The 57,671-nt window shown below is 34.3% G+C and carries 45 protein-coding genes and 2 pseudogenes (1 of these 47 running past the window's edge); 30 read left to right on the top strand and 17 right to left on the bottom strand.

Going from position 1 to position 57,671, the window contains the following annotated elements; translation table 11 throughout:
* Positions 1 to 700, bottom strand: the 5' portion of a protein-coding gene (locus H0V01_06730; protein MBA2583066.1) for a proline--tRNA ligase. Its footprint begins 776 nt before the window's first position; only the first 700 of its 1,476 coding nucleotides appear in the window; it begins with the start codon at positions 698 to 700; its stop codon lies off the left edge, out of view.
* A 121-nt stretch (positions 701 to 821) separates the two neighbouring features.
* On the opposite strand from H0V01_06730, the gene H0V01_06725 reads away from it, so the two are divergent.
* Positions 822 to 2,750, top strand: coding sequence for a hypothetical protein (locus H0V01_06725; GenBank protein ID MBA2583065.1), 1,929 nt, complete (start codon positions 822 to 824; stop codon positions 2,748 to 2,750).
* Between the two features lie 92 nt (positions 2,751 to 2,842).
* Positions 2,843 to 4,315, top strand: coding sequence for a hypothetical protein (locus tag H0V01_06720; protein MBA2583064.1), 1,473 nt, complete (start codon positions 2,843 to 2,845; stop codon positions 4,313 to 4,315).
* Positions 4,316 to 4,384: 69 nt separating this feature from the next.
* On the opposite strand, the gene H0V01_06715 is transcribed toward H0V01_06720, so the two are convergent.
* Positions 4,385 to 5,185, bottom strand: coding sequence for a hypothetical protein (locus H0V01_06715; protein MBA2583063.1), 801 nt, complete (start codon positions 5,183 to 5,185; stop codon positions 4,385 to 4,387).
* A gap of 20 nt (positions 5,186 to 5,205) precedes the next feature.
* Positions 5,206 to 6,300: a Nif3-like dinuclear metal center hexameric protein gene (locus H0V01_06710; GenBank protein MBA2583062.1), complete on the bottom strand. Its 1,095-nt coding sequence runs from the start codon at positions 6,298 to 6,300 to the stop codon at positions 5,206 to 5,208.
* A 186-nt stretch (positions 6,301 to 6,486) separates the two neighbouring features.
* Here H0V01_06710 and lpxK point away from each other — a divergent pair, with 186 nt between their 5' ends.
* From lpxK to H0V01_06675, 7 genes are read left to right on the top strand one after another with little or no spacing between them, the layout of a single operon-like run.
* On the top strand, positions 6,487 to 7,554 hold the full coding sequence (gene lpxK / locus H0V01_06705) for a tetraacyldisaccharide 4'-kinase (GenBank protein ID MBA2583061.1): 1,068 nt from the start codon (positions 6,487 to 6,489) through the stop codon (positions 7,552 to 7,554).
* The gene (locus H0V01_06700; protein ID MBA2583060.1) at positions 7,538 to 8,350 is read left to right on the top strand and encodes a purine-nucleoside phosphorylase; all 813 of its coding nucleotides are present in this window, start codon (positions 7,538 to 7,540) and stop codon (positions 8,348 to 8,350) included. The genes lpxK and H0V01_06700 overlap by 17 nt, the downstream gene beginning before the upstream one ends.
* Before the next feature lie 10 nt (positions 8,351 to 8,360).
* A complete protein-coding gene (locus tag H0V01_06695; GenBank protein MBA2583059.1) occupies positions 8,361 to 9,761 on the top strand; it encodes a choice-of-anchor B family protein in 1,401 nt (466 codons plus the stop codon).
* A 15-nt stretch (positions 9,762 to 9,776) separates the two neighbouring features.
* Positions 9,777 to 11,243 carry an Asp-tRNA(Asn)/Glu-tRNA(Gln) amidotransferase subunit GatB gene (gene gatB / locus H0V01_06690; GenBank protein ID MBA2583058.1) on the top strand — a complete coding sequence of 489 codons (1,467 nt, stop codon included), beginning with the start codon at positions 9,777 to 9,779 and terminating at the stop codon, positions 11,241 to 11,243.
* 49 nt (positions 11,244 to 11,292) lie between these two features.
* Positions 11,293 to 12,396 carry an AhpC/TSA family protein gene (locus tag H0V01_06685; protein MBA2583057.1) on the top strand — a complete coding sequence of 368 codons (1,104 nt, stop codon included), beginning with the start codon at positions 11,293 to 11,295 and terminating at the stop codon, positions 12,394 to 12,396.
* A gap of 4 nt (positions 12,397 to 12,400) precedes the next feature.
* Positions 12,401 to 15,409 carry a M1 family metallopeptidase gene (locus H0V01_06680; GenBank protein MBA2583056.1) on the top strand — a complete coding sequence of 1,003 codons (3,009 nt, stop codon included), beginning with the start codon at positions 12,401 to 12,403 and terminating at the stop codon, positions 15,407 to 15,409.
* Positions 15,410 to 15,412: 3 nt separating this feature from the next.
* On the top strand, positions 15,413 to 16,168 hold the full coding sequence (locus H0V01_06675; protein ID MBA2583055.1) for a UDP-2,3-diacylglucosamine diphosphatase: 756 nt from the start codon (positions 15,413 to 15,415) through the stop codon (positions 16,166 to 16,168).
* Positions 16,169 to 16,215: 47 nt separating this feature from the next.
* Here the strand turns inward: H0V01_06675 and gap are convergent, their stop codons facing one another.
* From gap to H0V01_06660, 3 genes are all read right to left on the bottom strand, one after another.
* Positions 16,216 to 17,214: a type I glyceraldehyde-3-phosphate dehydrogenase gene (gene gap, locus H0V01_06670; protein ID MBA2583054.1), complete on the bottom strand. Its 999-nt coding sequence runs from the start codon at positions 17,212 to 17,214 to the stop codon at positions 16,216 to 16,218.
* A 70-nt stretch (positions 17,215 to 17,284) separates the two neighbouring features.
* Positions 17,285 to 18,172, bottom strand: a complete 888-nt coding sequence (gene lipA, locus H0V01_06665; GenBank protein ID MBA2583053.1) for a lipoyl synthase — start codon at positions 18,170 to 18,172, stop codon at positions 17,285 to 17,287.
* Positions 18,173 to 18,178: 6 nt separating this feature from the next.
* A complete protein-coding gene (locus H0V01_06660) occupies positions 18,179 to 18,937 on the bottom strand; it encodes a hypothetical protein (protein MBA2583052.1) in 759 nt (252 codons plus the stop codon).
* A 75-nt stretch (positions 18,938 to 19,012) separates the two neighbouring features.
* Here H0V01_06660 and H0V01_06655 point away from each other — a divergent pair, with 75 nt between their 5' ends.
* The 5 genes from H0V01_06655 to H0V01_06635 all read left to right on the top strand — a co-directional run bounded on the left by H0V01_06655 (position 19,013) and on the right by H0V01_06635 (position 22,192).
* Entirely contained in the window at positions 19,013 to 19,417 is a 405-nt protein-coding gene (locus tag H0V01_06655) for an OsmC family protein (protein MBA2583051.1), read from the top strand.
* An 848-nt stretch (positions 19,418 to 20,265) separates the two neighbouring features.
* On the top strand, positions 20,266 to 20,541 hold the full coding sequence (locus H0V01_06650; protein ID MBA2583050.1) for a YtxH domain-containing protein: 276 nt from the start codon (positions 20,266 to 20,268) through the stop codon (positions 20,539 to 20,541).
* Positions 20,542 to 20,543: 2 nt separating this feature from the next.
* A complete protein-coding gene (locus H0V01_06645; GenBank protein ID MBA2583049.1) occupies positions 20,544 to 20,912 on the top strand; it encodes a hypothetical protein in 369 nt (122 codons plus the stop codon).
* Entirely contained in the window at positions 20,899 to 21,243 is a 345-nt protein-coding gene (locus H0V01_06640) for a hypothetical protein (GenBank protein ID MBA2583048.1), read from the top strand. Before H0V01_06645 ends, H0V01_06640 begins: the two co-directional genes overlap by 14 nt.
* 283 nt (positions 21,244 to 21,526) lie before the next feature.
* Entirely contained in the window at positions 21,527 to 22,192 is a 666-nt protein-coding gene (locus tag H0V01_06635; protein ID MBA2583047.1) for an FKBP-type peptidyl-prolyl cis-trans isomerase, read from the top strand.
* A 326-nt stretch (positions 22,193 to 22,518) separates the two neighbouring features.
* Here the strand turns inward: H0V01_06635 and H0V01_06630 are convergent, their stop codons facing one another.
* The gene (locus H0V01_06630) at positions 22,519 to 23,280 is read right to left on the bottom strand and encodes a DUF3575 domain-containing protein (protein ID MBA2583046.1); all 762 of its coding nucleotides are present in this window, start codon (positions 23,278 to 23,280) and stop codon (positions 22,519 to 22,521) included.
* A 54-nt stretch (positions 23,281 to 23,334) separates the two neighbouring features.
* Positions 23,335 to 24,177, bottom strand: a complete 843-nt coding sequence (locus H0V01_06625; GenBank protein ID MBA2583045.1) for a universal stress protein — start codon at positions 24,175 to 24,177, stop codon at positions 23,335 to 23,337.
* 394 nt (positions 24,178 to 24,571) lie between these two features.
* On the opposite strand from H0V01_06625, the gene H0V01_06620 reads away from it, so the two are divergent.
* The 3 genes from H0V01_06620 (at position 24,572) to H0V01_06610 (ending at position 31,588) form a co-directional block, all read left to right on the top strand.
* Positions 24,572 to 26,413 carry a type IIA DNA topoisomerase subunit B gene (locus H0V01_06620; protein MBA2583044.1) on the top strand — a complete coding sequence of 614 codons (1,842 nt, stop codon included), beginning with the start codon at positions 24,572 to 24,574 and terminating at the stop codon, positions 26,411 to 26,413.
* An 18-nt stretch (positions 26,414 to 26,431) separates the two neighbouring features.
* Positions 26,432 to 29,143, top strand: coding sequence for a DNA gyrase/topoisomerase IV subunit A (locus H0V01_06615; GenBank protein ID MBA2583043.1), 2,712 nt, complete (start codon positions 26,432 to 26,434; stop codon positions 29,141 to 29,143).
* Positions 29,144 to 29,215: 72 nt separating this feature from the next.
* Positions 29,216 to 31,588 carry a choice-of-anchor B family protein gene (locus tag H0V01_06610; protein ID MBA2583042.1) on the top strand — a complete coding sequence of 791 codons (2,373 nt, stop codon included), beginning with the start codon at positions 29,216 to 29,218 and terminating at the stop codon, positions 31,586 to 31,588.
* Between the two features lie 321 nt (positions 31,589 to 31,909).
* On the opposite strand, the pseudogene H0V01_06605 reads toward H0V01_06610, so the two are convergent.
* Positions 31,910 to 32,020, bottom strand: a pseudogene (locus H0V01_06605) (30S ribosomal protein THX).
* 104 nt (positions 32,021 to 32,124) lie between these two features.
* Positions 32,125 to 33,180, bottom strand: coding sequence for an agmatinase family protein (locus H0V01_06600; protein MBA2583041.1), 1,056 nt, complete (start codon positions 33,178 to 33,180; stop codon positions 32,125 to 32,127).
* A gap of 233 nt (positions 33,181 to 33,413) precedes the next feature.
* On the opposite strand from H0V01_06600, the gene H0V01_06595 reads away from it, so the two are divergent.
* From H0V01_06595 to H0V01_06570, 6 genes are all read left to right on the top strand, one after another.
* A complete protein-coding gene (locus H0V01_06595; protein MBA2583040.1) occupies positions 33,414 to 33,989 on the top strand; it encodes a hypothetical protein in 576 nt (191 codons plus the stop codon).
* A gap of 117 nt (positions 33,990 to 34,106) precedes the next feature.
* Positions 34,107 to 34,394, top strand: a complete 288-nt coding sequence (locus H0V01_06590) for a hypothetical protein (GenBank protein MBA2583039.1) — start codon at positions 34,107 to 34,109, stop codon at positions 34,392 to 34,394.
* A 53-nt stretch (positions 34,395 to 34,447) separates the two neighbouring features.
* Positions 34,448 to 34,807: a CoA-binding protein gene (locus H0V01_06585; protein ID MBA2583038.1), complete on the top strand. Its 360-nt coding sequence runs from the start codon at positions 34,448 to 34,450 to the stop codon at positions 34,805 to 34,807.
* A gap of 395 nt (positions 34,808 to 35,202) precedes the next feature.
* Complete coding sequence (locus tag H0V01_06580) at positions 35,203 to 36,150, top strand: alpha/beta hydrolase (GenBank protein MBA2583037.1); 948 nt, start codon at positions 35,203 to 35,205, stop codon at positions 36,148 to 36,150.
* 291 nt (positions 36,151 to 36,441) lie between these two features.
* Positions 36,442 to 36,759, top strand: a complete 318-nt coding sequence (locus H0V01_06575; GenBank protein ID MBA2583036.1) for a hypothetical protein — start codon at positions 36,442 to 36,444, stop codon at positions 36,757 to 36,759.
* Between the two features lie 113 nt (positions 36,760 to 36,872).
* Complete coding sequence (locus H0V01_06570) at positions 36,873 to 37,739, top strand: alpha/beta hydrolase (GenBank protein MBA2583035.1); 867 nt, start codon at positions 36,873 to 36,875, stop codon at positions 37,737 to 37,739.
* A gap of 263 nt (positions 37,740 to 38,002) precedes the next feature.
* On the opposite strand, the gene H0V01_06565 is transcribed toward H0V01_06570, so the two are convergent.
* Complete coding sequence (locus H0V01_06565) at positions 38,003 to 38,356, bottom strand: four-helix bundle copper-binding protein (protein ID MBA2583034.1); 354 nt, start codon at positions 38,354 to 38,356, stop codon at positions 38,003 to 38,005.
* 558 nt (positions 38,357 to 38,914) lie between these two features.
* Here H0V01_06565 and H0V01_06560 point away from each other — a divergent pair.
* A complete protein-coding gene (locus H0V01_06560) occupies positions 38,915 to 39,694 on the top strand; it encodes a hypothetical protein (protein ID MBA2583033.1) in 780 nt (259 codons plus the stop codon).
* A gap of 76 nt (positions 39,695 to 39,770) precedes the next feature.
* Here the strand turns inward: H0V01_06560 and H0V01_06555 are convergent, their stop codons facing one another.
* The 3 genes from H0V01_06555 to H0V01_06545 form a co-directional block, all read right to left on the bottom strand.
* Entirely contained in the window at positions 39,771 to 41,843 is a 2,073-nt protein-coding gene (locus H0V01_06555; GenBank protein ID MBA2583032.1) for a PAS domain-containing protein, read from the bottom strand.
* Positions 41,844 to 42,183: 340 nt separating this feature from the next.
* Positions 42,184 to 43,440, bottom strand: coding sequence for a type II toxin-antitoxin system HipA family toxin (locus tag H0V01_06550; protein ID MBA2583031.1), 1,257 nt, complete (start codon positions 43,438 to 43,440; stop codon positions 42,184 to 42,186).
* Positions 43,441 to 43,443: 3 nt separating this feature from the next.
* On the bottom strand, positions 43,444 to 43,740 hold the full coding sequence (locus H0V01_06545) for a helix-turn-helix transcriptional regulator (GenBank protein MBA2583030.1): 297 nt from the start codon (positions 43,738 to 43,740) through the stop codon (positions 43,444 to 43,446).
* A 723-nt stretch (positions 43,741 to 44,463) separates the two neighbouring features.
* On the opposite strand from H0V01_06545, the gene H0V01_06540 reads away from it, so the two are divergent.
* The gene (locus tag H0V01_06540) at positions 44,464 to 47,145 is read left to right on the top strand and encodes a DEAD/DEAH box helicase (GenBank protein MBA2583029.1); all 2,682 of its coding nucleotides are present in this window, start codon (positions 44,464 to 44,466) and stop codon (positions 47,143 to 47,145) included.
* Here the strand turns inward: H0V01_06540 and H0V01_06535 are convergent.
* The 3 genes and pseudogenes from H0V01_06535 to H0V01_06525 all read right to left on the bottom strand — a co-directional run bounded on the left by H0V01_06535 (position 47,120) and on the right by H0V01_06525 (position 51,584).
* Complete coding sequence (locus tag H0V01_06535) at positions 47,120 to 50,080, bottom strand: UvrD-helicase domain-containing protein (GenBank protein MBA2583028.1); 2,961 nt, start codon at positions 50,078 to 50,080, stop codon at positions 47,120 to 47,122. The two genes, H0V01_06540 and H0V01_06535, sit on opposite strands and share 26 nt — an antisense overlap.
* A 458-nt stretch (positions 50,081 to 50,538) precedes the next feature.
* Positions 50,539 to 51,135 (bottom strand): annotated as a pseudogene (locus H0V01_06530) (mobile mystery protein B).
* Entirely contained in the window at positions 51,126 to 51,584 is a 459-nt protein-coding gene (locus tag H0V01_06525) for a mobile mystery protein A (GenBank protein MBA2583027.1), read from the bottom strand. The pseudogene H0V01_06530 and the gene H0V01_06525 overlap by 10 nt, the downstream one beginning before the upstream one ends.
* Before the next feature lie 373 nt (positions 51,585 to 51,957).
* On the opposite strand from H0V01_06525, the gene H0V01_06520 reads away from it, so the two are divergent.
* The 5 genes from H0V01_06520 to H0V01_06500 all read left to right on the top strand — a co-directional run.
* The gene (locus H0V01_06520) at positions 51,958 to 53,421 is read left to right on the top strand and encodes a PAS domain-containing sensor histidine kinase (protein ID MBA2583026.1); all 1,464 of its coding nucleotides are present in this window, start codon (positions 51,958 to 51,960) and stop codon (positions 53,419 to 53,421) included.
* Between the two features lie 254 nt (positions 53,422 to 53,675).
* Positions 53,676 to 55,142, top strand: coding sequence for a circadian clock protein KaiC (kaiC, locus tag H0V01_06515; GenBank protein ID MBA2583025.1), 1,467 nt, complete (start codon positions 53,676 to 53,678; stop codon positions 55,140 to 55,142).
* 5 nt (positions 55,143 to 55,147) lie between these two features.
* The gene (locus H0V01_06510; GenBank protein ID MBA2583024.1) at positions 55,148 to 55,486 is read left to right on the top strand and encodes a circadian clock protein KaiB; all 339 of its coding nucleotides are present in this window, start codon (positions 55,148 to 55,150) and stop codon (positions 55,484 to 55,486) included.
* A 4-nt stretch (positions 55,487 to 55,490) separates the two neighbouring features.
* Complete coding sequence (locus H0V01_06505; GenBank protein ID MBA2583023.1) at positions 55,491 to 57,230, top strand: PAS domain-containing sensor histidine kinase; 1,740 nt, start codon at positions 55,491 to 55,493, stop codon at positions 57,228 to 57,230.
* A gap of 250 nt (positions 57,231 to 57,480) precedes the next feature.
* Positions 57,481 to 57,671: transposase (locus H0V01_06500; protein ID MBA2583022.1), on the top strand; the 191-nt coding region annotated here is incomplete at its 3' end.

Below are 57,671 nucleotides of genomic sequence, written 5' to 3'. Positions count from 1 at the left end.
TTCCATCTTGCATCAGAGCTTCAATGCAATAGGTTTCTATGGCACCGGCAAATCGTTCATTGGCTGTCTTTATTCCTTTAATAACTGGCACTGCCATATAATTTTCAACAAAATCAGCGTAAACTTCAAGCATTTTTTCTGCTTCTTCAATTGCTTCTGGTTTTGTGGCATGGGCTGTATGGCCTTCCTGCCAAAGAAATTCTGCAGTTCTTAAAAACAAACGTGTGCGCATCTCCCATCTAACTACATTAGCCCACTGATTTACTAATATTGGCAAATCTCTATAAGACTGAATCCAACCTTTATAAGTGTTCCATATTATGGTTTCAGATGTTGGCCTTACTATAAGTTCCTCTTCAAGCTTTGCATCAGGATCTACAATGATTCCAGAACCATCTTCTGCATTTTTTAACCTATAATGTGTTACAACGGCACATTCTTTGGCAAAACCCTCAACATGACTGGCTTCTTTGGTAAAAAAAGATTTTGGTATAAAAAGTGGAAAGTATGCATTGGAATGGCCTGTATCCTTGAACATTTTATCAAGTACAGCCTGCATATTCTCCCAAATGGCATATCCATAAGGTTTAATTACCATACATCCTCTTACTGCAGAATTTTCTGCAAGGTCAGCTCTTAATACCAGATCATTGTACCATTGAGAGTAATTTTCATTCCGTGTTGCCAAATTTTTCGCCATTTTCCGAGTTTGGTATAGTGTTTGTTAATTGTAGGTAAATTATATAATAATGCACGAAATTACAAAAATACTACCGACAACAAAGAATCCTCACCCTAAAACTATAAAAGGAGGCATAATCATGAAAACAATTATCTCGAGTTTAGTAGCAGCTGTTTTAATTTCCAGCTTTTATTCTTGCACAACTACAAGAAGTGCTTCAACTAGTAAGAACGATGATGTTTATTATTCACCAAAAGACGAACCAGTAAAAACTCAAGCTGCTGCAAGGCCTGAATATCAAAATCCTGATCGGCTTTCTGCTGCCCCTAATACTCAAGCTGATCCAATTGCTGACCAGGAATTTGAATATTACGATGAAAATGCTGCTGCTAGAAGCAATGGAGGAGTAACAAATAATTATTATGGTAACTATAATGATTATAGTTCCGATGATAATTATGATTATGCCTATGCTTCAAGGATCAGAAGATTTCACAATCCTGTTGGTTTTGGATATTACGACCCTTTTTATACAAATATGTATTATTATAATTACGATCCTTATTTTTATGGAACAAGTATTTATATGAGTTACAACTTTTGGAATCCTCACCCTTGGGGAGGTTGGAATGGCGGTTATGGCGGTTATGGCGGTTATGGCGGTTATTATGGTGGTTATGGATGGGGTGGAGGATACTATGGTTATGGCTGTGCTCCAGGATGGGGCGGTGGTTATGGCTGGGGTTACAACGCCTACAATCAAGGTTATAACCATGGATACAACAATGGTTACTATAATGGATACAATCAAGGACTTGCAGGCAATTACTATTACAACAGTTATGATAAAACCAATCATCATGTTGGCCCTAGAGGTTCAAGCACAGGTGCTGGAAGTGGAATAAATCCTTCTCCAAGGTCTCTTGGCCAGGTTTATCAATCTGCTATGATAACTGAAAACTCTTCACCGGTTAAAGCAGATGGCCCAAGAGGAAATATTAATGGCATTAGCAATGTAAATACTATCGACCCAAGAAGTAATTCAAACAGTATGAAACCTGGTAAATCAATTGATGGAACAAGTCCTGTTGAAACTACTCCGGGAAGACCAAATACGGTAAAACCCGATAAATCAATTAATGGAACAAGTCCTGTGGAAACTACCCCAGGAAGACCAAATACGGTAAAACCTGATAAATCAATTAATGGAACAAGTCCTATTGAAACTACCCCAGGAAGACCAAATACGGTAAAACCCGATAAATCAATTGATGGAACAAGTCCTGTGGAAACTACTCCAGGAAGACCAAATACGGTAAAACCCGATAAATCAATTGATGGAAATACTCCTGTGCAGACTAACCCTGTAAGACCAAATCAAAATGTTCAACCTCAGGTAAATCCGGGCCGACCAAATCCGAATGTAACACCACAATCGAGGCCTTCAGTTCAGCCTTCTCCTGGTCAACAGCCTGGCAGAACAAATGCTAACCCACAATCTTCTCCTGATGTTTATTCTCGTCCAAGCGAGCAAACAGGAAATACTCAAGGAAGAACGAATGTATACAATAGTCCCAAGCGAAATCCTAATACTTATCACCCACAGACTCCTCCAAATATGAATTCGAATCCGCAGAGACCGAGTTATAACCAACAACAGCCCTCACAGCAAAGGAATCCAAATCAACAAAATCCTACCTATAACAGGAGTGGAAATGGTGGGGGAAATAACAGTTATTCTCAGCCTTCACGGAGTTATCAACCCTCAAACACTCAACCCTCTAATAACCAGCCTTCTAATACTCAACCATCTAATAACCAGCCTTCTAACCGTAATTATTCGCAGCCTGCCCCTACGCAAAATCCTGGTTATTCCCAGCCTTCTAGGAATTCAGGTGTTTCTCAGCCTTCCCCTTCAAATTCTCCTTCAAGAGGAACTGGGGGTTCAATGAGTTCACCTTCAAGAAACAGTGGTGGATCAATGAGTTCTCCTTCTGGAGGTGGCGGAGGGACAATGAGTTCACCATCCAGAGGAGGGAGTTCTCCTGCGGGAAAATCTCCAAGATAATTCATATCTTTAGTTTAAGCAGGGAGAAAATTCTTCCTGCTTATAATTGGGAATAATTAAATTAGAAAATAAAATAATTTAAAAATAAGGGTATGAAAAAAATTAACTTTTCAATCTTTTTTATCATTGTTTCAGCTGGAATTTTACAAGCTCAAACTGCTGATGATGCTTTAAGATATTCACAATTTAATGTTTTTGGTACTTCCAGGTATTCCTCCATGGGCGGAGCATTTGGCGCTTTAGGCGGAGACATCTCTGTTTCTTCTACCAATCCTGCAGGTTTAGCAATTTACAGAAGATCTGAATTTACTCTTACTCCTTCTGTTTTTGCCAGAAATGTAAACTCAACCTTTCAAAACCAAAATAGTGGTGATAATGATATCAATTTGAATTTTAATAATATTGGTTTTGTTGGGGCAAATGTTTTTGATAGCCCATCAGCTGGAGGTTGGGTTAGTACTGCTTTTTCTTTTGGTTATAACAGAACAAATAATTTTGATAGCAATACTTTATTAAGGGGCGAAAACAGGAACAGTTCATTACTTGATGTTTTTGTAAACCAAGCCAATTCCCGTGGTGGACTAAGCCCCGATCAACTTAATCCTTTTGGTGCCTTTCTTGCTTATCAGGCCAATCTTATTTTTGATGTGGATACTTTAAATGGTTTTGAATACACCAGTGATATTCCAAATGGGGGTAGAGAAGGGGTTTTTCAAAGAAAATCAATTATTGCATCGGGTGGAATGGGTGAGGCCTTTTTCTCTTTTGCTGGAAATTATGATGACAGGCTTTATCTTGGAGGAACAATTGCTTATTCAACAGTTAGATACAACTATTTTTCTACTCATCGTGAAGAAGCATTTCCGGATACAACACATATTCTTGAGTCTTTTACTTATACTGATGAATATAGAACTACCGGAGGAGGAGTTAACCTAAAAATAGGTGCTCTTTACAGGGTTTTTGATTGGTTCAGGCTTGGTGTTGCAATTCACACCCCAACTTTTTATAGCCTTTCAGATACTTATGCCAACACTATAACAAGCAGGTTCAAGCCTAATTATACTTTTTTGGATACCACTGCTAGTGCTACCGGTAGTTTTAATTATAGCCTTACTACTCCCATGAGAGCGATAGGAAGTTTTGCAATTATTATTGCAAAACAAGGCTTAATTAGTGCAGATTATGAAGTTGTGAATTATTCATCCGCAATGTTTTCAGCACCAAAAACAGACTTCGCAGATGTAAACATGGTAATTCGTGATAATTTGACTTCCACATCTAACCTAAGAGTAGGTGCAGAATGGAGATTTGATCCTTTTGCACTTAGAGCAGGTTATTCTTTACAAGGCAATCCATACAGAAGTGATTTTAATCAAGGCAGCATCAATAACTACACAATTGGTTTTGGAATTCGTGAAGAATCATTTTTCCTTGATTTTGCTTATATTCTTTCCCAGGCAAGGGATCAAAGCTTATATATTTATGATCCTGCATTTGTTAATCCAGCCCTGGTTCACATTAATACCAGTACAGTAATGGCAACATTTGGAATGAAATTCTAGTTACCCAATTCACTACAAAAAAAAATCTCCTGATTCTTAAAGAACCAGGAGATTTTTTTTGCAAATTATTTATTCTACATCAGTTAAAATATTAGCATCTACTAATACTCTTCCACAATATTCACAAACAATTATTTTCTTATGTGTTTTAATGTCTAATTGTCTTTGTGGTGGTATTTTGTTAAAACAACCTCCACAAGCATCTCTTTCTACAGCAACTACAGCAAGTCCGTTTAAAGCATTTTTGCGGATTCTTTTGTAAGCCAAAAGCAACCTGTCTTCAATAATTGCTTCTGCTTTCTTTGATTTGGAAATTAACTGATCCTCTTCTTTCTGAGTTTCTGCAATAATAGTATCAAGTTCGGCTTTTTTATGCTGAAGGTCTTTTTTTCTTTCAGTAAAAGCCTCAGTTGATTGATCAATAACATCTTTTTTAGACCCCATGCTTGCTTTGTGTTCTTTAATTCTTTTTTCAGCAAGTTCAATTTCTAATTTCTGAAATTCAATTTCCTTAGTTAAAGAATCATATTCCCTGTTATTTCTAACTTTTCCTTGTTGAGCCTCATATTTTTTTATAAGCGCTTCAGATTCTTTCATCAGATTTTTCTTATCACTGATTTGTGTTTCTAAAGCTTTAAGCTCTTCAGTTAAATTATTCAACCTGGTATCTAGGCCTTGCAATTCATCTTCCAAATCCTGAACTTCTAAAGGCAATTCACCCCTGATTGTCCTAATCTTATCAATTTTAGAATCAACTTGCTGTAGATTAAACAGCGCTTTTAATTTATCTTCAACAGTTACCTCTTTTTCCACACCACTTTTTTTTGCTTTAGTTTTTTCTGGTGTTGTTATTGTTTTCTCCTTTGCCATATTGGTTATAATAGTATAAATTATAGGTATTTTACTGGATTTGTGTTCGTTTCAGTTAAATAAACCGCAAATGTAGGAAAATTTTTCAAAATTAACTCATAAAAAATATCCATTGTAAATTGTTCACTTTCATAATGTCCTATATCAGCGATTAAAATTTTTCCTTCGGCATCAAAAAACTCATGATATTTGAAATCTGATGTAATAAAAATATCAGCACCGGCAGCAATTGCATTTTGTACTAAAAAACTTCCCGAACCTCCACAAACGGCTACTTTTTTTATTTCCTTATTTAATATTGCAGTATGCCTTATGCATTGAGCATTCATTTGTTTTTTAATAAAATTCAAAAAATCAGTTTCATGCTGTGGATTTTCCACTTCGGCAATCATACCAGAACCAATAGAATTATGCTTGTTTTCCAGAGTTATTACATCATAAGCAACTTCTTCATAGGGATGGGAATCCAATAAGGCTTTAATAATTTTATTTTCTAAATAGAAAGGGAATATAGTTTCAATCCTTAGTTCATTTTCAGTATGTCTTTTTCCTTTTTCTCCAACAAATGGGTTTGCATTTTCTGATGGCCGAAAAGTGCCTGTGCCACTTGAATTAAAACTGCATTCAGAATAGTTGCCAATTTTCCCGGCACCGGCATTAAACAATGCTGTTTTTACTTTTTCTGCTTGTTCCTGAGGACAAAATGTGATAATTTTTTTTAAAATATTTTTTTTGGGAGATAGGACTTTTTTATTCTTTAAATTAAGTTTTTGACAAATCCTGGCGCTAACTCCATCATATACATTATCCATATTGGTATGTGCAGCATAAATTGCAATATCATTTTTCAGGGCCTTTATTATTGTCCTTTGCACATAATCCTCCCCGGTGAATTTCTTTAATCCTTTAAATACAATTGGGTGATGGGCAATAATAAGGTTACAGCCTTTAAAAATAGCTTCATCAATTACAGCCTCCGTAGTATCAATACAAAGCAGTATTTTTTGAACTTTCCAGTTTTTATCTCCGGTAATTAAACCTGAATTATCGTACGACTCCTGTAATTGTAGGGGAGCAAAATCTTCAATTAAATCAATTACATCATGTATAAACATCTTTTCAACTAATTATAAAGGTTAAATATCAATTAATATTTTAGAAAAACGTTAACTTTTAGTATTTTTAACCGATTTGAAATTTCCATACAAGGTTAATTGTTGGATTTAAATCAACAAAAGTGGATAAAGATGATGAAATTCCTGTTGAATTCCATTTAAATTTAAAAAATGAACTAATCCTAAATGAAGTTTTACCAAATATTACTTATACCAGTATCCTTTCTGTATGGAATTATCCTTTTAATTCGTAATTTATTTTTCGATTTCGGTCTTTTAACGGAAAAAAAATTCAAAACACCAATTATATCAATAGGAAACCTTTCCACAGGGGGAACAGGAAAAACTCCCCATATTGAATACCTGGTTAGATTATTAAAAGAAAACTTCAACCCATCTGTTTTAAGCAGGGGATATGGCAGGAAATCTTCAGGTTTTATTCTTGCCGATGAAACTAAAAATGCAAGTGATATCGGTGATGAGCCATTGCAAATAAAAAACAAGTATAATAATGTGGTAGTTGCAGTTTGTAATTCCAGGGTTTCAGGGATTAATAAACTACTTGCTGCACATCCTGAAATAGATACAATTTTGCTGGATGATGCATACCAACACAGGTACGTTAAACCTGGCATTTCAATTCTACTTACTGATTATAGCAAATTGTATGCGAATGATTTTGTTTTGCCTTCAGGGAACCTAAGAGAGTTTTCCTCAGGTGCTTCACGTGCCGACATTATTATTGTATCAAAAACGCCTCAAATATTTTCTCCCCTGGATAGAAGGTTCCTTACCAATAAATTAAATCCTAAACCCTACCAGAAAATATTTTTTTCTTATACAGCTTATGGCGATCTTGTTTCATTGAAAACAAGAAAAGTTTCTCCCTTTGATAAGGAATATTATTTTGATAAAAATTTTGCTATTCTTCTGATTACAGGTATTGCTAACTCTGCAAACATGGTTTATTACCTTGAAAACAAGTCTAAAGAAGTTCGTCATATTGCTTTTTCGGATCATTATAAATATAATCAGAAAGATTTAGAGCAGATTAAAAATTTATTTGATAATATTGCTGCTCAAAATAAAATAATAATAACAACTGAAAAGGATGCTATGCGTTTAGCAATGCCAGAATTAAAAGAAATAACTGAAAAGCTTCCTATTTTTTATATTCCTATTGAAATTAAATTTCATGGACAGGATGAACAAACCTTCAATCAACATATAGTATCTTATGTTAAACAAAATTAGAGAAACAACTGATTTTATAAATCAAAAAATTAATTTCCAACCAGAAATTGGTATTATTCTTGGCACTGGATTAGGTGGGCTTGTAAAGGAAATTGAAATAGATGTAACTATTCCCTATGAATCTATACCGAATTTTCCGGTTTCAACCGTGGAAGGCCATACAGGTTTATTGATTTTTGGCAGGCTTGGGGGAAAAAAAGTTGTGGCAATGCAAGGCAGATTCCATTATTATGAAGGGTATGATATGAAAGAGGTCACTTTTCCCGTTAGAGTAATGAAATTCCTAGGAATAAAGCAATTGTTTTTATCAAATGCGAGTGGGGGGGTTAATCCAGATTATGAAATTGGAGATTTAATGATTCTTAATGATCACATTAATCTTTTCCCTACAAATCCATTAATAGGTAGGAATTACCCTGAACTCGGACCAAGATTTCCTGATATGAGTGAGGCTTACGATAAAATACTTGTAGCAAAAGCAAGGGGAATTGCTGCAAAAAATAATATAAAGATTCAGGAGGGTGTATATGCTGGTTTATCCGGTCCTTGCCTTGAAACACCTGCTGAATACATTTATGTGAGGAATATAGGTGCGGATACTGTTGGAATGTCAACTGTTCCAGAAGTAATTGTTGCTAGACAAATGGATATACCTTGTTTTGCAATTTCAATTATTACCGATTTAGGTGTGCCAGGTAAAATTGTTAAAGTTACACACGAAGATGTTCAACGTATTGCTGAGATTGCCGAACCTAAAATGACTTTGATTATGAAAAAACTTATTTCTGAAATTTAATATTTTATTTATGATAAAAAAAGCAACTTTTGTTCTGTTCTTAATTTTACTATCATCTATTGCATTAAAGGCCCAATATGATTCGGAAAATATTAGCCTTTATTCGGTTTGGAAAGACTCTTCCATAACACATACAGCCACAGCTGTAAATTACAATAGTGTATGGGGATATTTTGATGCCATAAAAAATAAAGAATACGCTATTTTTGGAGGAAACAATGGAACTTACTTTGTAGATGTGACTAATCCAAGCAGCCCTGTATTGCGTGATTTCGTGCCTGGAAAACGAGGTGATTGCATTTGGAGGGAATATAAAAATTATGGTAAGTATATCTATATGATTAGTGATGATACCCAACCTAACAGTTTTCAAATTGCTGATATGTCCTTCCTGCCTGATTCAGTTCATGTTGTTTTTGATTCGGATTCTATTTTTGCAACAGCTCATACTTTATTTGTAGATAAAAACAATCTTTATTGTGCCAATGTCAATTCTTTACCCAGCACTTATTCCTCAATGTCTGTTTATGACCTTTCAGATCCTGAAAAACCATTGTTACTTAGAAGTTTAATAACTGATGATCCGGATGTTGCAATGGTACATGATATGTTTGTAAGAAACGATACAGTTTATGTATCTGCAGGCTTTTATGGTTTGCATGTTTATAATTTTTTACCCAACAATACTTTAAATAAATTAGGTTCAATTACATCTTATCCTGATGCTGGCTATAATCACAGTAGTTGGTTAACTGAAGATGGAAGAACAATGGTTTTTTGTGATGAAGTCCCTAAAAACATGGCAGTTAAAGTAATTGATGTATCAGATCTTTCAGATATTAAGGTACAATCCACTTTTAAATCAAATGAAGGAGCAACAGCCCATAATCCTTATATTATTGGAAATAATGTTGTAATATCTTATTATGAAGATGGGGTACAAATTTTTAATATAACCGACCCCCAGGCCCCATATAAATCAGGTTATTTCGATACACATCCTCAAAATGGGAATTCTTATGCCTCCGGTAATACTTACAATGGCTGTTGGGGAGCTTATCCTTACCTGCCAAGTGGAATTTTACTTGCATCGGATCGTCAAAATGGGCTTTTTATTTTAAATGCAGAACAAGCTGTAAGTTCCTCTAAAACAATTACACAAAATCTTGATGTTACCATTGCTCCCAATCCATTTGATAACACAATAAAAGTACAGTTACCAAATGGTAATGGTAATTGTATTTTCTCAGTTTATGATCTTACAGGAAGAACGATTTATTTTAAAGAAGTAAATTTAAGTGGAAATACTACTTTTGACATCAATTTTGAAAATGAAATTCCTTCAGGAATTTATTTTCTAAAGATTAAAGGTGAAGGTATTGAGAAAACAGAGAAAATTATAAAACTTTAAGTTCCAGGAGAATCAATGAGTACAATTGACCCAGTTTTTGATAAATACGAGCCAGTTATAGGTCTTGAAATACATATACAATTAGCTACCCGAAGTAAAGCGTATTCTTCTGATCCTTCTGAATATGGAAATCTTCCAAATACCAATGTTAGTGTAATATCATTAGGACATCCGGGAACTTTGCCTAAAACAAATAAAAAGGTTATTGAGTATGCAATAAGGCTAGGGCTTGCATGCAATAGCAATATTAGGGAAGTAAACCAGTATGCCAGGAAAAATTATTTTTATGCTGATTTACCTAAGGGTTATCAAATTACCCAGGATAAAACACCAATTTGTACCGGAGGTTTTGTTACTATAAAGGTAAACGGAGAAGAAAAAAGAGTAGCGCTCACACGTATTCATATGGAGGAGGATGCAGGAAAAAGTATCCACGATCAGGATCCATATGATTCATTAATAGATTTAAACAGGGCAGGAGTTCCATTGCTTGAAATTGTAACTGAACCAGATATAAGAACCTCAGAGGAGGCATATCAGTTTGTTTCTGAAATTAGAAAACTAGTTAGATATCTTGAAATTTGTGATGGAAACATGGAAGAAGGAAGTTTAAGATGCGATGCCAATATTTCTGTCATGTTAAAAGGGAGTGAAAAGTTTGGGACTAAAGTGGAGGTTAAAAACATGAACTCTATGCGTCATGTTCAAAAAGCAATTGAACATGAAATAAAAAGACAAATACTATTGGTTGAAAAATCTGAAGCTATAATGCAGGATACAAGAAGTTTTGATGCTGTTACAGGAACTACTTTTTCACTTCGATCAAAAGAGGCTGCTAATGATTACAGGTATTTTCCTGAACCAGACCTTCAACCAGTCATTATTAAACAAGAATATATTGATAAAATTAAAGCCTCTTTACCACCATTACCAGATGCTTTATATAAAAAGTATGTGGATCAATTAGGGCTCTCAAGCTATGATGCCGCTGTACTTACTGAATCTAAACCATTTGCTCTTTATTTTGAAGAATTAATAAAGGAAACTCGAAATTATAAAGCTGCAACAAATTGGATTATGGGTGATATTAAATCTTATCTTAATCAACATGCCATGGGAATTGAACAGTTTCCTGTTAAACCTTCCCAAATCGCTATGCTTATCAAACTTATTGATGAAAGTAAAATAAGCCATACAATAGCATCTCAAAAGGTATTCCCGCTTATGGTACAAAACCCTTTATTAGAGCCAATAACAATTGCTCAACAAAACAACTGGATTCAGGAACAAAATTCAGACTCCATGATGCTTTATGTATCCCAAGCAATAGAAAAATATCCTGAAAAAGTACTGGATTATAAAAATGGTAAAACAGGATTAATGGGTTTGTTTATGGGCGAGGTAATGAAACTATCAAATGGGAAAGCAGATCCAAAAATAGCTACGGAGTTATTAAAAAGAAAACTAGAAGAAGACCAATAATAGATCTATTTGATTGTTGTAATTCAATATAAATATAAAAAAAATGAAAATGAAAAAAATCCTGATTCTTATAATTGCAGTAGTAGCAATAAGTTCTTGTAATCAAAAAAGTGAAAGTTTTGAAATTTCAGGTAGCTTTACAAACAGCGGGAATGAAAAAATAATGCTGGAGGAATTAAGCATTAATCAAGTATTGCCAAGAGATTCAGCAACCATTGATGAAAAGGGAAACTTTTTTTTAACCCCTAAAATCACTCAAAAAGGTTTTTACAGGTTAAGCATAAATCCTAACAATTACATAATTTTAATACTTGATTCCGCAGAAAGTGTTTCCATAACAGGAGATGCTTCAAACCTTGCTGAAACCTATACGGTGAAAGGATCAGAGAATTCAATGCAATTATGGGAGCTCAATAACTTTTTAAAAAACAACTATAGAACCAGAGATTCTATTCAACAGGTATTCCAGCAATATGTAAATCATCCTTTAATGGATTCAATGAATACTGTTTTAGAGGCTCAATACAATATATCCATTGCGAATCTTGGAAGTTATATCAAAAATTTTATTGATAAAAATCCGGATTCTTTTGTTGGATTAGCGGCAATTGAACAATTAAATCCAGATGCTGATTTTGACTATTTTGTGAAAGTTGATAAAAATCTTTCCGCAAAATATCCTGAATCACCTTATGTTAAAGCTTTAAGCAACAGGGTAGCAGACATGAAAAGAACTGCAATTGGTTCAGATGCACCTAATATTACCTTAAAAACACCAAAGGACGAAATATTTTCACTTTCTGATTTAAAAGGAAAAGTAGTTTTGATAGATTTTTGGGCTGCATGGTGTAAACCCTGCAGGGCTGAAAATCCCAACATGTTAAGATTATACAACAAGTATAAGGACAAGGGATTCGACATTTTAGGTGTTTCTTTAGATAAAGACAAGGAATCATGGGTAAATGCTATAAAAGAAGATAAATTACCCTGGACACAAATTAGCGATCTTCAATTTTGGAATTCTCCTGTTGTAAAGCAGTATGGCTTTTCCGGAATTCCATTTACAGTTTTAGTTGATAAAGACGGGAAAATTCTTGCTAAAGGTTTAAGAGGTCAGGATCTGGAGAACAAACTTGAACAAGTTTTAAATTAACAGGATGAGTAATTCTAAAACAAAAGCAGCATTGATAATTTTAATCATTGCTGCTTTTCATTTTCCTGCAATCTGCCAGGAGTACTTCCAACAGCAGGTTAACTATAAAATCAAAGCAAGCCTGAATGATACCAGTCATACATTAAGTGCTTTTATAGAAATTGAATACATCAATAACTCTCCTGATGCATTAAGTGAAATTTATATGCATTTATGGCCTAATGCATATAGAAACAACTCTACAGCCCTTGCAAATCAGCTGATGAGTTTAGGAGAAACTAAATTTTATTTTGCCGAGGAAAAGCAGCGCGGATATATCGATAGTATTGACTTTAAAGTAAATAACAATAAAGTGCAATGGCAATTTGATAATAAAAATATTGATATTGCTAAAATAACATTGCCTTCACCTATTGCACATGGAGAAAGAATTACAATTTCAACTCCTTTTTTTGTAAAAATTCCTGATGGTTTATTTTCAAGGCTTGGGCATATTGGTCAGGCATATCAGATTACGCAATGGTATCCAAAACCAGCAGTATACGATAATAAAGGCTGGCATGAGATGCCTTATTTACATCAGGGCGAATTCTATTCTGAATTTGGTTCTTTTGAAGTTTCCATTACTCTGCCAAGCAATTACGTTGTAGGTTCCACCGGAGATTTAGTTAACGGTGAGGAGGAAAGGGAGTGGATGATGGAAAAGGTAAAGAAAACAGAGCAAATAGTTGAATTCCAAAGTGAAAATACTTTTCCTGAATCTGCTAAAGAACTAAAAACCTTGACTTTTGTTCAGGAGAACATTCATGATTTTGCCTGGTTTGCAGATAAAAGATACCATATTCTTTATGGAGAAGTTGAACTTCCTGAATCTAAGAGAAAAGTGGAATTATGGTCCATGTTTACCAATGCTGAAGCAAGATTGTGGAAAAGTAGTATTGAATATTTAAATGATGCTACTTTTTTTTATTCTAAAATGTTGGGTGATTATCCTTATAATCATGTAACAGCCGTTGACGGATCCATTAGTGCTGGTGCTGGCATGGAATATCCCAATATTACTGTTATTGGCACTTCTGGGAATGCTTTTTCACTTGAAAATGTAATTATACATGAGGTAGGGCACAATTGGTTTTATGGAATTTTAGGTTCTAATGAACGTACGCATCCCTGGATGGATGAAGGACTCAACTCCTTATATGAAATGCTCTATTTTCGTAACAAGTATCCCAATGCAGGAATAATGGGTATGTCTAAGGAAGCAGGGCTGGCAAAAACTTTTGGACTGGATGAATTTTCACATAAAACACAGTACGAGCTTTCTTACCTGATAAACGCCAGGAGAAATCTTGATCAACCTATTGAACTGCCTGCTCCTGAATACACTACCCTTAATTATGGTGCCATTGTATATTCTAAATCAGCCATAGTTTTCGATTATTTAAGAGCCTATATGAGTCCCGATATTTTTGATCCAATAATGAAAAAGTATTACGAGACATGGAAATTCAAGCATCCTTATCCTAAAGATTTACAAAAAATAATTGAGGAAAACGCAGGAAAACAAATGCCTTGGTTTTTTAATGATATTATTAATACCACAGGAAAAATAAATTACAAATTAAACACTATAAATAAGGTCAATTGCTTGGAAGGCCAAAGTGGTGTTTGTTATGATATTACTATATCCAACAAGGGTGATATTCTTTCGCCTGTTTCAATTTCTGCTGTATCTGCTGATTCGGTATTGGCTAATCAATGGTTTGAGGGGTTTGAGGGTAAAAAAACATTTAATGTTAATTTTCCTTCATCTGAAAGGTTAATTATAGATGCAGAGAATTACATTCCTGAAATCAACCGTAGAAATGGTTTTTCCCGTACAAATGGATTATTTAAAAAGTCAAACCCTGTTAAATTTCAGTTTCTTGGTAGTATTGAACATCCTATAAAAAAACAAATTTTTTATACACCCATAGTAGGTTGGAATAATTACAATAAATTTATGGTTGGAGTGGCTTTTTACAATAATACGCTACCTCAAAAAAAGTTTGAATATCTGCTAGCCCCTATGTATAGCTTTGGCACTAAAAGAGAAGCTGGAATAATAAATTTAAATTATAATATTTATCCAAACAATTCGATTCTTAAACATATTAGATTTGGATTAAATGCTGAAAAATTTGCTATATCTGCATCTCCCAATATAAACCATTACCAGAAATTAGAACCTGCTGTACATTTTCATTTTAATAATAAGAATCCTTTAAGTTCAAAAAATTATTTTCTGAGTATTCGAAATGTAAATATTTTGGAGGATTATGATTTTCCACACTATGATTTTGAAGGAAATTATACAGGTATTTCACAGGGAAACACTTCCTATTTTGTGAACGAAGCAGATTTTAAATTTATAGAATCCAGAACCCTTAATCCATACAATTACCAGGCAGCTATACAGCAGGGCAAAGGATTTATAAAGGCAAACCTTGAATTTAATTATAAGTTTTCTTATCAAAAAACATCAAAAGGCGTTGATATAAGATTGTTTGCAGGAAAATTTCTATACAATGATGGTTCAAGCAATCGTTTTAATTATGGGATTGCTGGTAATACAGATTATATGTATGATCATGTATTCTTAGGACGTAGAGAATCATCGGGCTTGTTAAGCAGGCAATTCCCATTAAATGATGGAGGATTTAAAAATTACACAACACTTGCTTTTTCTGATGATTGGTTAGCCAGCATGAATATAAAAATTGCTTATCCCGGAAAAATTCCTCTTTCTTTATATGGAGATCTTGGATTAACCTCCTATTCTGGAAATCCTGCAATTAGTTTAGCCTGGAATACAGGTATAGCAGTTGTTGTTGTAAGGGATATTTTTGAAATATATTTTCCACTGGCTATGTCAAGTGATTTAAATCAGCTTAAATACCTTCAAAAAGTTAGATTTATTCTTAATCTTCATCAATTAAATCCTTTTAATTTAGTTAGAAAATTCGAATTATAAGGAATGGAACAGATGAAAAAATATTATTTTATTTCTGATTTTCATTTAGGTGTACCCGATTACAAAAGCAGTTTGGACCGGGAGAAAAAAATAGTAAGGTGGTTGGACGAAATTAAAAATGATGCTAAGGAAATTTATATTATGGGGGATGTTTTTGATTTTTGGTTTGAATACAAAACGGTGGTTCCTAAAGGATATGTAAGATTACTCGGTAAAATTGCTGAAATATGTGACGCTGGAATTCCGGTTCATTTTTTTACAGGAAACCATGATATGTGGTGTTTTGATTACCTGCCCAAAGAATTGGGTGTAACTATTTATAGAAATCCGATTGAAAAAGAGATTGCAGGAAAATCATTTTATTTAGGCCATGGAGATGGATTAGGTCCTGGAGATAAAGGTTATAAGTTTATAAAAAAAGTATTTAAAAGTAAATTTAGCCATTGGATGTTTGGATGGGTCCATCCAAATTTAGGAATAGGTATTGCAAATTTTTTTAGTGCAAGGAGCAGGAAAATCAACAGAAAAAAGGACGAAATTTTTTTGGGAGAAGAAAATGAATGGCTGGTACAATTTTGTAAGGAAGAATTAAAAAAGGCTAAAAAAATCGATTACTTTATTTTTGGTCATAGGCATTTGCCACTGGATATTCAACTTTCAGAAAATAGCAGGTACATTAATTTAGGAGAGTGGATGAATTACTGCAGCTATGCAGTTTATGACGGAGATAAACTTGAGCTCAAGCGGTTCGAGCAATGATTCCATTTTTTGTCTCTCTCTCAAAATTCAATGAGAAGGCAAATAGATTAATCTCTAATTTTTAAAATCAAGTCTACCAGTCTGTTTGAATATCCTGCCTCATTATCATACCATCCTACAACTTTTATCATATTTCCAATTACAGAGGTTAATTCGGGATCAAAAACACAGGAATGTGGATTGCCAACAATATCAACAGACACTATTGGGTCAAGGGTATATTCCATAATTCCTTTTAAAGAACCAATGCAAGCTTTATTAAAGGCTTCATTAATTTGATCAAAAGTGGCAGGTTTATTAATTGTGCAGGTTATATCGGTTAAAGAACCATCAGGAACCGGAACCCGAACTCCAGCACCACCCATTTTCCCTTTTAAATGCGGAAAAATACTTGTTATGGCTTTAGCTGCTCCAGTGGAAGTAGGAATTATTGACATGGCAGCTGCTCTTGCTCTTCGAAGATCCTTATGGGGAGAATCATGCAAACTCTGATCACCAGTATAAGAATGAATGGTTAATATATGAGCAGCTTGTATCCCGAAATTTTCATCCAATACTTTTATCATTGGTGCTGCACAATTTGTAGTGCAGGAAGCATTGGAAATGATATCCTCGGTTCCGTCAAGGATATGTTCATTTACACCCATAACCACCGATTTTATTTCTGGATCGTTTGCCGGGGCAGATAAAATCACCTTTTTTGCTCCAGCCTTTATATGCCCTGAAGCTGATTCACGTGTAAGAAAAAAACCGGTTGACTCAATTACTATGTCAACTTGAAGTTCTTTCCAGGGGAGAAGTTCAGGTTTTTTTTCAGAAAAAGCAGGAATTTTGATGTTACCAATTACTATAAAATTATCCTCTGTTTTAACATTTGCTTTATAAACCCCATGTACAGAATCATATTTAAAAAGATGTGCGAGAGTTTTTGGATTAGTAAGGTCGTTAATTGCAACAATTTCGAGTTTATCATTATCAAGCATTGCTCTTAAAAATGTTCTGCCAATTCTGCCAAAACCATTAATTGCTATTCTTGTTTTTTTCATCTTATGTCTTATTTAATTTGAGTCATTGTAAAAATGCCATACTTTTTTAACGCTCAAAAATTCTGGTTATTTAGAATAAATGTTTTTCTGCATGGTATGAAGATCTTACCAAAGGACCACTTTCCACTATTCTGAATCCTTTTTTTAAGCCTTCAACTTTATAAAATTCAAACACTTCCGGAGTAACGAATTCTGTTACGGGAATATGACTTGAAGTAGGCTGAAGGTATTGTCCAATGGTTAAAATATCAACTCCAACTGCAACTAGTTCATCCATGGTTTCCAATACTTCCTCAATGGTTTCACCAAGTCCTGCCATTATTCCGGTTTTGGTTTTCATTCCACCTTCTTTTAATCTTCTCAATACTTCCAGGCTTCTATCGTATTTTGCTTGTACCCTAACCTGTTTGGTTAATCTTCTTACAGTTTCCATATTATGAGAAACTATTTCAGGCGCTACTTCAATAATTCGCTCTAAATTTTCCCACTTTCCCTGGAAATCAGGTATTAAAGTTTCTATGGTTGTTGCAGGAGTTTCTGCCCTTATCGCTTTTATTGTTTCAGCCCAAATTATGGATCCTCCATCTTTCAAATCATCACGATCCACAGAGGTAATTACGCAATGCTTGATATTCATTAATTTTACTGATTCGGCCACCCGCATTGGTTCGTTGGTATCAACTGCTTTTGGTCTTCCAGTTGCAACTGCACAAAAGCGGCAAGACCGTGTACAAATGTTACCCAGAATCATAAAAGTAGCGGTTCCTGCTCCCCAACATTCGCCCATGTTAGGGCAATTCCCGCTTTGGCAGATCGTATGAAGCTGATGTTCATCTACTAATTTTCTGACTTTTGCATATTTTTCTCCTGTTGGTAATTTTACTCTTAGCCAATGAGGTTTGCGGGGAGATTGAATGATTGTAGAATCATCCTTTATTACTGAATGGTTATGGGACATAATTAGTTAAAATTCTCTTTTTCCTATTAAAAAGCTGATATAGAAATTAATAAAAACGCGGTTGTTGTCAGTTAAAGCCATTAGGGGAACTTTTTCGGTATACGCATCCACTACTATTCCAGCTTCAATTGCTTTTAAAAAATCGTCATAACCGGAATATTCGAAACTCATTCCAAATTTTCCATAAATTCCAGGTTGTAACCGTGTTTCTCCCAGTCCTTTTGAAAAAGGAGCTTTGCCGTAAATATTATCTAAATGATGACGCTCAGGATCATACTTTTCAATAACATTAATTTTTTGATTGTTCTCATGTTTGATGATTTCAAGGTAAACAGGTTTTACAAACCCCAAGGAGGCACCTATATAGGAATGATATCTAACTTCTACGCCTTTTCTCCTGTTTTTACTATGCAATACATTTTGAATTCCGATTCCTGGCCTTAGAACTGCAAAAGAATTCTGTTTTCCATAAACATATTGTCTTGCTCTTTCTTCAAAAGGGTTTATACCTTTATAACCTTTGGGATGTTTTATATTGGTAAGATCAATCTCATAAAAAAGCATTCTTTTGCCTGTTACATGCTTACCTTTTCTGAAAAACAAGCCCAAACCATTGGAATGAATAAAAGCACCACCATGCATTTCGTTTCTGTAAAGTACTTCATCTCCTGTAGACTCTCCACCATCAGGAGGAAGAATTTGTGCATTTACAAAGGCTGAAACAGCAAAGGAAATACCAATAATTAGAAACAGTGTTTTTTTCATTCAGAAGGATATAAATGTATCATTTAAATGCAATTACAAATATACGCAATTACCTTTAAATTATTACATTTGCTTATGGAAATAGCTAAAATAGATTATGTGGGTGATCTAACCACTGAATCAGTGCATTTGAAATCAGGAAGCAAAATAAATACTGATGCTCCAGTGGATAACAATGGTAAAGGACTAGCCTTTTCCCCAACTGATTTGCTTTGTGCTTCCTTAGGTTCTTGTATGCTTACTGTTATGGGGATTGTAGCTGATAATAACAATTTAAATATTAAAGGCACAAGAATTACTCTATCTAAAATCATGGCTTCTGAGCCCAGGAGAGTAGGTGAAATTATTTTAGATTTTACAATGCCTGAAAATCAATTTTCTGAAAAGGAAAAACAATTGTTGAAAAATGCAGCTTTAAATTGTCCTGTGGCTAAAAGCTTAAAGGCAGAAATCAAACAAACGGTTAAATTTAATTTTTGAATTTGACTTTTTAAAATTTGATTTTTTTCAGCTTGAAATTCCCATTGCTAAAAATCGAAATATTTAAGTTTTTGTATAATTTATCCTTCAATTAAAGGGGATATAAAAGAAAAAAAGTGAATATTAAAAAATAAACACTTTCAAAAAAGCTTCAAATTAATTGAAATTAAAGACATACAGCAAATTATGGTGTTAAAATTCCACCAAAACAAAAAAGTACCTGAATTAACAGGGCTTAATTAGGAATTTACAGCAGACTCAGTTTGGGATACTTTCCCATATGCCGGGCATTTTTCATGGCTTTTGCATGAAGATAAAACTGATCCAACAAGTGCCAAAGCCAATACAACTATACTTAATTTTTTCATATTTTAAGAGGATATATTATATGCAAAAATAAATGATTTATTTATTAAAGCAATTTTTTTTACAAAAAAACACTTAAGAGTTTGATTATCAATTTTTAATGAGAGAATTGAAATTGTATCAACAAAATGAGATTTGATGGCTTTTAAATGCCTGCTACTATTGAATTTGATAAAATTTCAACAAACCATTCGATTTAAACGTAGAATTTATCTGATTATTTTTTTTGGCTAATTTTGAAAATTCTCTCCTGTGCAGAACAATGGAATTTTTTAGTTCAAAAAAATTATTTGAACAGTATTTAGAGCTTGTGTTTTTAATGCGTATTAAATTAAAAATGCTCGACCAATTAATACTAAAAAAAACACTATATTTGTTATTCCAGCATACAAATAATGCGCTTACTAAGTATATTTTCAACCTGATTAAGCTGATATGGCAATTTTATTCTGGATTTGCTTAATCTTTATAACTTCAAAAAAATGGATAAAAATGCAAAAGTATTTTTAGCATTGCTTGCCGGTCTTGCTGCGGGAGCAGCCTTAGGGATTTTACTTGCCCCTGAAAAAGGATCAAAAACAAGAAAAAAAATTAAAAACTCAATAGATGATTTAGCGAATGAGTTGCTTGACAAGGTCGAAAACGGAAAAGAGTTAAGCAAAGAAATTCTTGAGGATGTAAAGGAAAAATTTTCTACTAAAATGGATGAATTTTCTAATAAAATAGACGCTGAAATCAATAAGATAATCAAAGAATAATAATGGATGATTTAAAATCAAAAGCAGAATATTATTATGAACATATAAAAGGTTATGTTAACACCAACCTTGAGTTGTTTAAACTGACATTGATAGAAAAGTCAACACTGGCATTTTCTTCTCTTATTTCAGCTATAATCCTGCTGTTGTTTTGTTTTGTTATTATAATCTTAATAAGTATTGGACTGTCTATAAAATTTTCTGAAGTTTTTAATTCTGCATCTACTGGCTATTTTCTGGTTGCTTTAATTCATCTAATATTCGTAATTGCCTTATTTATTTTCAGAAAAAAACTTCTAATAATTCCTATTATGAATTACTTCATTGGTAGTATTCAAAATAGTTTAAAATCAGAGGATGAAGAAAATTAATAACATTGAACAATTAAAACTTCAGAGACTTGAACTCAAAGTGCGCAGGGAAATGCACCGTGAAGTGCTTAAGGATGGAATAAAGAAAATTCAAAATGTTTTTCCTGATACTGATGCCCCTTTTCAAAAATACATACCTGATTTTATTAAAAATTCAGTCGTGGGTTATGCTTCAATTCAAATTGCAGGCATGGTTTTCAAAGGAATTGCAAAAAAATACACTAAACTTCCTTCTTTTGCAATTAAACCGCTTGCTAGTTTATTAACATCATCATTTTCAAGTATATTGCTTAAGTTTAAAAACAAATTTGGTTCTTCAACCAAAGACTAAGTTTACAAATAAAGTAATACGCTTCCTCTTTTTAATTTCCAATCTTTCCATCTCTTTTCTGCATCAACAAATGATTTAATTAACTGTATTTGCAATAATCATTTTGTAGTTTATCAAACTTTAGGACCTTTGCAGAAATTTAATTAAATTTAATAGAGATTAGAAAGTATTTAAATTTGTAAACTAACAACTGTTTTAATTTACATTATTCACTTTATTTTAAAAGTGTGGCCTAACAGTTTAAAACCATTTTGAAATGAAAAAACAAGTATTCATTGTAGTAATGTTGATTGGAGCTTTATCATCCTGTAATTTATTAAAGAAAACAGAGAAGAAATCAAATACAAACACATTGGAAAACCCAACTGATCTATTTAGCTATGCCTTAGGTTTAAGTATCGGTGAAAATCTTAAGAGTGCCGGACTTGATACTATAGATGTTGATTTATTAATCCAGGGAGTAAATGATGTTTTGCTATCCAAAAAACTGTTAATTGAGCCAGAACAAGCTACTGGAGTTGTTCAAAAATATATTGCTGATCTTGAAAAACGTAAAATTGATGTCAATAAAATCATAGAAGAGAAATTTCTTGAAGAAAACAAGAAACGCAAGGGTGTTTTTGAAACAGCCTCTGGCTTACAATATGAAATTATAGTTAAATCAGATGGACCAAAACCAACCATAGTAGATAGTGTATTGGTTCATTATCAGGGAATGTTGCTCGATGGATCTGTATTTGACAGTTCCTATGAAAGGGGAGAGCCAATGAAATTCCCAGTTTCAAGTGTAATTCCAGGAATGCAGGAGGCCTTGCTTTTGATGTCAAAAGGATCTAAATGGAAATTGTATATTCCTTCAAAACTTGCATACGGATCTGAAGGAGCTGGTGGAGTAATTGAACCTTTTTCACCCCTAATTTTCGAAATTGAACTATTGGAGATTCAATAAAGCAAACATTATAAAGCGATTTTAAAAAATGTTCAAAAAAAATCTTTAATTAGTTGTTTATAGAGTTGATTGGGAGTAAATAAGCACTTCAAAATAAATAAAAAAGGCGGTTTTTTAGCCGCCTTTTTTTTTCAGTGCAACTGATTTAATTTGCATGAAATACTCTTATCTGCGGTGTTATCATCAATTGGTTCCTGAATAACTTAAGTCATATGTGGTGTTCCAATTCTTATACCAATGTAAAAATCAAGGTAAGCAGAAGGGAAGGAGATTGAAAAGAGTTTTGAAAAACTCTATTTTTAGGAATATTCTTCCCTTAAAAAAAATTAAAATGCGAAGCCAGCAGTAAGTCCTGCTCTTAATTCTGTTCTTAAACCTTTATTGATGGTATATTCAGGATTTATAGTTCTTAAAACTACTATTGGATAATATCCACCACCTAAAAGAAACCCAAGAGTAAATCCCGTGTTGAAAACTTTCTGATAGCCGGTTGTTATTCCCATTCCGGCATAATGCCAATGTTCGTCCTGAACAGGAGTTTCAATGCTTGAAGCACCAGATGGATCGGGAAGATAGTTAACAATATCAAAATCAATGATATACCTGTATTTTAAGTAAGGACTTATATACAAACCACTTAATTCCTGTTTTGAAAAATACCATCTGAAATCAATTGTGGTTGAAAACCATTTAGAATTATAGTATTTAAAAAAATTTCTTTTTGATAAGTAATAATTAAAACCCATAACAAAGGAAGCATTGCTAAATGCTTTTCGTTCATAAAAGAGATTGAAAGAAGTAAAAGCAAGGGGAATTAAGTTGAGTTGCAAAACGTTTTTTGCTTGTTTTTTGTCCTGGTTTTCAAGATGTTTTTTCAGGAGGTAGCCTTCACTTCGTATAACTTGGCCATTATTTTCAGTGCTATTTTCGTTAAAAACATAGTTTGGGAATTCAAAAGGGCTGAATTGTAGGTATACATGTTCATTAGAGATTGTAATTTCTTTTTTCAGCAAAAAAACCTCAGCTCTCAATACCGGAAAAGCCGGGAAGAAATAAAAAATGAAAACAATTAATATTCCTTTATTCATAAATTCTTTTCAAGAAAATCACTTTAATTCAAATTTTAAAGACGAAGCCTCTTTTTATTTTTTAGTGTTTTCTGTAATAATAAACAATGGAATATTTGCAGAATGCGCAAGTTCCTTTGTAGTGCTTATGCCAAAAATTCTTTCAAAAAAGTCGTGTTCATGTGGTATTATTACCAATAAATTTGCATTTTCTTTTTCTGTAAAATCCTTAATTGACTCTGTTACATTATCATCAACAGAAAAATGGTAGGAGTGATTAACTGATTTTACAGCATCTTCAATTGCCAAACCTTGAATAGCTTCTTCAATTGAGGGGGAATATTCCTGCTCTTTTTGAACATTGAAAATCAATAAATCAGAATTGTTAACCAGGGAAATTTCCTGAAGCAATTCCATATGAGGTATTGGACCTTTATAATCGGTAGCCAAAACAATTTTGGTAGGCATTACATGGGAAGGGAAACCATCTGGAATAGCAATAACTGGTGTAGTGCTTAATTTTATGATGTGATAGGTTATGCTTCCAAATAATTTCTTAAGTCCGCCTGCACCGGTAGTTCCCATAATAATTAAATCGCAATTTTGTTTTTGAACAATCTCCGGAATTTCATCTCCTGCAAATCCACTGCCAACAATTGAAGTATAACTGTCTTTTTCAAAGCCTGCTTTCTCACAAAGTTCACTTGTTAGGTGTTCAAGTTTATTTTTATGATTTATCATCTCTTTTTCAACCATTTCTTCATATGCCTCAGCATGAATACCAGGTGTAATTACAGGAATATGACTGGAGTAGAAAAAAACAATTTCAGCCTGGAATTTTTTAGCAAAATTTATGGCATATTTCATTGCATTTTCTGCCGTTGGGGAGAAATCAGCAGGAACAAGTATCTTTTTCATGGTATATTGTTTTAATACTATTTTATCGTTCTCTTTAAATAACTTTATCCCACAAATTTACCGATTTTTTCTGTTTAAAAATGTCATTCATTACAATATAAATAATTATTACAAGATCCATTATTTTCATATGTATATAATTTGCCATGTTATATTCATTAGCGTTTGTGAACGGTTCGTGCATGGCTATTTCAAATCAAAGAAATCAAATAATTGCATTTAAAAACTGTACCTCTAAAGCCATTTGAACTAATTCAATACTAATGCCCTTGAAATAACCGTTAAAAAGCTGTTGATAATTATGCACAAGGTAGTCCATTATGAGTAACATAAATTGTTAGTTTTACAGGCTATACTCCGCACAGTTAGCATATTTTAAGACTGACAAAATCAAATGGTTGAAAATAATTATAATGAAGACAGTATCCGGTCACTAGACTGGAAAGAGCATATAAGGCTTCGTCCTGGTATGTATATTGGTAAATTAGGAGATGGATCATCTCAGGATGATGGCATTTATTTGCTACTAAAAGAAGTGATAGATAATTGCATTGATGAGTATATGATGGGTTATGGTAAAAAAATAGAAATAACCATAAAGGAAAAAAAAGTAACTGTAAGGGATTATGGTAGAGGGGTTCCATTGGGAAAAGTTATAGATTGTGTTTCAAAAATAAATACCGGTGCCAAGTATGATTCAAAGGCATTTCAAAAATCAGTAGGTCTTAATGGAGTAGGAACAAAGGCTGTGAATGCATTGTCATCGCATTTTAAAATTCAATCGGTAAGGGATGGAAAAACAAAAATTGCGGAATTTGAAAAAGGATTTTTAACAGAAGACCATAAACTACAGGATACAACCATAACTCACGGAACTATTGTAACATTTACACCTGATGAAAGCATATTTATAAATTACAGATTTGTGCCTCAATACATTGAGCGTATGCTTTGGAATTATGCTTACCTGAATACTGGCCTTACCATACATTACAACGGAAACAAGTTTCATTCAGAGAATGGACTGCTTGATCTTTTGACTGAAAACTTAAGTGAAACCATTGAATATCCAATTATTCATCTTTTAGGGGAGGATATAGAAGTGGCTTTAACCCATGGAAATTCCTATGGGGAGCAATATTATTCTTTTGTAAACGGACAGCATACAACTCAAGGAGGAACACATCAAGGTGCATTCAGAGAGGCTGTTGTAAAAACAATGAGGGAGTTTTATAAAAAAGATTTTGATGCTGTTGATGTGCGTTCATCCATTATTGCCGCAATCAGTATAAAAGTTCAAGAGCCTGTGTTTGAGTCTCAAACAAAAACAAAACTAGGCTCACAGGATATGGGACCAAAGGGGCCAAGTGTGAGAGCATTTATTCAGGATTTCCTTAAAACAGAACTTGATAATTTTTTACATAAAAATCCAGAAACAGCTGAAGCTATTTTTAGAAAAATAGTAATGTCGGAAAAGGAGCGTAAGGAAATGGCGGGAGTTAAAAAGCTTGCCAGGGAGAGGGCGAAGAAGGCCAGTTTGCACAATAAAAAATTAAGGGACTGCAGGGCTCACTGCAATACAAATCATGAACTACGGTTAAACACTACCTTGTTTATTACTGAGGGAGATTCTGCAAGTGGTTCTATAACCAAATCAAGGGATGTGAATACTCAGGCCGTGTTTAGTTTAAAGGGAAAACCCCTTAATTGTTACGGGCTTACAAAAAAGATAGTTTATGAAAATGAAGAATTCAACTTGCTTCAAGCTGCCTTGAATATTGAGGAAGGTGTTGAGGAAATAAGGTACAACAATGTAGTAATTGCAACTGATGCGGATGTGGATGGGATGCATATACGCTTGTTACTAATTACTTTCTTTTTGCAATTTTTTCCCGAAGTAATAAAAAATGGACATTTATATATACTCCAAACACCTCTTTTCAGGGTTAGAAATAAAAAGGAGACAATTTACTGCTATTCAGAGGAGGCAAGAAGGGAAGCTGTAGCCAAATTAGGGCCTAAACCTGAAATAACCCGATTTAAAGGACTTGGGGAGATATCACCTGATGAATTTAAAAATTTTATAGGAAAAGATATTAGACTTGACCCGGTAATTATCGGAAAGGATACTTCAATAAGTGCTTTTCTTAGCTTTTATATGGGTAAGAATACACCCGAACGCCAGGAATTTATTATTGATAATCTTAAAGTTGAAAAAGATTTGGTGGAGGAATAATTACACATTATTTGAGAAATGATAGAAAACGAAGAAAATGAAATAGAGCCTGTGGATAATACACAGGGTGAGGAAGACAAAGATATGCACAATGTAGTGCATGTAGCGGGTATGTATAAAGACTGGTTCCTGGATTATGCCTCTTATGTTATATTGGAACGTGCGGTACCTGCTTTGGAGGATGGACTTAAACCGGTGCATAGAAGAATTTTGCACTCACTGAACGAATTAGAAGATGGGCGCTATAATAAGGTTGCCAATGTAATTGGTAATACCATGAAATTCCATCCTCATGGAGATGCATCTATTGCTGATGCCATGGTTCAAATAGGTCAGAAGGATATTTTGATTGACACTCAGGGAAACTGGGGTAATATATTAACTGGAGATAGTGCTGCTGCTCCAAGGTACATTGAGGCTCGTTTATCTAAATTTGCACTTGAGGTTGTATTTAATCCAAAGACAACTTTATGGCAATCAAGTTATGATGGCAGGAACAAAGAACCGGTTACCCTACCGGTTAAGTTCCCTCTTTTATTGGCACAAGGTGTTGAGGGTATTGCCGTTGGATTGGCATGTAAGATCTTACCTCATAATTTCAATGAACTAATAGATGGATCCATTGATGTTTTAAGGGGAAAGAAAGTATATCTGGTTCCTGATTTCCCAACTGGTGGAATGATGGATGCATCCTCCTATAATGATGGATTAAGGGGAGGAAAGATAAGGGTTAGAGCAAAAATTTCTGCCCTTGATAAAAAAACACTTGTAATTACAGAAATTCCTTTTGGAACAACTACCTCCACACTGATTGATTCTATTTTAACAGCCAACGATAAGGGTAAGATCAAGATAAGGAAAGTTGAAGATAACACTGCAGAATTTGTTGAAATAATCATTCATCTTCAGGCTGGAATTTCCCCTGATAAAACCATAGATGCATTGTATGCATTTACCTCCTGTGAATCCTCAATATCCCCAAATGCTGGTGTTATTTTTGAAGATAAGCCTCGTTTTATTGGCGTTGAAGGAATGCTTAAAGAGGCCACCAGGAGAACGGTGGATTTGCTAAAGCAAGAATTGATGATACGAATGTCCGAACTGGAATCAGGCTGGCATTTTTCATCTCTGGAGAAAATATTCATTGAAAAAAGAATTTACCGTAAAATTGAAGAGTGCGAAACCTGGGAAGCTGTAATTCAAGCTATAGATACAGGATTAAAGCCCTTCAAGAAACTTTTTAAAAGAGAAATTACAAGAGATGATATACTTAGGCTTACAGAAATAAAAATCAAACGTATTTCAAAATTTGATTCCTTTAAGGCTGATGATCATATAAAAGGAATAGAGGATGAAATGCTTGAGGTACAGAAAAACCTTGACACAATTGTGGATTATGCAATTGAATACTATAAAAATCTGAAAAAGAAATATGGTAAAGGTAGGGAGCGGAAAACGGAAATAAAATCTTTTGATACTATTGTAGCTTCACAAGTGGCTGCAGACAATGTAAAACTTTATGTTAACCGTGAAGATGGATTTGCCGGTTTCGGATTAAGACGCGATGAATTTGTGTGCGATTGCTCCGATCTTGATGATGTAATAGTTTTCAGAGCTGATGGTTCTCTTGTGGTAACAAAAATTGCTGATAAGGCTTTTGTGGGAAAAGACATTATCCATATTGACATATTTAAAAAGAACGATACCCGTACAGTCTATAATTTAATTTACCAGGATGGCCCCAAGGGTGCAATTCTAATGAAAAGGTTTGCAGTTACCGGAGTCACCAGAGATAAGGTATACGATTTAACAAAAGGTACTAAAGCATCTTCAGTACTCTATTTTACGGCTAATCCTAACGGTGAAGCTGAGGTTTTAACCGTTCACCTTAAACCAAAACCGAAACTAAAAAAGCTGTTTTTTGATATAGATTTAGGTGAGTTGGCAATTAAAGGAAGGGCTTCTCAAGGAAATACTGTAACCAAATTTCCCATAAAAAAAATAGTGCAAAAACAACAAGGAGTTTCATCACTTGGGGCACGTAAAATTTGGTTTGATGATACAGTTCAACGATTGAATGATGAGGGTAGGGGTACTTATCTTGGCAGTTTTGGGGCAGATGATAAAATTCTTACAATTACTTCTTTGGGAGAATACAAATTAAATTCTTTTGATCTATCCACTCGTTTTGATGATGAAATGGTATTAATAGAGAAGTTTTATGCCCAAAAAGTGTTAACGGCTATATATTTGGAAGGGGAGAAAAAGGAGTTTTACGTAAAAAGATTCAATATAGAATCTTTGGACAAGAAAATACTTTTCATTAGTGAAACTCCGGGATCTAATCTTGAATTAATCACTACCGTTTCAATACCTCAAATTGAAATTCGTTATGCCAAAAGCAAGGATAAAGAACTCAATAATGAACAAATAAACCTGAATGATTTTATTGGAGTAAAAGGAGAAAAGGCAAAGGGCAAAAGACTTACTATCAATAAAGTAAAAGAAATTAATTTAATTGTTTCCGAAGAGCAGGAAACTGAACCTGAAAGCGAATCAGAACCAGAACCAGAAATGGATACCCAACCAAAGGATTCTGACAAACAAAAGCCAGTTAAAGGAGTATCAGGTACTGATATTTCAAAAATAGAATTACCCAGTATGAATAAAAAGAAAAATAATGAAGACAAAAAAGATTCAAGCCAGATTCAATTAGGCTTAGACTTGTAATAATAAAGATATTTCTAGTCTTTTTTTTAAAGTAATTACCTTACTTTTACTTTCTATCTAAAAAAAGGCACTATGAGAAGACTTGTTACATTATTATTTTTTATTGCAGTTGGTTCTATTAGTTATGCTCAATTAAATATGAGCTTCAAATCAAAATACACTTTTCCTGCAGGAGTAGAATTGGCAAATTTATGGGGATATTCAGCAGGAGGCAGAGAATATGCATTGGTTGGCACTTCCGTGGGAATGTCTATTATTGACGTTACTGATCCAGTTAATCCTATTTTAAAGCAAAATATTCCTGGTCCACAATCCATATGGAGAGAAGTAAGAACGCACCAAAATTATGCATATGTTACAACCGAGGGAGGAGGAGGCCTGGTTATAGTAAATTTAAGTAATTTACCAAATACAGTAACCTATAAAACCTGGTCAGGAAACGGAGCAATCCAAGGACAGTTAAGTACTATTCATGCCTTACATATTGATAATGGTTACATCTATCTTTATGGCAGTAATCTTGCTAATGGAGGAGCCATTATTGCTAACCTTAATGATCCATGGAATCCTAATTATGTTGGGCAGTACAATACAAATTACATTCATGATGGAATAGTAAGAAATGATACTTTATGGGGAAGCCACGTTTATGCAGGATATTTTTCAGCCATAAACGTTGCCAATAAATCTAATCCGGTATTGGTAGAGACACAAAACACTCCGAATAATTTCACTCATAATACCTGGTTATCCGATAACAGCAAAACCTTATTTACTACAGATGAAGTGGATAATTCTTTTCTTACCTCATATGATGTTTCAGATGTTTCAAATATTAAAGAATTAGGAAGAGTACAATCAAATCCTGGTTCCAATTCTATGGTTCACAACACTTATGTTTTAAATGATTTTGCAGTAACCTCATGGTACCGTGATGGTGTTGCAGTTGTGGATGGAAACAGGCCTGAAAACATGGTAATAGTTGGAAATTATGATACTTCTCCTTCTTTATCTGGTGGTGGTTTTAATGGTTGTTGGGGCGTTTATCCTTATTTACCCTCAGGAAACATTCTTGCTTCGGATATTGAGTTGGGATTGTATGTTCTGGGAGTAAATTATGTAAGGGCTTGTTACCTGGAAGGAGTTGTTACCGATAGCCTTTGTGGTATTCCATTGTCTAACGTTACAATTCAAATAATTGGTACTTCCGCATCTGCAAAAACTAACTTTTTAGGGAATTACAAAACAGGAATTCCAACTCCTGGTCTTTACAATATCAGTATTTCAAGTCCTGGATACACAAGTAAAACTATAAATGGAGTAAGTCTTTCAGCAGGCCTTGTTACTGAACTGGATTTAAAATTATATAGCTCAACAACAGTGAATTTTAATGGCAATGTATCGAATGTGTTAACTTCTGGGGGTATTAACAACAGTTTTGTCTTTGTTGAAAATTCATCCAACAGTTATAATTTTTTAACAGATGTAAATGGAGATTTTTCAAAATGCAATGTGCTTCCAGGAACTTATGAAGTAACTTCAGGGAAATGGAATTATATTACAACATGCAGTTCACAAGCAATTAGCACAATGAATAACACTATTAATTTTCAGCTAGAAAAAGGTATTTATGATGATTTTACCTTTAATTTTGGTTGGACTGAAAGTGGAGATGCTGGAGCAGGAAAATGGGCAAGGGGCAAACCAGTAGGAACTTTTTTGAACTCAACTCCTTCCAATCCTGGGTCTGATGTTACTACTGATTGTTCAGACAGAGCTTATGTTACCGGAAATGGTGGAGGTGCAGTTGGTTCAGATGATATTGATGATGGTAGAACAGTATTAACTTCTCCGATTTTTGATTTAACAAATTACGTAAATCCAGAATTAAGCTATTATCGGTGGTTTTTTAATGGAGGAGGATCAGGTGGTCCAAATGATTCATTAATAGTAAGGATTCATAATGGACAAACAACAGTTGTTCTGGAGGTTGTTACTTCTGCCTCTGCAAATAATTCCTCATGGATAAAAAAGACCTATAATGTGAAAAGTTTTATTACGCTTACATCAACAATGACCATTTCTTTTGATGCAGTTGATGCAAGTCCTGGTCATATAGTTGAAGCTGGTTTAGATAAATTTGAAGTAACTGGAGATTTAATAACAGATAACAAGAAAATAGCTACTCCTCAGGCTAGTGGACTTACATTGTTTCCTAATCCTTTTACAGATGTTACCTATGCAGTTTATAAATTGCAGGAGGATTTGCAACCAGGAGCAAGATTTGTAGTTTCTGATATAACCGGTAGAATTGTATTTGAAAAAGCGATTGTTTCAAAAGAAGGTACTTCTGCCCTGAATTTCTGTCCTGCAGCTGGTTTTTATTTCGTAAAAATTATAAATGGGAGTGAAAACAATTCTATAATTAAGTTGATTAAGAATTAATTTCTTCAATTAAAATATAGGGTAAAAAAAAGCCGGTTTTTAGAAACCGGCTTTTTTTTATATTAATACATATATTGCAATAGACTATATTCTTTATTTACCTGTCGTTTTTTTAGCTGCTGGTTTTTTAACACTTGCGGCCTTTTTTATTGTTTTGGGTTCAGTATCCTCCTTGGCAGCAACTTTAGCTTTTACTTCTTTTTCAGAAACTTCTGTAACCTTAACAGTTTCTACTTCTACCTCAGTTGCTTTTGGTTTGCTAACCTTAACTTCAGCTGCTTTTGGTTTACTAACTGATTTAGCAGTGGCGGCTTTTTTTATAGATTTAGGAGCAATGGCTTCAGAAGAAATTTTATTTTTCTTCATTCTTTTCTTACCATAAGATCCGATGGTAATTTTGCCTCTTTTCGATTTTTTATCGCCTTTTCCCATAAGTATTTTTTGTTATTTGAAACAAATGTTTTTGTTGTTATTAATTGATTATCGAGCAAATATATAAAATATTCAACCTGTTATTGGGTATTTGCAATTTTATTTCACGATTTCCCCATTGATTTGGCCATCATGTTTGCAATCCTAAACAGCAAGCGTGCGCCAACATTAGCATCCCACTCATCTTCTCCCGGAGTTACTTCATTCAGATCAAAGCCTATTATTTTTCTTTTGGATTCTACAACTTGTTCTATAAGGTAAAGAATTTGCTCAAATTCAAATCCCCCTGCAACAGGAGTACCTGTATTTGGACAAAGTTTTGGGTCTAGGCCGTCAATATCAAAAGTTAAATAAACATTTTGAGGCAACTGCTCAACAATTAAATTGCAAATCGATTTCCATGATTGTCCCTCATATTGCATTTGTTTAATATCCCTGTCAAAAAAGGTATGAATTCTGCCCTTTGAATTCTGAATGATTAGGGCCTCTGATTCGCTGTAGTCCCTTATTCCTACCTGAACTACTTTTTCTATTTCTTTAATATCAAGCGCATTGTAGATTATTGAAGCATGTGAATATTTAAAGCCTTCATAAGCTATTCTTAGGTCAGCATGAGCATCAATCTGCAAAAGGCCAAAACGGGAGTATTTTTCTGCCATGGCTTGCATTAAACCCAAAGGAGTACTATGATCACCACCTAAAAGAACAACCAATTTATTTTTATTCAGGTATTCAAGAGACTTTTGTTTGACCCAATTGTTCATTTCATAGCAAGCATCATTAATTTCCTTGGTAATAATTAATGAAGTTGGATCTTCTTCTGTTAAAGTTCCATCCGTAAGATTTTCAATATAATGCGATGCTTTTATTCTGAGAAAATCACTTTTATCCTTAATTTCTTGTGGAAAATCAATCATGGCAATACCAATTTTCCATGCATTTTTAAGGTAAGGGTCAAAAAGATCAACCTGTGAAGAAGCTTTCATAATTGCTTGAGGACCATTGGATGTACCGGCAGTATAGGAAACAGTAACTTCCCAGGGAACAGGTATTACGATTATTTCAGCTTCCTCAGTTGTAAAAGGCAATCCAAATAATGATTCAATCGTGCTCATTCCACTAGAATCAAATGTGCTAATCTTTTTTTCTTTGGTATCCATTTTTTTTGACAAAAATAAGAGAATAATACTTTATTAAAGTAATTCATTCACTAATCTGGTAAAAAAAGTATTGCAGGGAAATTTTGAAATGATAAAAGAAAAAAAATCTACATAAACATTTTTCATGTTTTATTGAAAATCAGATTAACTATTAAATAATTAAAGGAATTAGGCAAGAGCCTTTTATTTGGCAGTATTATTTATTCATTGAAAGAGAATAATTTAATATTACAATGAGCAAAATTAATCTTTCCTATGTTCTGGCTTTATTGAGTTTTTTCTTCTTTTATGGATGTAACAAAGAGGAATTACTCACAAAAGGGGATGAATTTATAACTTATACAATACCAGCCGGAGAACATAGGGCAACTTCGAATGTTAAAATACTCACTGGAAATGAATTAAGGTTTAAAATTTTATTTGATTCCTCGGCCATGTACACTTTGCAAGATCCTGTAAATCAGTATTCAATAAATAAATTATATGGTTTTTCAGATTGCAATAGTCAACATCATAACAACAGTGCAAGAATAGGATGGAGGTGGTTAAACAACAAACTGGAATTATTTGCCTATTGTTATGTAGAATCAGAGAGATCATCGCAATTGTTAACAACAATTGAAATTGGAAAGGAATATGAATGTGTTTTAGGGGCAAGCGACAATAATTATTTTTTCACAATAAATGGCACAACCTGCATGGTTAAAAGAGGATGCAACAAAACAAAAGTTAAATATTATCTGTATCCTTACTTTGGAGGCACTGAACCTGCTACCCATGATATTACAATTAAAATAAAAAGGCTTTAAGTTAGCTTGTCGTTTAAAGCCAATGAAAACGCAAAAACAAAAACTTTTATAGCATAATAGAATATTGAAGCCAGCACAATTATAATTGCTTTTCTATTAAATTAAATAATAAACCAAATGGAAAAAAAAACATTTAACAAGGAAGAAGCCGAAGTTGAGTTAAACCAATGGAAGGAAAGAATAAAACAACTTCGAATGAATATTGAACAAGCCAGAGACGATATAAAAGTAGATATATTAGGGGATTTAGAAAAACTGGAAAATCAACAGGCTGTTATTAAAAATAAGCTAATTCATTTAAATGAAGGCAAACAAAAATGGGATGATATAGAAGCAAGCATAGGGGATGCCTTATACCAGATCAAGAATACCTATAATAAAGCCAATTCGAAATATAATCTTTAAATTTACAGGCTTTCATATTAAGCCAATGATTATATAATAAGATTTTAAAACCCATGAAAAGAACTGTTATATTAGGAGCAAGTTCTAATCCTGGAAGATACGCTCATATTGCAACACTAAAATTGCATAAGTATGGCCATCCTGTTTTTCCAGTAGGCATTAAAGATGGTATTATAAAAGGAATACCTATATTAACAGGAATGCCTGCTATTGCAAATGTAGATACCATTACCCTATACATTGGATCGCATAATCAACCCTTTTGGTATGAATACATTTTTAGTCTTAATCCCAAACGTATTATTTTTAATCCCGGTACCGAGAATGATTGGTTATACAAGCAAGCTGAAGCCAAAGGAATAGAAGCACTTGAAGCATGCACGCTTATTATGCTTTCTGTTGGAAATTATTAGAATTAATTTTCAAAAAAAGATCATTAAGTACCATGTTGGTTTTAAATTGGTGTTTTAAAAAAACGGATATTTCTTTTAGTGAAAACAAGTGGAATAAAGAAAAAGAGCGGCCAAGAATAGAATCAATTTTTTTACTGGAAAAACTCATTGAAACCGGGTGTTGTTGAAAATTTAATATTATTCTAAATACAAATAGTGATGAATTCATATTCTGGAACTTGAAATCATAATGCATGTTTTTTTGTATATTGAAACAATAATAATTTAAAAACAAATTTCAATTCTGATTTTCCAGGTTGATTAATTACAAGATTTTGAAATTAGAAATAACATTAAAGCATCTTTTATTTATTTTCCCAATATCTAAAAAAAGCCCTCTGAGAGTTTTCAATAAGATGATAGCATTATTCTTAATTATAGTTTTAGTTCAGGCTTGTGTGAGTTCCAAAAAAGCAGAACCTAAGGCTAAAAATTATACAATGTTTAAAACCCGAAAGGCAGAATCAAGTTACTTACGAGCATATAATAATACACTTGCTCTTTGGCCCATAGCTTACGAAGCTGTAAATATTAAAACAAGCTTTGGCACTGCGCATATTATTATTAGTGGTCCAAAGAATGGAGATCCTTTAGTTCTATTGCATGGGATGAATGCAAGCTCCACAATGTGGTATCCAAATATTGATGCATTAGCTGATAAACATAGAGTTTATGCAATAGATTTTATACTTGAGCCCGGAAAATCCATTTCAAATGAAAAAATAAAAGATAAACAGAAAATAATTGAATGGTATAATGAAATATTTAATCACTTAAAACTTGAGCAAATAAGTATTGTTGGTGCATCTCGAGGAGGTTGGCTGGCTTTGCATTTAGCCATGGATACTACAAATAGGATTAAAAATATCGTTTTACTGAGTCCTGCTCAATCCTTTAATTTCATTAAATTAAAAAGAAAAATGCGTTCAAATGTTTACTTTTTTTTATTTCCAAAACGAAAAAGATTAAGAAAATCATTGCAAACTTTTTCATCTAATGCTGATAAAATTAAAGCATTATATATAGATCAATATTATATAGCATCTGAAAAATCAAAAAAAAACCTGTCCTTGCTTCAAATGACACCATTTCCAAATGAAAAACTAAAATCTTTAAAGATGCCAGTGTTACTTTTAATTGGGGATAAGGATATTATTAATGACCAGAAAAGTATAGTGAAAGCCCAAGAATTCATTTCCAATATTGAAACTGATATTATTCAAAATTCCGGTCATTTCCTTAATATGGATCAATCGGAAATTGTAAACAAAAGAATCCTGGACTTTTTAAAGAAAAACAAATAATTTTTATTTGAAAAACAACACTGACTTTTTAAGATTATTAAGGTTATTTATATATTTCTTACCTGGATAAAAAACTGGAATTTTCTTTTGGTTTAGTGAAATTATTTAAACAGTTGAAATTGATAATTGTGAGCAATAATTCTTTTAAATTTCTGAGAAATTATTGCCTTTTTTGCTGAAAATAATCAACAATTAAATTTTTGTGTTTTTAATGTTGCTCAAAACTATTGATGGCTTAATATTTTAGATGTTATAATTAAATAATAATTAATATTTAAAAACAGACTTGAAATGAAAAAGATAGTAATGATAATAGGTATTGCAATTGCCACAATAAGTTTTAGTAATGCTCAACAGGACCAGAATCAAATGAATCAGATTAATCAGATAGAGCTTCCAATGAGCGTTCAGGAAGATTTAACGGTTGGTGAATTCAGTGAATGGAGTATTGTAGAAGCATATGAAATTCCTGAGGCCAGCAGGAAGAATAATGAAGCATATCAGGTTATGGTTCAAAAAGAAGACCAAATGTTGAACTTGTATTATGATAGTGAAGGAAATTTAATAAGACAAGAGAAAAAAGGAAAAGCAAATAAGAACAAAAAATAAAAATCAAGAATTAATGTTTATCAAACAGGCCCAGTATAAAAACTGAGCCTGTTGTTTTTTGCTCAAATTCTTTTTTGATAAAGAATAAAGTAAAATGAAAAGAAAAAGCAGGGATGAAAACAATTGAGATAAATAACACTATTATCCATTATAAAGAGACAGGGGAAGGCATACCTGTAATTTTTGTACACGGAAGCATGAGTGATTTTCGTACCTGGAAGAGTCAAATTACACTGTTTGCAAAAAAGTTTCATGCAATTGCATACAGTAGAGTTTATCATTTTCCAAATGCTTTTAACGAACCTGTTTGTGATTATACCATTTCAAGGCATTCAAATGATTTGATTCAATTTATAAAAGCACTTCATTTAAGTGGCCCGGTAAACCTTGTAGGCTCCTCCTATGGGGCCTTTACTTGCCTTGATGCAGCAATGAAAGATCCCCAAATTATAAAGACACTTATTCTTGGTGAACCCCCTGTTTTATCTTTGCTTTTTACGAGTACAGATAATCCATTTCACATTTTTTTATCCTTTTTCAGATACTTTTTAACCAACTTGAGTTTTTGGAAATTCAGAATAAAAACCTTAAAAAAAACGCAAGAACAATTTCTTTCAGGAAATTTGGAAGAGGCTGTGCGTATATTTACAAATGGAGTAATTGAGGATAGGGCATTTGAAAGATTACCTGCTCCAGCCAAAGCAAGCATAATGGAAAATGCAAATGCTTTAAAAGCAGAATTTCAAGGACCAGGTTTTCCCGAATTCTCAAAGCAACAGGCAAAACAATTACAAATCCCCACACTTCTAGTCTATGGTAAAAACAGTCCAAGGTTTTTCCATTCCATATCAAATAAGTTGTTTAACCTATTGCCAAATTGCGAAAGGGTTTTTATTCCTAATGCTGCGCACAGCACACATGGAGATAATCCTAAGGTTTACAATCAAAAGGTTTTAGAATTTCTCTTAAAGCATAATTAGAATAAAAACGCTTTAAAATCGGTTTATTGATTTTTGTTAGAAATTTGTTGAGTTTTTTTACCCCCACAAATAAAAACAATTTCACCACTTTCAAAAGATAATTTTATTGCATTTGTCTATAGTGCCTTGGTTATGGTGAAACAGAATGAATATGGGAGCAGCTTTCCGTAAATATAATACTCGGTTTAAAATATGAAATTAAGAAAAACAATAAAATTTTACATAAAAGCATAGAAACAGAAAACTACTCCCGAATTTTTGTATTAGGCCATAGCTCTTGCCATTTCCCGACATTCTTTAGCACAGGTGAAACAAACTTCAGCACATTTTTTGCAATGTTCCATTTCAAATTTGTCACATTCTTTTCCACAAGTATCACAAATATCAGCACACAGCTTACATAATTGCAATACAAACTTTTCTTCTCCAAAGTTATTCTCACTTGACATAAAAGTGACAGCGGTTTTGCAGATTTCGGCACAATACCTATTTAACTGAATACACTTTGCCATCATTTTAACACTTTCTTCATTTAAACAAGCAGTAGCACAATGATTACATTCTGATGCACATTCATTACATGCATCAATACAGGATTGATAATTTTCGAAGCTCATAATTTTATATTTTTATTAAGTGAAACAAGAAATGAATTTAAGAAAAAACAGGCATAAAAAAAATGGGCAAAAATGACCATTATTTCAGAAATTTAATTTCTCTTTTTCATCTTTTAAATCCCTAAAAATTCCATAACAAATACAGAGGTTTGATTCATATAATTTTGTTGAAATGGAATAATTTTTATTGAGATAAAATAAAAGAAATGAGGATGAAAAATTCAGTGGATCTGCTACAATTATTCTTATTAATTATTATTATACACTCTTGCAATCAATCAAAATTAACAACTGAACCAAGAAGAGAAGTATCCTACTTAAGAGGCCCATACAATTTTGAATTCTTTTGGAGGCATAACGATTCTTATATATTGAACCTTTTCCAATGGAAAAAGAGCCTTTGACCTTAAAATAACAGGATTATGAAATAGCCGTGCACATTCAGGAATGAATATAACATGGCTATCCCGATAAATCGGGATGACATTTAAAAATCAAATGCTTTAGCATTCTTGAGTTCCTTAAAGGAAAAATTAAAAACGAATAAATTATATACATATGTATAAAATTTCAGTCACATTTGTTCTCATTTTTCTTTTTCTGGATTTAAATCAATCCTCTGGCCAATCAGGACAGTTAAATTTGGAAGAAGGTTTTGCAGCAGAGGTGGAAGATGCATATGCAACTGGGTATGGAAACAGGGAAATGCAAACTTTGTTTCGATATGATTTTACTGCTAAAGCAGAGGATTTAGTATTACTAAGCCCAGTTTTAGAATATGGACTTTTTCCAAATACAGAAGTTTCTGTTTCTGTTCCTATAAGGATGGGAAGTGGGGACAGGATAGGAAGTGGCAACATTAAATTGGAAGGATTCTATAATTTTAATTCCGAAGGAATATTAATGCCTGCATTTGCAGCGGTTTTTATTGGAGAAATTCCAACAGGATTTAATTCCTCTGGTTTTGATTACGGTTTAAAATTTATAATTACAAAAACAATTTCAAATAAATTAGATAGATTACATATAAATTTCAGGTATTTTATTAATTCTGATCCTGAAGTAGAACCGGCAAACGGGGTAGGGCCACAAAAGGAGCGTTCAGCAATGATACGAGCGGTAATAGGGTACAGCGGAAGATTTGGCCCAACAACAGTTCTTGTAGCAGATTATGTGTATGACCAGCAAAGGTTATTAGAAAAAGAAAGTCATATTATTGAAGCAGGATTACGAAGACAATTTACTCCGGCAATGGTAATTTCTTTAGGGCTAGGTGTTGGTGTTGGCCCTAATTCTCCACAATTCAGGGGAATTTTAGGAATTCAGCATGTTTTTTGAAAAATATTTTCCCATACTCTATGGCATTTTAGGCCTGATTCATTATTTTTTTGCTCTTGAATATTATTTCTGCAAATTATTTTGCTTCAGGAATGGTAAAGGAGATTGTTGTTCCTTTTCCCCTTTTGCTCTCTACCTTAATGATGCCGTTATGCTTTTCTATAAAATCTTTAACAATCCTTAATCCTAAACCGGTTCCTTTTTCTCCTTTAGTTCCCTTTTTACTTTCAAAAATGTCATCATCAGAAAATAAATGTTCCTGTCTTTCCTTACTAATGCCCATACCATTATCTCTAACAATAATTTGAACCATATTGTTTAGTGTATTTGAACAAATATCTATTTCACCACCTTTAAATGAATATTTAATTGCATTGGTTAATAAATTTTGCATAATAGATTTTAACATTATTTTATCTGCCTCAACAAAAACACTTTTTTTTATTTTGTTATGTAATTTAATATTCTTTTGCTCTGCAAGTTGAAATAAAAGTTTTATATCCTCCCTTACTTGGTCATATAATGAAAGTCTTTCGGGAAAAAACAAGTTTTGGTAGTCTTCTTTTTTTACAATTTTTATAAGTTCATCAAATTGGGTAAGTGATTCATTTGATGCGTTATAAATTATTTTTAACATCCGCTGTTTATCTGCTTTTTCCAAATCATCATAATGCTCAATAAGTAAACTGGAGGCACTTATTATACTTGAAATCGGATTTCTCAAATCATGGGAAATTACTGAAATAAACCGGTTTTTATGCTCATTTACTATTTCCAGTTGTTCATTACGTAGCTTAAGTTCATTCTCTGCTTTTTCACGGTTATTACTTTCTATTGCAATAGCAACAATATCAGCCACAGATGAAGCAAAGGTTTGCTCCTCCAAAGTCCATTCCCTCTTAGGCCCAATATGGTCATGACAAACAACTCCCAATAATCTGCCCTGCGATCGAATTGGTACATCAAGCAAAGTTGAAATGCCTGAGGGTTTCAAATATAACTCGTTGAGTTCTATAGTGACAGGATCGTCATCTTCATCTGTAATTACTACTGCCCTGTTTTTTTCAAGGGCTTTAAAGTAATTGGGTGCATCCCTTTTTAATAATACAATATCAAAACAGTATTTTTTGGTGTTTTTCATAAACAGGCAGTAACAAATTAGTGCAGTTCTGTCTTCATTAAATAACCAAATTCCTACACGTGCTGAATCAATTTTGTTTGAGATTGTTTTAGTGATGTTTTCATACGTTTTTATTAAAGATATATATTTAGTTTGGGTCAATTTCAATAATGCTGATTGAAATTCAATTGTTTGTAATTTTTTCTTTAGTTCAATTTCTTCTGCAACCTGTTTTTCGGTAATATCTTCAGCCGTACCTTCTATTAAAATTTGATTGTGATCATTCACGGTTACCCCTCCCCTCCACAACAAATATTTTACTTTATTATTCGACAATAAAATGCGGTGTTGAAAAACAAAGTTCTTTTTTTTCTCTTTTGCTTCGAATATTGTATTCTTTACAAAATCCAGGTCCTTTGGATGAATACAATTCAAATAGGAATCTAAAGAAATTTCTGTTCCGGGCTTCAGTTCAAAAATTCTGTATAATTGATCTGTCCAGGTAATACTGTTCTCTTCAATGTTCCATTCCCAGCTGCCAATGTTGGCAATGTGCTGGGCTTCCGCTAATTTACGTTCGCTTTCTTTTATTTTTTCAAACAATTCATTTTCTTCTTTAGGCTCTTTTGCTTTTTTCTCAGAAGACATTTCAACAATAGCTCCGGAAAATCCTTTGAACTTTTTGTTTTTATCCACTTGTGTATTCGCTATACCACTTACCCAGATTATTAAACCATCATAACTTAAAAGACGAAATTCAGATTTAAACTGACTTTTTTTATTTGCTGAAACAGCTAATTCTTTGGATACTCTTTCCTTATCTGGTTCAAAAATTATATCAGTAAAATTAAAGCTCAAAACTTTATCTTCGGAAAGTCCAGATATTTCCTGAAACCATTTATTTATAAATAGAAATTTTCCTTTTATATCAACCTCAAATAAACCAACCGGAGCTTCATTTATAAATTGCAAGGAATGTTCATTATCCTGCTGTTGATTCTGTTTTTTCTCCTTTAAAACCTGTTTCATATTTTATTGTTTGAACCTAACTAAAAATAGAAAAAAAAATGATATAAAATAGAAAATGAGCATTTAAGCCTGAAGCAGAGCTCCTATTTTGCAACTCACTTTATGGTGTCATTATCACCATTTTTATTGCGAATTTCTATTAAGACCTTTTGAATCTTTCGATCCGCTGCAAGTGTAACTAAAAGTTACAGGATAAGTTCCACACTAAGCCCTCCACTCTGGCTTGCCCGACAGCTTAGCGTACGGGGGTAAGGGGCCATGCACAAAACATACACAAATAGCAATGAATATAACCTGGCTATCCCGATAAATCGGGATGACCTTTAATTTGAAATTTGTTTCAATATCGAAATGCCGGTTCCATTATAATTTGCTCGGATCTGGAAATACCAATTTCATGTGCCTGTGTTTTCCAATACCCTGTAACTGTTTTGACCTCTCCTATGATTTTATCCATTTGTTTACCGGTCAACTGAAAATATTCCCCCACGCTCTTTGCAAGATCAAAATCAAGGGCATTGTTATTTGCATCAATATTCATAGCTAAACCGTTTTTGTCAATCGAAGGATTAATATCGTAAGCCGGAGATAAGTGCCAACCTCCTTTATTTAGAATAAAACCGTGATTTCGCAAATGATCATCCGTATTTGAAATGGCAATATTAAAAACCATCCGCCTCCATAGCTGATGCATGTCTGCTTCATTCTCTGATCCAGAGAATTTAATAAATTCAGCCAGATCCAGGTAGCTTGGGGCATTATCCCTTATTGTATCTTCGCTGTTCCCGGTCATGGTCATAGCGGAGGCAAAATGTATGCGTTGGCCATTTACCCTGTCAAATCTCCGTGTAAAGAAGGTATGATAGTTTCCAGCTATTTTCTGAACTTTGGATTCAGCCATATTAATCCCGGCTTTAATAGCCAGCTTGTATGCCAGGTACTCCCATAACCCTTTATCAATGGTATCATTTTTAGATGGGAATTTAGCAATCCAGGGGTGTAGCTCCTTATCCAATATATTTGCTTTTGGTCTTGCCCCACCCAGTGAAGAACCCGGGGCCATTAAAATAGCCAGCCATTTTTTTGCCTCATCAGCATTGTCATCATCACCAGATTCTACTATATCCGCTCCGTGTTGCAATTCACCGATGGAAGACCAGGGAGGAGTTGGAAACTCCTTGTTATCATCTAAAAATGGGCCGTTTTTCTCCAGTTTAAAACGGAAAGCCCCCATTCTGTTTTGGTCATATACACCCAATAAAAAGTCGACATCATATAAAGCAGAAGCGGATTTACCTTCTTCCCTGGCTTTGTTGGCAGCCCGCCTTTTCATTAATGTTCGTCCCCAGGTATCCGGCATGGAATCTAAAAAAACATCAAAATTTTCTTTCCCATTCGGAAATTGAGGCCCTGAATACCACCCAATATCAGGATCCAACAAAAACTGTTCTTTGGACTGAATCCATTGCGGATCATACTCAAAACTAAATGACTTCCTGCCTTTACCCTGGTGTGCGGAAAGAGTGCCAATAATTTTTGGCCCCGGCATGCCTGCCCAGTCTGCGTAAACTAATATGTCCGTCTTGTTCCTTGTCATGCCTTACTCTTTATTTAATAAATTTAAATCCTGCAACTTCCTGCCCAATTCATCGTCTGCGGCAAGTTTGAGAAAATCGTTCTGTAGCCCTAATACCCTCAGCACATTAAACACTGCCCCAATGGATACACTTGAAGCGCCTTTTTCCATCAGGTACAGGGTATTTCTGGCAATTCCGGCACGTTCGGCAACTTGGATGGCCGTTAACCTGCGTCTCTTTCTTGCCAGTTTGATATTTTCACCCAATTGCTCCAATATTTTTTGATGCCGGGGAAATAATATTTGTTTCTTACTTTTCATTTCTAATGCTTAACTGTATATGATTTTGTACTATATTAACGACAAATATACTTAAAATGATTTAAATATAGTACGTTTTTATACTAGCAATGAAAATAATTGCCACTTTTGTCCTCAATAACAAGGCCCCGTACGCGCTAAGCTGGAGGGTCAGCCTGTGGGAAGGGCTTAGAGTGGAGCCTATCCTGTAACTTTTAGTTACCCCGTACGCGCTAAGCTGGAGGGTCAGCCTGTGGGAAGGGCTTAGTGTGGAACCTATCCGGTAACTTTTAGTTATCCTTGCAGCATGCCAAACTTCTTTTGCCGTATTAAATCCCGTTTTAAAATAGTAAATATTTGAAATCACTGTTGTCCGGGGAAATATATGAGATTCCTCCCTACGGTCGGAATGACAGTCTTTTCAAGTCTTTTGTGAGAGGGAGGGGTTAAGATGCGGCAAAGCCGCATCTTAACCCCTCCCTCTCATTGATATAACTGAATCCCTTGTCATTCCGAATGGAGCGAAGAGAAATGAGGAATCTCTATCCTTTTCCCGGACAACAGTGATTTGAAATTAAAACTTTACCAAGCAGCACCAATACCCTGCTTATTGGAAATATGGAATTTTGTGTGAACTTATTGTTAAGACCTTTTACTATTTTGTTAAAAACTCATCCTTATGATACATCTATTTTTCACTAATCTGAATTAAATTTGCTTGCTTAAATCAAATTCCCTTAATACATGTCATTTAAAAAATTAATATCAAAAAAAATCCGGCTTATACAAAGCGATAATACCATCAAAGAGGCAGAATTGCTCAATGGGCAAAAACTATTTAATAATGGCGATTGTCAAATTCTTTCGCAATCTGCCATAAAATTTGATTTTTTGGTTTCTGACAATGGAAAAAATGCCAATGTCAGCTTAAAAATTGAGGATGCCGGTGAAATTAAACCATTCCGCGAAAACAAGATGCAGGAAGATTGGGATAAATACGCTGTTTCAGCCCTTTTTAAGTTAAACGAAGAGCTTTCCCTTCTTGATTCCGGGGAGGAAATATTGCACAAGAAATATTCCAGAGAAGGCATGAAAAAAAGGGTGTTGGAAGAAAGAAAAGATAAGGCGTTGAAAGCAAAATACAGGATCAAATGGGCTGATAATATTTATGGCGACCATATACTTACCAATGAAAATGGGTTGAAGTATAAAATTTTCCTTCGTGATTTTAAAAATGAAACCGGTTATAGCGACAGTTGGGATTCACGGGTAAATAAACTAGGAACCACCAAACATATCATGTTCGCATTTGATCAGCTTAAATCAGACAGGAAATTGTTCAGTAAACTAAGCAAAGATTTTCCTTTTATTGAAATTTTTCTTGATCCACTCAACGACAATAGAATCAGCTGGTATTATCCTGGTCGTGTCAATGATGAAACAGTTTCGTTTTTGTCAAAATATTTTGGCACAAATAATTTTATTGAAGATAAGGATGTATTGCAGTTCGCCCCTTTTGTGAGTGAAGCGGAAAGTATAGATGATATTTTTATAAGGCCTGAAGTGATTGAAAGGATAGGGCATTTGTACGAAAATGATTCTCTTTCAAAAATAAACAGGCAAATCACACTTGATTTTTCAAAAATCAAGGCTGAGCTATTCCAATACCAAAAGGAAGGTGTGGAGTTTTCCACCTTCCGTAAAGCTGCCATCATTGCCGATGAAATGGGTCTGGGAAAAACGATCCAGGCCATAAGTACGGCAATTTTCAAAAAAGAAATTTTCGGTTTTACAAAAACGCTTATTGTATGTCCGGCCTCTTTAAAAGACCAATGGAAAAAGGAAATTGAGAAGTTTACAGACCAAACGGCCTTGATCGTTGAAGGTTTGCCCGATGAAAGGGAAAAGCAATATAAGCAGGCAAAGGAATATTTTCTGATCGTTAATTACGAAACCGTTTTAAGGGATAAGCAGGCGATTAACAATACAAACATTGATTTTCTGATATTGGATGAAGCACAGAAAATAAAAAATTTCGCCACCAAAACTGCGGCATCCATCAAGGATATTGACAAAAAACACGCATTGGTCATAACAGGTACCCCCATAGAAAATAAGTTGATCGACCTTTTTTCAATTGTAAGTGTACTGGATCCTCACTTTTTTGGGCCTTTGTGGGAATTTTCCTGGAAACACTGCCTTTTTGATCCCGAAAAGATCAACAAGATCAATGGCTATTATAACCTTCAACAACTCAATGAAAAGGTTAGGCCCATACTCCTTCGCAGGGAAAAACAAAAAGTACTGAGCCAGTTGCCAAATGTCAGCCACATAGATATTCCGGTGAATATGCACCCTGAACAGGAAAATTATCATGCATCCTATGCAAAGGGAGTGGCGCAAATCATACGCAAGAAGTTCCTTACCCCTTTTGATCTGCAAAAATTGCAGTTGTTGTTGACCAGCATGAGAATGGTTTGCGATTCCACTTTTCTGATTGACAAAGAAACCAATCATTCACCCAAGCTCCAGGAACTGGAATATATTTTACTTGAAAAACTGGATTTGAAAAACAACAATCGTAAGGTTATTATCTTTTCAGAATGGATATTGATGCACAAGTTATTCGGGGAAATGCTCAGGAAAAACAATATCGGGTTTGTTGAATTAAATGGAAAAGTCCCTGTGAAAACACGGGGGGAGCTGATTAGGAAATTTGAAAAGGACGATGACTGCCGGATATTCCTCTCTACCGAAGCCGGCGGGGCAGGACTGAACCTTCAGGCTGCCGACACGGTCATTAACTTTGAACTTCCATGGAACCCTGCCAAAAAAAATCAAAGGATTGGCAGGATTGACCGCTTGGGCCAAAAAAACAAGCACCTGACGGTAATTAACCTGATCACTAAAAATTCCATTGAAACTAGAATTGCATCGGGTTTGCTGGTGAAGCAGAACCTTTTCGACAGCGTGCTAAACAGCGGTGCTAAAACCGATTTTGTAGATTTTTCTGAAAAAGGCCGTTCCCAATTTTTGAAGGACCTGGAAAATATGATAGCCGAGCAGGAAAAGATTCCTGCCTCCTTTGATTATGATGAGGGAGTGCAAACAGAAGAGGTGGAAGGAAATGAATCCCAAACCGAATTGTTTTCTGAAAATGATGCTGATGAGGATAAAATTACTCCGCTCTCAACAGCCGATTTGGAAGACCCTATTAAACAAGAAGAAGTAAAAATACAGCAGGAATCCAATGCCGTTAAGTTCGCTCAAATGGAAGAAGTAATGAATAAAGGGATGGGATTTCTTTCCGGCTTATACAAAATGAGTACCGGCAAAGATTTAGGGACGGAGAACCAAAAAATTGAGATCGACCATAAAACAGGTGAGGTAACCATGAAATTTAAACTGCCGGGGTTTTCCCAATAATATCAGGGGAAAGGTAGCTTTTATTCTTTTTTTCGATAGCTTTTTTCATTTCGGTTCTTACTGTAGCCAACTGCTTCTGACATTGGGCGATGCTGTCGTTTATTGATTTCGTGTGAAATTCAGAATGATAATAAGAGTTTCGTTTACGGCTTAGTGTTATTATGGCCTCTTCATACTTTTTAACTTCCTCTCTTAAAGTGAAAAGAAAGTTATCTCTTGTAATCCTGTCAGTTTTCATCAGTTCGTAAATATTCAGCCAGGAATCATCAATAAATATTTCTAAGTTTGTATTAAGAACATAATTTCCGCGTTCCACCCTCTTATAAAGTTTCCGGTTGTCCGGGGATTTCCGGTCAACCTCGTTTTTTGAAAGATGGGCGCTCAGGTATGCCCTTTTCTTGCGGTAATCATATAAGATGTTTTCAGGGAACAAAATGAATTTTTCAAGAAAATCATCCACTTTCATACCCTTGTTTTCATAAAAATTCTTTTTTAAGATCACCGATGACTGAACCGCAATCAAAAAATTAAGGACAAAATAATCAATCGTGTGGTTATTGATCTTAATGAGCCGGTCATCAACTTTTATTTTAATATTATCGGTTACAACCAGGGGGTAAATCATCCCGATTCTGGTTGCAATGTATTGAGTTGAAAAATAGCTCTGAAATATTGCCAGTTGAAGCACATTTCTGCCAAAATTATCCCTATGGTTTGTGTTAGCCCCTGCCTCAAGCAATTCTTTAACAATTTTGTCCGAGCCTGCCATTACCGATGCCATTAAAGAAGTAAGGTTGAATACATCGCGATAGTCAACCCCATATTTATTGACTTCATTCATCACTGCTTTCACATTATTGCTCAGATAATTTGTGTAATTTTTCCTGAACACCGAATTCCGTTCCTCACTAAACTTTTCCGCACGCTTGTATCCCGACTGTTCCAACAAAAAAGCCGTTTCATCATCATCATAAAGCAAAACAAAATCAAATAACCTGTCTTTGGCTTTTTTGTTAAAGTTTTCAGCACTCAGAGCCTCTTTTTTCAGTTGATCAATATTTTCGAGCGTGAGAGGGACCCAGGGAGTTTTCTGAATTGATCCTAAAATGGTGTTTCTAATGGCATCCGCCTGTTCAGTTTTTCCCTGCTGCTCTAGCCTTGCCGCTTCTTTGTTCCATTCTTCCTTAGTTGAAGCCTTTACTTTCAGGTTTATTTGCTCCTGCACGTTTGTAAGCCCAAGAATATCGTACAGCCTGTGTTTTGGGGAGGCTTCCAAAAGGTATAGGTTCTGTACCGAACGCGTAATGGCGACATACATTGAGTTGATGTAAAACTTGTAAACATCCAGCGACTTATCGGTTTTATCTTTTGCCCGCGAAAAATTAATTTCATCCGGATCAATAATTTGTTTATCCATTCCTTCAGTAATATCCCGGAATTCTTTATCGTAATTGCTTACAAAATTAACAAGCACGACATTTTCATATTCAAGCCCTTTGGCTTCATGAATGGAAAAAAGCAATGGAGTACGGAATATTTTCCGGGCCTCTGCTTTATCTTCATTTCGCATCACAATAATAGCAAACCGGGTACTTGATCTGGTTTTATCATCCAACTCCAAATGGTTTTTCCGGTTATCTGAAAGTAAATGTATTTCACCCCTGCGTGTTGAAACCGTGTTTACCAGATAGGTGCTCTCTTTATCAATGGAACCGAAACGCGCATTTTTAAGCTTAAGGAGCTTGTTGGCAATATCCGTTACTTGAGGGGAATTGCGATAATTGGTATGAAGGATTTTTATGGTGTCGTAAGCAAGATTTTTATTTTTATAGAATAGTGATTTTATGTTTGCCCATGAAAAAAAATTCGGATGAACAATCTGGTTTGAATCGCCACAAAGAATGAATTGCCCTTGTTTTTTGAGTGATTTTAAAATAAGGTTCAATTGTACCGGGGTAATGTCCTGGATTTCGTCAATAACTATAAAATCATATCGCGAATGGCAAAACTGTAACCATTGGTGTGAAATAATATTCAGATCATAATAATTATGCTCCTTCAGAAAAGAGAGGTATTTTTCGAAAAGGAAATATACCTGTTCACGCTCTTCTTTAAGAAAAACAGACTGCCGGACGCCCAGGGCCAGGTATTCCTCCCTGCTTAAATATTCCCGATCCACCTGCAGCCCCGTGATGACCCCACCGAACTCCTCGAAGAGCTTATGTGCATCTTTAATTTTTACTGTATTGCGATGCCGGAGAAACCATCCCTCAAAGGTTCTGAAATCGATCTCTTTCCCCGTAAGTATCCGGAATGTTTCCAGGAACTCTTTGTAGGAGAGAAAATCAACATCCTGATCTTCATTTTCATAGTTCTCCGCATAATACAATTTGATTGAATTTTGCACCAAAAAGGAAGAAAGGGTGATATACAGGATATCTCCCCTCAGGGCTTTTATCTTTTCCAGTGTCAGCACAGTTTTACCGCTTCCAGCCGAACCTATGATAATTGCAGGTGTTTGCATTGAAAAAAAATCCTGCTGTTGATCGTCAAAACTGATGATCTTATCAAGGTAATGAAACTTTGTACCGGCTGGGTGCAGGTATGGCAATTCAACTACATCGGTGTTGTTTTCAGAAGAGACCACCTTGATCAGGCGGTTTTCATCTATCCGTTTGCCACGTAGAAACCTGGATGCGGAATATTCATGATTATAAATTGCTTCGAGCAGCATTATGCAGGTTTCCGTATTATGACGCCCAAGTTGGAATAACAGACGGTTGGCATAATCCAGCTTTAAGCGATACAATCCGTATTCGGGGATTTTCTTTATATCCAATGCGGCAAAATTCCCTTCTTCCAGTAATTTAAAAATTCTGGTGTGTTTTTTATAGAGCGTGGTGTAATCGAGTCCGTGTAAGTATAAAACCTTCATGGTAAAAACCTATTATCATTAAAACTTAAAAATATGCAATAAAATAACGAATATTTTTATAGGAAAGGAAATGATTGTTGAAACCTTGTGTCGTTTTGTTGAAAACTCATTCTGTAAAAAGCAGAAACCTGGATCTTGGCCTATAGCAAGCATATATATACCGCTCACACATCCAATATAGTCTAATTTCATCTGAAAATAATTTGTTTATAAGAGGCCAGATGGTGTTCGTCCCGAAAGTCGGGACTCCTTTCATTGTGCTATTTTCATGTAGGCCCGGCATTAACCATTGTAAAATTTATATTTTAGTTTGGACTAAAATATAAATACAATTGGTATAACATAGCTACTCCCTGTTCCTTAAAGGCATAAGGCAAATACCTTATTCCTCCTCTACCTTTTGAGGTTTCATTTTGCAACATCAAACTATCAAACTCATCTTTGGCAAAAGGTATGAGTTATAACCGGGCAAAAGCCAGCAGCAAACTGTAGTCGTCATTGTCGGCCGTTTTTACTGCTTTAAGGTAGTCTGCCCTGGCATCACCCTCGCTGGAAAGGTTGGCAGCACCCCAATTGAAAACAGGCTGCTTGTATATTTTTTCTATAATGATGTCGGCCATTAACCGGCTGTGCCGCCCGTTGCCATTTGGGAAGCAATGAATACTAACGATGCGGTGTTTAAACCGAACGGCAATTTCTTCGGGTGGGTAGGTGTTATGCTCAGCCCAGTAAATCACATCATCCAACAAAGTTTTTAACTCCGTTGGTATTTGCCATTTATCAACCCCAATATTTTTATTGGTTTTCCTGAACTCACCTGTCCATGCCCAAACCTGGTTTTACATTCTTTTATGAACATCCCGTATAAAGGCTTCGGTGAAAACATCCGGCTGCTTAAAGTTCCGGGTTAGGGTCCATTGCAGGGCCTGTTCAATATTCTGTTGCTCAAATTCATCTAACTCGCCACGGGTGGCAAGGGTAGGAATGAGCAGCCCGTCTTTTTCATCTTCGTTTAAGGGAGTTTGTCCATCTATGTAGTCTAAATCTAATCCCATAAGATTTTAGGCATTTCGTTTACAATTTCAGCCGTCCTTTCTTTGATGGCTTTTTTAATTCGCTTTATGGAATTGGCCTGGTCTTCGAGTTTCATGGTATTGGCAGTGCGGAGGACTATTTTGGTTGCCAATTCAGTTGCCCGTTTTTCTATCATAGCCTCCAATGAGCCATCTTTGGGCACAAAGCCGTACACCAATTCCATATCTAATGCGTTGGCGGCATCTCTCAAGGTTTTTAGGGTGATTGAGCCGTCTTTTTCCCTGCGTTCAATATCCTGAAGGCTTTGTTTGGTGATGGAGATTTTATTGCCTAATTGCTTCAAGGACATGCCTAAAGCAGTGCGTACTGCTTTTATCCATCCGGTGGGAGGTGGCGTTATTTTCTTCATTGTCGCTACTACCAGCATTTTGCTGTGGAGTTGCTGTATCTGTAATGATTTCTTTCTCATGATCGTAAGTTTATATGCTGACTAAACAAGTGCAAATGTAAGGATATAAACTGACAAATAAAAGTAAATAGTAAGCCCATAGACTGACAAAATAAGTATCACCAACAAGAATTAATACAAGTTTTTATTTGAATAACTACGAGTATCACAGCAGCTATAGGGGAGATCTTTTGAGCGGAAATGCTGTTGAGTCCTGATGTTATCACTAATACCGATACGGTATCTGTAATAGACCAAAAGCATGGCCTATAACAGCTACTCTATCGGCATTATACAGGAATTCCAGTAAACTGAAACATATTTAGTAATGGTATAAAAGGAGCCATTTTTATTATTATTAATATTGATTATCTTTAAATTAAAAGATAAATTAATGAATCATTCCGATAATGAAATTTCGAATCAGGTTGTTTTTGACAAGTCACCATTGCCTATAATTATTATTCAATTAAAGGATTTGAAGTTTTTGGAAGTTAATCCTAAAGCAGTGCAACAATTTGGTTACAGCAAGCAAGAATTCCTGCAATTAAACTTTAAAGACATAGTTTACCCTGAAGATTGTGATAAAGCAGAACAAGCAATAAAAAAAATAAAATCAGGCCAGGATGTGAAGATTTCCTATAGAAACATAAAAAAGAACAAAGATATTATAGAGGTTTGTGTGGTGGCCACGCTAATAAAATATAAAAATGTTACCGCAATCCTTAAAATTGCTACCGATGTTACCGAGATAAACAAAGCAGAGGCGCTAATTGACCGCCAAAAATTTTACTTTGATGAACTATTCAATGCTACTCCATTTGCTGTATCACTTTCCGATTTAAATGACAACATAATTAAAATCAATAAAAGTTTTACAAATCTTTTTCAATTTAATGAAGAGGAGGCTTGTGGGAAGAAGTTAAGTATTATAATACCCAAAGAAAAGAAGGATAAATATAAGGAGACCTTTCACAAACTAGAGTATTCAAATTTTACCCAGATAGAAACGATACGCCAAAGAAAAGACAAAAAAATAATTGATGTGCTGTTGGTTAATTATCCTCATGTTTCCAATGATATTTTAATTGGTTATTACTGCTTATACATTGATATTTCAGAAAAAAAGCAAGCGGAGAAACAATTGTTGGATTACAATTATGAACTGGAAAAAACAAATTCTGAACTTGACCATTTTGTTTATAGCATTTCCCATGATTTAAGGGCACCACTTACCAATATTATGGGGCTATTAAATATTATAGGTATGGAAAAGGACCTGGACCAGCAAAAAATTTTAATTGATAAGGCCAGGAACGCTATAAATAAATTAGATGATTTTATTAAAATAATTCTTGATTATTCATGGAATACAAGGCTTGAAATAAAATTTACACATATTGATTTTGAGGAACTTATTGCAGAGGCATGGGAAAATTACTCTTATTTAGAAGGGACAAAAAAAATCAAACTGGATATACGATTGCAACAAGAAGTTCCATTTATTTCTGATAAAGGACGCATTTCTATCATTTTAAACAATGTGATTTCAAATGCACTGATTTACTGTAATCCTGCTGAAATAAACTCCTGCATTGAAATTGAAATTATAGTTGACAAAGAATTTGCGCACATTGTTATTAAGGATAATGGCATAGGCATTGAAAAAAAACACCATAAAAAAGTATTTGAAATGTTTTTCAGGGCTTCACAAGTAAGCTCTGGCTCTGGCCTTGGCTTATATATAGTTAAAGATGTAGTAGCCAAATTAGGTGGAAATATTAAACTGAAATCTGAATTAGATAAAGGAACTGCAATTTTAATTGATTTACCCAACCAGAAGCTCATTTTGAAATAATTTTTAAAAAGTATGGCTCTATATGATTTGTAATGGGTAAACATATCAAGGGCAACAATATCTAATAGCACGTCATTGCGAGGAACGAAGCAATCTTAAATTAATACATGGAGATTGCTTCGGTGAAAAACCTCGCAATGACGGCATAATAAAATTTGTAGAAACTGAAAGTCTTGCACTGAAAGTGCATAGTTTCAACTAACGAACTGTAACAAGAACCAAAAGCATTTTAATGACAAATACCATTAAAAACCATGAAAAAAACGACCAAGCCTTTTAAATTCCCAAAATCCCCAACTGGCATTCTGGGACTGGATGATATTACAACCGGGGGGCTGCCCCAAAACCGCCCTACGCTCCTTTTGGGCAATACAGGATGCGGGAAAACCATTATGTCCATGGAATTTCTTGTAAAAGGAATCACCCTGTTTAATGAGCCCGGTGTGTTCATTTCCTTTGAGGAAAAAACAGAGGAGTTGATCCTGAATGTCAAATCCATGGGTTTTGATATTGAAACACATCTTGCCAATAATAAAATATACATGGAACATATAAAAATCAACCAAAGGGATGAAACTACGGAAACAGGTAAATATGACCTTGAAGGCCTGTTTGTAAGGATCGGGCAAGCAATTGACAAAGTAAAAGCCAAGCGCGTAGTGCTTGATTCTATGGATACCCTGTTTTACGGTATTGATTATTTGGTACTCCGATCAGAATTTAAAAGGCTTTTTGGCTGGCTGAAAGAAAAAAAAGTAACTGCGATAATTACAGGGGAAATTGGAGACAACTTTCTTACCCGCCATGGTTTGGAGGAATTTGTAGCTGACTGCGTAATAATGCTGGATAACCGTGTGGAGAATCAGGTTACTTCCAGAAGATTACGGGTAGTTAAATACCGTGGTTCCATTCATGGCAACAATGAGTATCCATTTTTTATTGAAGAAAAAGGAATCACGGTGCTTCCTATAATAAGTGAACCGCTGATTCAACAAATAAGTTCAAAAATAATTTCAACAGGCATTAAGGACCTGGACGAAATACTGGATAAAAAAGGCTACTACGTTGGAAGCAGCACGCTTATATCAGGAACTGCCGGCACAGGCAAAACAAGCGTTGCTACCGCATTCGCAATTAATGTTTGTAAAGATAAGAAACACTGCATTTTTTGCGCTTTTGAAGAATCCCCAGACCAGATAATCAGGAATATGCAATCTGTCGGATTAGATTTAAATCCAGCTATTAAATCGGGCTTCCTTCATTTTTATTCATCACGGCCTACCATACAGAACCTTGAATTGCATTTTATTTCTGTTAAAAATATGGTGAAAGAATTTAAACCCTTCGCTATTATTCTTGACCCCATCACCAATTTAATGTCTGAAGGCCCCAATAGTGGCATAAGGCTGATGCTCACCAGGTTCGTGGATTTTTTAAAATCTGAAGGGATAACGGTAATCTATACAGCGGCAATTACCGAGAAGTTGATAGAACATAATCCAAGCGATGAAGGAATCTCACCCATGGTAGATACCTGGTTTATGGTTGAGGACGCTGAGGTGGAGGCAGAACGCAGAAGAACCTTCGTAATCATGAAAGCGCGTGGCATGGGACACTCCAGAAAGGTGATGTATTTTAATATTTCAAGTGAAGGAATTAAATTAAAGGAAATTCCAAAAGGAGATGCTGCGAAAAGAAAAGATACACGTGGAAAAAACTGATAAATATGTCAAAAAAAATACCGGATAATACCAAAAACAAAAAAGAAGCTGATGATAAAGCTGAGGAAAAGTATATGCTTCGGTTATTTATTACTGGCATTCTTCCAAACTCTGTACGTGCAGTTATAAATGTTAAGAAAATCTGTGAAAAATATTTAAAAGACAGGTATGAATTAGAAATCATAGATATTTACCAGCAACCGGAATTGGCATTTTCAGAAGATATAATCGCAATTCCCACTTTGATCAAAAAATTCCCTTTGCCGACTAAAAAAATGATAGGGGATTTATCGGATACTAAAAAGGTACTTGATGGCCTGGGTTTAAACAATAAAAATATTTAAATCTATGGAAAAGAGTTTAAAAGACCTTATAGCGGAAACAGAAAATCTGAACATAGAAAATAAAAATCTTAAGCAGCAATTGCATGAAGTCCTGGAGTCTGTTGAATCAGAAAATATTGATGCCTTAGTTGTTGCCGATAAAAAAAAGCTTAGGATTTTAAGAGAGGAAACAGCTGATGAAATCTACCGCTTATTAATTGAGAAAATGAATGAAGGCGCGGTTACACTTAATGAAGATGGACTTATCATTTATTGCAATTTCTGTTTTGCAAGTATGCTGAATTTGCCTCTGGAGAAGGTAATAGGAAATTTTTTCCATGATTTTATTGACAAATTTTCCAAAACAAACTTTAATGATTTGCTCAAGCAAGCTCAAAAAAACATCGTAAAGCAGGAGCTGTTCTTAAATACTGCCAAAGGAAAGCTTACACCTGTGCAGATTTCTGTAAATATTTTACCCGTTGAAGATGTTTTTACTTTAAGTGTTATTGTTACAGACCTTACGCTTATTAATAAAAAGCAGGAGGAGATAAAAACACAAAAGAAGCTGCTTGAGGAAGCAGAGAAAATAGCAGAAATTGGAAGCTGGACAGTAGATTTAAAGACCAATAAAGTAACACGCTCCAATGGACTATATTTAATCTATGAATGGATCCCTGCAAATAAAATCGGAAATTTTTCTCCATTTGAATTGATTCATCAAAGTGACTTGGAAGCATCAAAAATAATTTTTGACACCGCAGTTAAGGAAAAAGGATCATTTGATACTTATACGTGTATAAATACCCCACCCGACAACCGGGAGAAAACACTTCATATAAAGGGTAAAGTAATTTCCAAAGAAGGTGAGGCCACCCAGCTTATAGGCACTACCCAGGATATAACAATTCTAAAGCAGGCAGAACAGGAACTTAGGAATAGCAATAAAGAATTAACCCAAGCCCAGGAAAAAATAACTAAGCTCAACCAGAAATTAGAATCTAAAGTTATTACCCGCACCAGGGAGCTGGAACTGGCCTATGAGCGGCTACAAGAATATAATTTCGAGCTGGAAGAGGTCAATAAGTCAAAAGACAGGTTTATATCTATTATCTCACACGACCTGAGAAATCCTGTATCAGCTATCAATTCCTCTTCTGATATTATAATGAACAACTTTGAAGGCCTGCAAAAAGACGAAATCAGAAACTTCTCCAAAATAATCAATTCCTCCTCAAAAAAAATTGTTGAACAACTCAACGAGCTGGTTGAATGGTCGAAGCAGAAATCAAAAAAAATAAATTTCAATCCAAAGGGGTTGAATTTATACGATTTTGTTGAGTTTTCCCTTGAATTGATCCAATCCATTGCAGACAAAAAAAACATCAGGATTTCCAATAATATTGAGCATCATATCCAGGTGAATGCCGACCCATTGCTGCTGAGGTCCATATTTCAGAACCTCATTACCAATTCTATAAAATTCACCCCGGAGAAAGGTGAAATTAAACTAGACGCAACTGAAAGCAAATCAATGGTAGAGATTTCCATTAAAGACACCGGAATTGGCATGAAAGAAGAAACTCAAAGCACATTATTTAGTGAAGCAGAAATGGCAAAAGCAGCTACCAAAATAGAAAAAGGCAGTGGATTAGGCTTAATTTTGGTAAAAGATTTTGTACAAAAGCACAAAGGTAAAATTTGGGTAAAAAGCAAACCCGGAAAAGGATGTACTTTTTACTTTACCTTGCCAACTGCGGAGTGATTTTCTAAATTCAAATTTTTTTCATCCCAAAAGATGAAAAAATCAAAATCCCGAAGGGATGAAATTATTATAGATGAAATAATTATATTATGAAATGATTATAAAAAACATAACCACAAAACAAAAAAACCCGAAGGTGTGAAAAAATTAAAATCCCGAAGGGATGAAATTATTATAAAGATTATAAAAAACATAACCACAAAACAAAAAACCCCGAAGGGGTGACATTATTATTATTGGACACAACAATATGCCAGGTACATTTTCACAATTATACATTCAAGTTGTTTTCGCTGTAAAATTCAGAGAAAATCTTATTGCAAAATCATGGAAAGATGATTTGCATAAATACATTTCAGGCATCATTACAAATAAAGAGCAAAAATCAATTATTGTTAATGGAATGCCCGACCATATACATGTCTTTATTGGATTGAGCCC

This window comes from Bacteroidota bacterium (assembly GCA_013696965.1).
In the GTDB taxonomy this organism is placed as follows: Bacteria; Bacteroidota; Bacteroidia; order JACCXN01; family JACCXN01; genus JACCXN01.
This window is presented reverse-complemented; position numbering and strand designations above follow the sequence as displayed.

Coding starts and splice junctions, on each gene's coding strand:
- H0V01_06505 (MBA2583023.1), top strand. CDS start 55,491: ATGGAAAAGAGTTTAAAAGACCTTATAGCGGAAACAGAAAATCTGAAC.
- gap (MBA2583054.1), bottom strand. CDS start 17,214: ATGAAAAAAACAAGAATAGCAATTAATGGTTTTGGCAGAATTGGCAGA.
- H0V01_06630 (MBA2583046.1), bottom strand. CDS start 23,280: ATGAATAAAGGAATATTAATTGTTTTCATTTTTTATTTCTTCCCGGCT.
- H0V01_06625 (MBA2583045.1), bottom strand. CDS start 24,177: ATGAAAAAGATACTTGTTCCTGCTGATTTCTCCCCAACGGCAGAAAAT.
- H0V01_06685 (MBA2583057.1), top strand. CDS start 11,293: ATGAAAAAAATCCTGATTCTTATAATTGCAGTAGTAGCAATAAGTTCT.
- H0V01_06555 (MBA2583032.1), bottom strand. CDS start 41,843: ATGAAACAGGTTTTAAAGGAGAAAAAACAGAATCAACAGCAGGATAAT.
- H0V01_06720 (MBA2583064.1), top strand. CDS start 2,843: ATGAAAAAAATTAACTTTTCAATCTTTTTTATCATTGTTTCAGCTGGA.
- H0V01_06600 (MBA2583041.1), bottom strand. CDS start 33,180: ATGGATACCAAAGAAAAAAAGATTAGCACATTTGATTCTAGTGGAATG.
- H0V01_06700 (MBA2583060.1), top strand. CDS start 7,538: ATGTTAAACAAAATTAGAGAAACAACTGATTTTATAAATCAAAAAATT.
- H0V01_06520 (MBA2583026.1), top strand. CDS start 51,958: ATGAATCATTCCGATAATGAAATTTCGAATCAGGTTGTTTTTGACAAG.
- H0V01_06510 (MBA2583024.1), top strand. CDS start 55,148: ATGTCAAAAAAAATACCGGATAATACCAAAAACAAAAAAGAAGCTGAT.
- H0V01_06680 (MBA2583056.1), top strand. CDS start 12,401: ATGAGTAATTCTAAAACAAAAGCAGCATTGATAATTTTAATCATTGCT.
- H0V01_06590 (MBA2583039.1), top strand. CDS start 34,107: ATGGAAAAAAAAACATTTAACAAGGAAGAAGCCGAAGTTGAGTTAAAC.
- H0V01_06540 (MBA2583029.1), top strand. CDS start 44,464: ATGTCATTTAAAAAATTAATATCAAAAAAAATCCGGCTTATACAAAGC.
- H0V01_06550 (MBA2583031.1), bottom strand. CDS start 43,440: ATGACAAGGAACAAGACGGACATATTAGTTTACGCAGACTGGGCAGGC.
- H0V01_06565 (MBA2583034.1), bottom strand. CDS start 38,356: ATGAGCTTCGAAAATTATCAATCCTGTATTGATGCATGTAATGAATGT.
- H0V01_06610 (MBA2583042.1), top strand. CDS start 29,216: ATGAGAAGACTTGTTACATTATTATTTTTTATTGCAGTTGGTTCTATT.
- H0V01_06725 (MBA2583065.1), top strand. CDS start 822: ATGAAAACAATTATCTCGAGTTTAGTAGCAGCTGTTTTAATTTCCAGC.
- H0V01_06675 (MBA2583055.1), top strand. CDS start 15,413: ATGGAACAGATGAAAAAATATTATTTTATTTCTGATTTTCATTTAGGT.
- H0V01_06695 (MBA2583059.1), top strand. CDS start 8,361: ATGATAAAAAAAGCAACTTTTGTTCTGTTCTTAATTTTACTATCATCT.
- H0V01_06710 (MBA2583062.1), bottom strand. CDS start 6,300: ATGTTTATACATGATGTAATTGATTTAATTGAAGATTTTGCTCCCCTA.
- H0V01_06660 (MBA2583052.1), bottom strand. CDS start 18,937: ATGAAAAAAACACTGTTTCTAATTATTGGTATTTCCTTTGCTGTTTCA.
- H0V01_06615 (MBA2583043.1), top strand. CDS start 26,432: ATGATAGAAAACGAAGAAAATGAAATAGAGCCTGTGGATAATACACAG.
- lpxK (MBA2583061.1), top strand. CDS start 6,487: ATGAAGTTTTACCAAATATTACTTATACCAGTATCCTTTCTGTATGGA.
- gatB (MBA2583058.1), top strand. CDS start 9,777: ATGAGTACAATTGACCCAGTTTTTGATAAATACGAGCCAGTTATAGGT.
- H0V01_06580 (MBA2583037.1), top strand. CDS start 35,203: ATGATAGCATTATTCTTAATTATAGTTTTAGTTCAGGCTTGTGTGAGT.
- H0V01_06645 (MBA2583049.1), top strand. CDS start 20,544: ATGGATGATTTAAAATCAAAAGCAGAATATTATTATGAACATATAAAA.
- H0V01_06650 (MBA2583050.1), top strand. CDS start 20,266: ATGGATAAAAATGCAAAAGTATTTTTAGCATTGCTTGCCGGTCTTGCT.
- H0V01_06560 (MBA2583033.1), top strand. CDS start 38,915: ATGTATAAAATTTCAGTCACATTTGTTCTCATTTTTCTTTTTCTGGAT.
- H0V01_06545 (MBA2583030.1), bottom strand. CDS start 43,740: ATGAAAAGTAAGAAACAAATATTATTTCCCCGGCATCAAAAAATATTG.
- H0V01_06570 (MBA2583035.1), top strand. CDS start 36,873: ATGAAAACAATTGAGATAAATAACACTATTATCCATTATAAAGAGACA.
- H0V01_06655 (MBA2583051.1), top strand. CDS start 19,013: ATGGAAATAGCTAAAATAGATTATGTGGGTGATCTAACCACTGAATCA.
- lipA (MBA2583053.1), bottom strand. CDS start 18,172: ATGTCCCATAACCATTCAGTAATAAAGGATGATTCTACAATCATTCAA.
- H0V01_06640 (MBA2583048.1), top strand. CDS start 20,899: ATGAAGAAAATTAATAACATTGAACAATTAAAACTTCAGAGACTTGAA.
- H0V01_06575 (MBA2583036.1), top strand. CDS start 36,442: ATGAAAAAGATAGTAATGATAATAGGTATTGCAATTGCCACAATAAGT.
- H0V01_06635 (MBA2583047.1), top strand. CDS start 21,527: ATGTTGATTGGAGCTTTATCATCCTGTAATTTATTAAAGAAAACAGAG.
- kaiC (MBA2583025.1), top strand. CDS start 53,676: ATGAAAAAAACGACCAAGCCTTTTAAATTCCCAAAATCCCCAACTGGC.
- H0V01_06620 (MBA2583044.1), top strand. CDS start 24,572: ATGGTTGAAAATAATTATAATGAAGACAGTATCCGGTCACTAGACTGG.
- H0V01_06715 (MBA2583063.1), bottom strand. CDS start 5,185: ATGGCAAAGGAGAAAACAATAACAACACCAGAAAAAACTAAAGCAAAA.
- H0V01_06535 (MBA2583028.1), bottom strand. CDS start 50,080: ATGAAGGTTTTATACTTACACGGACTCGATTACACCACGCTCTATAAA.
- H0V01_06525 (MBA2583027.1), bottom strand. CDS start 51,584: ATGAGAAAGAAATCATTACAGATACAGCAACTCCACAGCAAAATGCTG.
- H0V01_06585 (MBA2583038.1), top strand. CDS start 34,448: ATGAAAAGAACTGTTATATTAGGAGCAAGTTCTAATCCTGGAAGATAC.
- H0V01_06595 (MBA2583040.1), top strand. CDS start 33,414: ATGAGCAAAATTAATCTTTCCTATGTTCTGGCTTTATTGAGTTTTTTC.